The organism is Stutzerimonas nitrititolerans (genome assembly GCF_003696285.1).
Lineage (GTDB): Bacteria > Pseudomonadota > Gammaproteobacteria > Pseudomonadales > Pseudomonadaceae > Stutzerimonas > Stutzerimonas nitrititolerans.
On the sequence record NZ_RFFL01000016.1, the window covers coordinates 55,907 to 102,298 of the forward strand.

The window sequence follows — 46,392 nt, forward strand, 5'->3', positions numbered from 1 at the left end:
TCGGCTCCACGACCTGGAAGCTGGGCGCCGAAGCCATGCCCGAGAGGTCGACCATTCCCAGGCTGCCGGCCAGTACGTAGCCCAGGGCCATGCCGATCAGCACCGAGACGTTGACCCAGAAGCCGCGCAGGAACTGGTTGATCAGCAGGATCACCGTCAGCACCACGGCAGCCACACCCAGATAGGGCAGGGCGCCGAACTGGCTCGTGCCGCTACCGCCGCCGGCCCAGTTCACCGCCACAGGAAACAGCGACAGGCCGATCGCGGTGATCACCGTGCCGGTGACCAGTGGTGGAAAGAACCGCACGATCTTGCAGACGAAGGGCGCGATCAGCAGGCCGAAGAAGCCGGCGGCAATGGTTGCACCGAAGATGCCGGTCATGCCGACACCCGGCATGCCGGCCATCACCACCATGCTGCTGACTGCGGCGAAACTGGCGCCCATCATCACCGGCATGCGGATGCCCACCGGGCCGAGGCCCAGGGACTGCACCAGGGTGGCGATGCCGGCGACCAGCAGGTCGGCGTTGATCAGAAAGGCGATTTCCTCGCGGGACAGGCCGGCCGCCTGGCCGACGATCAGCGGTACGGCAACGGCGCCGCCGTACATCAGCAGCACGTGCTGGAAACTTACGAGGATCATTTGCAGCAAGGGCAATCGCTGCTCGGAGGGGGACGCAGCCGTCACCGGCTTGGCCGTTGTTTCGGTCATCGAGACACCTCGGGCGCTTTTTGTTTTATCAGTCGCTGTGATCGATGCGCGTGTGTGGCCCGCGCGCATGATCGGAAGAACTGTATTAATTGTTGTGCACAGAGTTGCCACATCCTGTGGCGAGGTGATCATAACAATGTATGTAGTGCTTTTGTATGCGCACTACAAAAAAGCCGCGCTCGGATGAGCGCGGCTCTGTTTCAGTTGATTTGTGCTCCCTGTTCGATCCAGCTGGCCAGCAGGTCACGCTCTTCCTGGGTCATCTGGGTGATGTTGCCCAGCGGCATGATCTGGCTGGCAACGGTCTGCGCATGGATCTTGGCGGCCATCTGCTGGATCTGTTCGGGCGTATCGAACATCACTCCGGCCGGTGCCGCGCTGAACAGCGGGCTGGTGGGCTTCGCCGAGTGGCATACCGTGCAGCGTTCCTCGATGACACTGCTGACCTTGTTGAACGCGCTGTGAGTGGCCGTGCCTTCTTGCTGCTCACCGACGCTGGCCTGTTCCGGCGTGGTCGGGGCCAGGTTCTGCGGGACGGGCTGGCGGTTGGGGGAGAGCACGAAGGCCAGGCAGATCATGCCGACCGCGGCCGCCGGCAGGGCCCAGGCGAAGCGGTTGCTGTCGTGGCGGGTGTTGAAGTAGTGGCGTACCAGTACCGACAGCGCGCCGAGTGCGGCCAGGATCAGCCAGTTGTACTGGCTGCCGTAGGTGCTCGGGAAGTGGTTGCTGATCATGATGAACAGCACCGGCAGGGTGAAATAGTTGTTGTGGCGCGAACGCAGCAGGCCCTTGGCCGGCAGTATCGGGTCCGGGGTGCGGCTTTCTTCGATCGCCTTAACCAGCGCACGTTGGGCCGGCATGATGATGCGGAACACGTTGCCGACCATGATGGTGCCGATCAGCGCACCGGTATGGATGTAGGCGGCGCGACCGCTGAAGATCTGCGAGTAGCCCCAGCAGGCGGCGATCACCAGCACGAACAGGACCAGGCCGAGGAGTGCCGGCGTCTTGCCCAGCGGCGAATCGCAGAGCAGGTCATAGACGAACCAGCCGACGATCAGCGAACCGAAGCCGATGGCGACTGCAGCGGCGGGGGAGAGGTCGCTGCCTGGCAGGACCAGGTAGAGGCTGGGGTTGAGGTAGTAGACCACCATCAGCAGGGCGACGCCCGATAGCCAGGTGGTATAGGCCTCCCATTTGAACCAGTGCAGGTTCTCCGGCATCTGCGGCGGGGCCAGCTTGTATTTTTCCAGGTGGTAGATGCCGCCGCCGTGAATCGCCCAGAGATCGCCGGACAGGCCTTCTCGGGGGTTGGAGCGGTTGAGGTTGTTTTCCAGCCAGACGAAGTAGAACGAGGCACCGATCCAGGCGATGCCGACGATCATGTGAATCCAGCGAATACCCAGGTTCAGCCATTCGGTGAGATGTGCGTCCACGATTATTTACCTCTTGCGCGGCCGGCGAACCGACCGTTGTTTCTTGTTATTCGACTCGTCGCGAGCGGCCAGTGCGGCGCTCACTCCGAGTCCCGGTGGGGGTCGAGGAACAGCTCATCCTCGCTGAAGAAATGCTCGTCGCAGTTGTTGCCAGAACCGCTGCGATCGACCACCAGGAATTCATCCCGCTTTTCGATCGTCAGCACCGGGTGGTGCCAGACGCCGCGGTGGTAATTGACGCCCTGCCTGCCGTTGCTGCGGAAGGCACGGACACTACCTGGTACAGGTGCATCGCCAGCGGGCGCGACCACGACCAGAAAGGGGTTGCCGAGCAGCGGGATGAAAGCCTGGCTGCCCAGCGGATGACGTTCCAGCATCTGAATGGCGCGCGGCATTTCCAGGGCATCGGCCGCGAAAATGCTGATGATCGCCTGGTCTTCAGGCTGCGCGGTCTCGACCGTCGCCAGCTTGTGGTAGCGGCGGGTGGAACCGTTGTTGATCATGAAGAACTCACTGCCTTCGGTCTCGATCACATCACCGAACGGGGCGAAGGCTTCCTTGGTCAACGGCTCTATCTTGAGTGTGCGCATGGCTGGGGTCTCACTATCGTTATTCGAAGGCAGGCTTACATCGCCTGCAGGCGGAACAGGGCGATCTTGTTGATCTCGCTCACGGCACGGGCGAATTCCTGCTCGGGGGTGTTGTTCAGGCGCTCCTTGAACGCGGCGAGGATCTGGTGCCGATTGCTGCCCTTGACCGCCATGATGAAGATGAAACCGAACCTTTCCTTGTAGGCCGCGTTGAGTTCGGTGAAACGGGCGAACTCCTCGGCGGTGCACTCATGGATGCCGGCGCCGGCCTGTTCCGAGGTGCTGGAGGCGGTCAGCTCGCCGCGTACGGCGGCCTTGCCGGCGAGGTCCGGGTGGGCGTTGATCAGTGCCAGCTGGGTTTCGCGCGGGGCGTTCAGCAGAATCTCGGACATGCGCCGATGGAGCGTCTCGATGTCGTCGAGGCTTTCGTCGACGCCCTGGTCATAGGCCTGTTCGGCGACCCAGGGCGAGTGCTCGTAGATGTCGGCGAAGGTGGCAACGAAGGCGTCGCGGTCGAGGCTGGACGGCTTGATCGTCTGGAAGCGGCTCATTTCGCGCTCTCCTGGGTGAACGGGTGGGTGGCGTGCCAGTGGCGGGCGATATCGACGCGGCGGGCGAACCAGACCTGATCAAAGCCCTGCACGTATTCGATGAAGCGCTGCAGCGCGGCCATGCGGGCGGGACGGCCCAGCAGCCGGCAATGCATGCCGATGGTGAGCATCTTCGGCGCCTCGGCGCCCTCGGCATAGAGCACGTCGAAGGCGTCCTTGAGGTAGGTGTAGAAGTCGTCGCCGCTGTTGAAGCCCTGGACCTGGGTGAAGCGCATGTCGTTGGTGTCCAGGGTGTAGGGGATCACCAGGTGCGGCTGCTCCGGCGTGCTGGCCGGGTCCCAGTAGGGCAGGTCGTCGTCGTAGGTGTCGCAGTCGTAGAGGAAGCCACCTTCCTCGCGCACCAGCCTGCGCGTGTTCGGCCCGGTGCGGCCGGTGTACCAGCCCAGCGGGCGCTCGCCGGTGAGTTCGGTGAGGATGCGGATGGCCTCGAGCATGTGCTCGCGCTCCTGCTCTTCATCCATGTACTGGTAGTCGATCCAGCGGTAGCCGTGGCTGCAGATCTCGTGGCCATCGGCGACCATCGCCTTGATCACCTGCGGATGGCGTTGTGCGGCCATCGCGACGGCGAAGATTGTCAGCGGAATGTCGTGCTTCTTGAACAGCTTGAGCAGACGCCAGACGCCGGCGCGGCTGCCGTATTCGTAAAGCGATTCCATGCTCATGTGGCGCACGCCCTGCAGCGGCTGCGCGGCGACCATTTCGGAGAGAAAGGCTTCGGATTCGCGGTCGCCGTGCAGGATGCAGCGCTCGCCGCCTTCTTCGTAATTCAGTACGAACGACAGCGCGATGCGTGCATTACCGGGCCAGTGCGGATGGGGTGGATTGCCGGCATAGCCGATGAGGTCACGAGAATAGTCGGCGCTCATTTATTGTTTTTTCCTTAGTGAAGTGCGAGGTCGCCGTTGGCTGGATGGCGATGCGACCCTATGGCAGTAATTGTATACAAAAGCTTTTGCGGTTTGTAAATCAAAAGCCCGCGAAAAAATGATGGGCGGCTTTTCGTCGATGGTCGCGCCCTCCGTGTTGTCGGAACGGGCGTGCGGATAAGCGGCCTCGCAGCAAAGGCGCAACGCGGGAAAAGGTCGTGCAATAAGTTGTGTACAATTTTTGTTGAAACTGTCTTTTATGTGGCGGTGCGCATGCTATGCTCCCGACAGACCCACAACATCGACAAGAGGAGGCAGGCGCCTGCAGAGCGGCTCCGCTGCAGCGCCGGAAATCTATGGGACGTTTGACTACTCACGTGCTGGACGCCGCCCACGGCTGTCCGGGCAGCGACATCAAGATCGAGCTTTATCGCGTCGAGGGCGCTGGCCTGGAGCTGGTCGCCAGCCGGCAGACCAATGCCGACGGCCGCTGCGATGCGCCCCTGCTGGAAGGCGACGAGTACCGCTCCGGCGTTTACCAGCTGCAGTTCAGTGCAGGCGATTACTACCGCGCGCGTGGCGTACAGCTTGCCGAACCTGCCTTCCTCGACGTGGTGGTGCTGCGCTTCGGCATCAGCGCCGAACAGGACCATTACCACGTGCCCTTGCTGATTTCGCCGTACAGCTACTCGACCTATAGAGGCAGCTGACGGCTACCGGACCATGCGCTGCTGGCTCCACTCGTGAGCCGGCCACCCGCCCTCGAGGCGGGTGTTTTTTATCAGGGATCGCCCACGGCAGTGTTCAAGCGCACGCCAGGCTCAGGCCAGGGTCTCGTCGGATGCTTCCGGCATCTGTCCACATCCTCAAGCGACGCGTGACGATTGCGCCCGCGAGGTCAGGAAGGTCAAGGCGGCCGCGATCAACAGCACGGATCCGCTGGCGATGAAGGTGGTTCGATAGCCACTCGTATCGAAGAGCATGCCGCCAATGGTCGAGCCCAGGGCGATGGACAGCTGAATCACCGCCACCATCAGGCCGCCGCCGGCTTCGGCATCCCTGGGCATTGACCTGGCCAGCCAGGACCACCACCCCACGGGAGCCGCCGTTGCCACCAGACCCCACAGCCCCAGCAGCAAGAAAACCATCGCCAGGTTGCTGCCAAAGGCGATCAGCGCCAGCGCGATGGCCGTCATCAGCAGCGGGATGATCACCAGCGTGCGATACAGACCCAGCCTCAGGAGGCTGCCGATCAGGGTGGTGCCGACGAAGCCTGCGATGCCGACCACCAGCAGGATCATCGACAACGTGGAAACGTCCACCTGAGTGACGGTCTCCAGAAAGGGGCGCAGGTAGGTGAACAGCACGAACTGGCCCATGAAGAAGGCGCCGACCGCCAGCATGCCGAGCGTCACCAGGCGGCTTCTGAACAGCCTGAAGACATTGCCCGAACCCGCTACGCGCGGGGCGGCCTTCATCGACGGCAGGCTGATCCATTGCCAGACCAGGGCGATCAGGGTCACCGGCACCAGACAGAAAAAAGCGCCACGCCAGCCGATGACGCCGCCGAGATAGCTTCCCAAGGGTGCGGCCACCACGGTCGCCAGCGCGTTGCCGCCGTTGAAGATGGCCAGCGCCTTGGGCACGCTAGGGGTTGGCACCAAGCGCATCGCCACGGCCGCCGACATGGACCAGAAGCCGCCCACCACCACGCCGATCAGTGCGCGGCCGATCATGTAGACCACATAGTTGGGCGCGAGCCCGACGATCAGGCCAGAGACACCCATCAAGCCGGTCAACAACAGCAGCAGCGTCTTGCGGTTCAATGAGCCCGCGATCGTGGAGATGGACAGGCTGGTCAGTACCGCAAAGGCGCCGGAGATGGCGATGCCATAACCCGCCAACCCCTCGCTGACCTGCAGGGCTCCCGCGATGGGGGTCAGCAGGCTGACGGGCATGAATTCCGAAGCGATCAGCGCAAAGACGCACAGCGTCATCGCGAAAACCCCGCTCCAGTACGCGGGTTGCTCCTGTGCCTGCTGGTGGTCGGGGGTGGAGACGAGGGGGTTGTCGGAAACTTCAACGCTCATGAGTGCTCATGCCAGGTACTTGGGTGAAACGAAGCCAGATCGGAATCAGAACCACGCGCTGGCCGTCGTGAATGGCGATCTATCTTGACGGAGCCATCGCAATTCCATTAGTAGGACTAATCTTCATGTACTTATGAGAAAACCTCAGTAATGGCTCAGAGCAAAGTCAACGATCTGCAGGCTTTCGTGGCGGTGGCACAGGACCGGAGCTTCACCAAGGCGGCGGCGAGGCTGGGCATTACGCCCTCCGCCTTGAGCCATACGATGAGGGCGCTCGAGGAGCGGCTGGGCGTGCGGCTGCTGGCGCGCACGACACGCAATGTGTCCACCACGGAGGCGGGGGAACGGCTGCTGCGCTCGATCGCACCGCTTTTCGATCAGCTCGCCGCCGAGGTCGAAGCGCTTGGGGAGCTACGCGACAAGCCCGCGGGGACCATTCGCATCACGTGCACGGACGACTCCATCGAAATGTCCGTGAGGCCCATGCTGGCAGGCTTTCTCAGGGAGTATCCCGACATAACGCTGGAGTTCTACGTCGACTATGGATTCACCAATGTGGTCGAGGAGCGCTTCGATGCCGGCATTCGCCTGGGTGAAGCGATCAGCCAGGACATGATCGCGACGCGCATCGGGCCGGACTGGCGGTTGGTCGTGGTGGGCGCGCCTGAATACCTGGAGCGGAACCCACTGCCGGAAACGCCTTATGACCTGACCCGGCATGCGTGCGTCAACATCCGGCACAGACCCTCCGGCGCCATCTACGCCTGGGAGTTCGAGAAGGATGGCCAGGAGGTTACCGTGAAGGTCGAGGGCCAACTCGTCTTCAACAGCATGCCTCACGTGATCAATGCCGCCGTGGACGGTATCGGCCTGGCCTATGTCACCGAAGACACGGCCAGACCCTACCTGGCCGATGGCCGGCTTGAAATGATTCTGAGTGACTGGTGCCCCTATTTTTCGGGCTTTCACCTGTACTACCCGAATAGGCGGCAGGCTTCCCCCGCTTTCTCGGCGTTCGTCGAAGCGCTTAGGTATCGTGGTTAGGGTCTGGACGTTGACGGGGCGACACAGCCATTCGCCAGGAATGAAAAGCGAAGAGGCCGGTGCAGGATCTGCTATGAGCCCTGCATCTCGAGCCGGGCCTTGGCTTGCGTCACGGAGAACGTGCGCGGCAGCGCCACGCCATTCTTCACGGCGAGGATCTCGGCCATCACGCTCACCGCGATCTCGGCCGGCGTCTTGCTGCCGATGTAGATGCCGACCGGCGCGTGCAGGCGCGCAAGCGACTCCTCGGTTTCGTCGAAATGCTCCATCAGTCGCTGTCGCCGGCTGATGGTATTGCGGCGCGAGCCGATGGCGCCGACATAGAAAGCGGGGCTGTGCAGCGCTTCCAGCAGGGCCAGGTCGTCGAGTTTGGGGTCGTGGCTGAGGGCGACGATGCAGGTGCGCGTGTCAGGGTTCAGGGTGCGCACGGCGTCATCCGGCATTTCCCGGGTGATCCGTACATCCGGCACGGACCAGGTGCCCAGGTGTTCGAGGCGCGGGTCGCAGACCGTCACCGCGAAGTCGTTGAACAGCGCCATGGTGGCCAGGTATTCGGCGAGCGCGCCGGCACCGATGAGCAGCATCCGGTACTGCGGGCCCAGGGTGCTGGTCAGCCTGGCGCCATCGAACCGCAGCGCCTCGGGCGCCGGGGCAGGCGCCAGAGTCACCGCGCCGGTGATGCAATCGACCGTGCGCTGCATCAGTTGCCCGGACTCCAGCCGCTGCACCAGCGTCTCCAGCGCCGCGAGATCCGGCTGGAATTCCAGCAGCAGTTCCAAGGTGCCGCCGCAGGGCAGACCGAAGCGGTGCGCCTCATCCGCCGTGACGCCGTAGCGCACCAGCGCGGGTGTGGTTTGCGCCATGGCGCCGTCCCCATAAGCGCAGGTGTAGCGATGCACCAGGTCGTCCTCGATGCAACCTCCGGAGACGGAACCCACGCAGCGGCCATCTTCGCGCAGCGCCATCATGGAACCGACGGGCCGAGGCGATGAACCCCAGGTCTTCACCACCGTGATCAGCAGCAGCCGGTGCCCCGCTGCATGCCAGTCGCGCGCGGTGCGCAGTACCCGTACATCAATGCTTTCCATGGTGCGGTTTCCTGTCTTATTTCGGGGTGCCGAGCCAGGCTTCGGCCGATGCCAGGTCTTCCAGGGTGTCGATGTCCGTCACGATGCCGGGATCGTCCACCTGAAGCTCCAGCAGCTGGCCGTTCCGGCGGTATTCCTGTACGACAGCAGCCGCGCCCATATCGCCGCATAACCCAGTCAATGCCGCGAAACATTCGGCGCCAAAGGCTACCGGGTGACCCCGTCGACCGTTCCAGAAAGGTTGCACCACCGGGTGGCCGGCCAGGCCCTGGGCGACCCGGAGCAGGCTGTCCGAGGTGACCAGTGCCAGATCCCCGGGCAGGATGAGCCAGCCTGTTGCGCCTGCCGTGGCGGCCACGCCCCGGGCGATGGAGTCGCCCATGCCATCGGAAACCGCCGTTACGCCGCTTGCCGGCCGCACCACATGGCAGGGCAGCCCGGAAGCCGCTACGGCATTCAGCACCCGCTGCAATACCGGCACGCCGCCCAGCGGTGCGTCGAGCTTGTGCATCACGCCACCTGACTGGCGAAAACGCGTCCCCTGGCCGGCAGCCAGAACGATGACGGTGGGCTGCTCCGGTTGCGCCATGGTCACGCGAGCCTACGCACCGGCAGGCTGCGCACGCGCTTGCCGGTGGCGGCGAAGATGGCGTTGCACAGCGCCGGCGCCACGGGAGGCACCGGCGGCTCGCCCACGCCACCGGGTGGCAGGTCGTGGTCGTCGTTCACCAGGTGGGTGCGGATCAGGCGCGGCGAGGCGGAGTGGCGCAGCACCTCGTAGTCGTGGAAATTGCTCTGCTTCACGCGGCCGTTCTCGAAGGTGATTTCACTGTCGAGGGCCAGGCTCAAGCCCATGATGGCGCCGCCCTCCATCTGCGCGCGGATGCGTTCGGGGTTGATCTGCGGACCGCAATCCAGGGCCATGTCCACGGCCACGACGCGCACCTCGCCCTCGGCATACACCGCCACTTCCACCACGCTGGCCGTGTAGCTGACGAAGCTGTAGCAGAAGGCCAGGCCCAGGCCGTGGCCCTCGGGCAACTCGCGTCCCCAGCCTGCGCCTTGGCAGGCGGCTTCGATCACTCCGCGCAGGCGGCCCGTGTCATAGGGATAGCGCTCGGGCGATTCGCTGTAGTTCCAGGTATCGGCCAGCGTGCCGGGATCGATCCTGCGCGCCGGTCCGATCAGGTCGAGCGCGAACTGCCTGTGGTCCTTGCCGGCGCGGTGCGCCAGCTCGGCGATGAAGCATTGCGCCGCGAAGGCGTGCGGGATGTTGGCGACCGAGCGGAACCAGCCGATGCGCGTATGGGCGGCAACCTCGGCCGTTTCCACGCGTACGTTGGCGATGCGGTAGGGCATGTTGATGGCCGACATGGCCGACTCGAACAGCTGCTGCCCCTTGGCCCCTTCGGTGAACAGCGAGGCGATGGTGGGTGCGGCGCTGCGGTGCAGCCAGGATTGCACCTGCCCGTCCTCGCCCATCACCGCCTCCAGCCGTTCGACCGAGACCGTGTGCAGGTAGTCGTGGTGGATGTCATCTTCGCGCGTCCACACCAGCTTGACGGGCGTGCCTTCCGGCATGGCCATGGCGACGATGGCGGCCTCATCGACGAAGTCGGGTTTGGACTTGCGGCCAAAGCCGCCACCGAGCAACAGCACGTTGACCGTGATGTTCTCGGGCTCGAGTCCAAGCCGCGCAGCCACCGCGTCCTGGGCGGCGGCGGGGTTCTGGATCGAGGTCCAGACCTCGGCGCCGTCGCCCTTGATCCGCACCGTGGCGACCGGCGGCTCCATCGACGCATGCGCCAGGTGCGGCACATAGTACTCGGCAGCCAGGCGCTCGGTTTCGGGCGCCCGGGCCCAGGCCCGCGCCGCATCGCCGGCATTGCGCATCACCCTGCCGGGCGCGCGGGCGGCAGCCTCCAGGGTCTTGCGATAGGCCTTCGAATCGTAGCGGCCGTTGGAGCCATCGTCCCATTCGATCTGCAGCGCGGCGCGACCCTGCATGGCAGCCCAGGTATTGCGTGCGACCACGGCCACGCCCCCCAGTGGCTGAAAACCCGGTGCGTCCTGGAATGCGGGAATCTCAACCACTTTCAGCACACCAGGGATCGCAAGCGCCTTGCTGCTGTCCACCCGGTGCAGCTTGCCGCCTACCACCGGGGGCCGCGCCACCACGGCGTAGACCATGCCGGGCAGGCGCATGTCCATGCCATAGATGGCCTGGCCCCTGCCGATGGCTTCCAGGTCGACTGGCCGCACCTGGCTCTTGCCGATGTAGCGGAACTCGTCACGCGCCTTGAGCTTGAGCGCGTCGGCGTTCGGCACCGGCTGCCGGGCCGCGTCCGCAGCCAGCTCGCCGTACCCCAGGCGGCGACCGCTGGGCAGGTGGACGACCTCGTGCTGCACGGCCTTGACCTCCATCAGCGGCACGGACCAGCGCGCGGCGGCGGCCATCTCCAGCATCTGGCGGGCCGCGGCGCCCACGCGCCGCATGGGCATCAGGAAATGCCGCATGCTGCGCGAGCCGTCCACGTTCTGGTTGCCGTAGCGGGTTTCGTTGGCTTCGGCCTGCACGACCTTCACGCGATCCCAGCGGGCTTCCATTTCGTCGGCCACCACCATCGGCAGGCTGGTGCGCACGCCGGTGCCCATCTCGGCGCGATGCGCCACGAGGGTGACCGTGCCGTCCGTTGCGATGGAGACGAACACCAGTGGATCGTCCACCGTGCCGCCGGGCATGCTGTCCGCGCCGAAAGCGGGGGATGGATCGGCCGCCCAGGCGGCGGTGACCAGGCCCTTGGCCGTGACCGCCAGCAGCAGTACGCCGACGCTACCCTTCAGGAAGCGGCGGCGGGAAAGTTCGGTGGTGCCTGTCATTGCGCGTCTCCCTTCGCCAGCTGGTCCGCTGCCTGATGGATGGCAGCACGGATGCGCGGATAGGTGCCGCAGCGGCAGATATTGCCGCTCATGGCCTCGTCGATCTGCTGTTCGGTGGGTGCGGGGCTGGTCTTGAGCAGACTTACCGCCGACATGATCTGCCCCGCCTGGCAATAGCCGCACTGGGCGACGTTCTGCTCGATCCAGGCTTGCTGCACCACCTGGCCCACTGGATCGGCTTGCATGCTTTCAATGGTGGTTATCGTTCGTCCGGTCACGTCCGCGACCGGTGTGATGCAGGCGCGGATCGGCGTGCCATCCACATGCACCGTGCAGGCGCCGCACAGCGCCATGCCGCAGCCGAACTTGGTGCCGGTCATGCCCAGCTCGTCACGCAGCGCCCAGAGCAGCGGCATGTCGTCGGGGACGTCGAGGTCCCTGGCCTGACCATTGACTTGAAGTTGTGGCATGGCGAACTCCTGGCTTCTGGGGGCGGGGCTGCGTGGCTGAAGGCTTGCTGGCTCTTGGGCTGCCCCGCCGTTTCTCTGGTGGGTTAGGTTAGAAGCGAGGCTTTCTTCGATAAAGGCCGATTGTCTTCATGTGGTTGTGAGAAAAACTCAGTAATTGCAGAAGCACGCGGAAATGAGTGCAGGGGACGCGCTTATCAGACAGTAGCGATGTCGTGTTGACGCCGCTCGCGCTGCCCTGGCCCTTCAGTCTGCATGTGCTTGTGAGCGGCTACAGGCGGCTTCTTTCGTCGCCGCGGTGGCCGCTTGACCTTCCAGCGGTGGCAAGGTCCAAGCTGCCAGGCGTCTCAACACGAAGGAGCTTTCCATGCAATTTCATCTCGACAACATGACCTGCGGCGGCTGCGTCCGCTCCGTGACCCGGGCGATCCAGTCGGTCGACGCCGATGCCGGCGTCGTCGCCGATCCGGCGGCTCGCCTGGTGGAGGTGCAGACTTCCGCAACCAGGGAGCGGATCATCGCGGCACTGCGCGAGGCAGGGTTCCCGCCCCGCGAGCAATGAGAAATCCTCACGGGCTGCCGATCTGCCTGGCAGCCCGTGAGGCGAACTATTCGGCGCCGGTGGCCTTGCCGCCGTGCGTACGACGAGCCACCGCACCGGTGCGTTTCGCGCTGGCGGCAGGGGCATCGTCCGGCTGCTGCAGCTCGTCCAGGATCGGGCAATCCGGTCGTTCATCCCCCGCGCAGCAACTGACCAGGGTTTTCAGCGTTTCCGCCATCTGTCGCATGTTCTCCATGCGGCGCTCCAGTTCGGCGATGTGCTCCTGGGCCAGGCGCTTGACGTCCGCGCTCTGGCGCGACTTGTCATTCCACAGACCCAGCAGGTTGCCGATCTCGGCCACCGAGAAGCCGAGATCGCGGGCACGGCGGATGAAGTGCAGACGATGGATGTCGGCCTCGGTATAGGCGCGATAGCCCGAGTCGGTCCGATGCGCCGGTGGCGTCAGACCGATCTGCTCGTAGTAGCGGATCATCTTGGGCGAGACCCGGGATGCCCTGGATGCTTCACCGATGTTCATGGTGGTCCTCCTCGTTCAATGGCCGGTATCCGCTGCCAACGGTGGCTGGAAACGCCGCAGCCGTAGCGCATTGCCCAGGACGAACACACTGGACAACGCCATCGCGCCTGCCGCGAAGATGGGCGACAGCAGCAGCCCGTAGGCCGGGTACAGCACGCCTGCGGCCAGTGGAATCAGTGCCGTGTTGTAGCCAAAGGCCCAGAACAGATTCTGGCGGATATTGCCGAGGGTGGCCTTGGACAGCGCGATGGCGTTGGGCACCCCCTGCAGGTTGCCGGACATCAGCACCACGTCGGCGGATTCCACCGCCACGTCGGTGCCGGTGCCGATTGCCAGCCCCACGTCGGCTGCGGCCAGCGCCGGCGCGTCGTTGATGCCGTCGCCGACGAAGGCGATCTGGCCGTGAGCCGCCTTCAACCGGCGCACCGCTTCCACCTTGCCTTCGGGCAGCACTTCGGCCACGACCTCATCGATGCCCAGTTGCCTGGCGATGGCCTGTGCCGTGTGGGCGTTGTCGCCGGTGATCATCGCTACCTTCAGGCCCAGCTGGTGCAGCGCGGCGATGGCGGCCGGGGTGCTGGGCTTGATCGGGTCGGCGACGGCGACGATGGCGGCCAGCCGGCCCTCGATGGCGGCATACAGCGGCGACTTGCCTTCGCCGCCCAGGCGTTCGGCGGTCCCGGCGAAGCCGCCCACATCCAGGCCCAGTTCACGCATGAAGCGGTCAGCGCCGACTTCGACGCGCACGCCATCCACGTTGGCACGCACACCCATGCCGGTGACCGACTCGAAATCGGTCATCAGCGGCAGCTCGATAGCCGCCTGCTCGGCAGCCTCGACGATGGCACGGGCGATCGGATGTTCCGAACGCGCTTCCACGGCGGCGACCTTGGCCAGCACCTCGTCGCGGTCGAAGCCTTCGGCGATCTCCAGGTCGGTCAGCACCGGGCGGCCTTCGGTCAGCGTACCGGTCTTGTCCACGGCCACCACCTGGGCGTCCTTGAGCAGTTGCAGCGCCTCGCCTTTGCGGAAAAGCACGCCCATCTCGGCGCCCCGTCCGGTGCCGACCATGATCGAGGTCGGTGTCGCCAGCCCCATGGCGCAGGGGCAGGCGATGATGAGCACGGCTACCGCATTGACCAGGGCAAAGGTCAGCGCCGGCGAAGGCCCGAAGACCAGCCAGACCAGGAAGGTCAGCGCCGCCGCCAGCATGACCGCGGGCACGAACCATAGCGTCACTTTGTCCACCACGGCCTGGATCGGCAGCTTGGAGCCCTGGGCCTGTTCGACCAGCCGGATGATCTGCGCCAGCATGGTCTGCCCGCCCACGGCGGTGGCGCGCAGCGTCAGGGCGCCGTTCTGGTTGACGGTGCCGCCGACCAGCGTGCTACCGGCGCGCTTCTCCACAGGAATCGGCTCGCCGGTGATCATCGACTCGTCGACGAAGCTGCCGCCCTCGGTCACTTCGCCATCGACCGGCACCCGCTCGCCGGGGCGTACCTCAACGAGGTCGCCTAGGACTACCTCGGTGATTGGAATGTCCACCGTGCGGCCCTCGCGCACGACATGCGCCACCTTGGCCTGCAGCCCGACCAGGCGCTTGATGGCTTCGGAGGTGCGCCCCTTGGCGCGGGCCTCGAGAAAGCGCCCCAGCAGGATCAGCGCGACGATGACGGCCGCCGCCTCGTAGTAGACGTTCACCGTACCGGCTGGCAGCAGGCCGGGAGCGAAGGTGGCGACCAGCGAATAGCCGAACGCGGCAGCGGTACCGACGGCGACCAGCGAGTTCATGTCCGGCGCCAGGCGTATCAGGGCGGGGAAGCCCTTCTGATAGAAACGCCGGCCGGGAATGACCAGTACCAACAGCGTCAGCGCGAACTGCAGATACCAGCTCTGCTGAAGGCCGATGGTCGCCATGACCCACTCGTGCATGCCGGGAATCGTGTGCGAGCCCATTTCGAGCACGAACACCGGCAATGCCAGCAGCGTGGCCAGGATCAGGTCACGCTTGAGTTCGGCTCGCTCGGCGTCCTTCTTTTCCATATCCTCGTCGCTGGCCTGCGCGGCGCTGTCGACAGCGCGGGCCTCGTAGCCAACCTTGCCGACAGCGGCGAGCAGATCCTCCACGGCTATCACGCCACGCACCCTGGCCCGTTCGGTCGCCAGGTTCACCGTAGCTTCCGCGACGCCGGGCACGGCCTTGAGTGCCCGCTCGACACGGTCCACGCAGGAGGCGCAGGTCATGCCCTCGATCGCCAGCTCGACGGTATTGGCGGGCACGTCGTAGCCGACCTTTTCGACCGCCTGGACCAGCGCCAAGCGATCGACGGGACCCGCCAGGCGAATGTCCGCTCGTTCGGTGGCCAGGTTGACGGATACACTGTCCACGCCTTCGATCCGGGCCAGGGCCGCCTCGACTCGGCCGACACAGCTGGCGCAGGTCATGCCTTCGATGGGCAGACTGATGGATGTGGTGGCACGAACATCACTTGTGTTTGACGTGCTCATGGTTCGTTCCCATTGGTTGTATTCGAGATGGCGACAAGCTAGGCCTTGCCATCGTGGGAAGGTCAAGTACTGTGCGTTCTTTAACGGCGAAAGGGCAGGGCTTTCCAGATATGTCTTCCAACAAACGGGGTGACGCCCATGGTGAAAGTGTCGACCTGGCTTCCCTGTCACAGAATGATGTGACCATCCTTGCCGAGACCTTTCGCCTCCTGGGCGATCCCTCGCGCCTGAGGATCATGTTGCGGTGCATGCAGGGCTCGTCTCCGGTTGGCGACATCGCCGAGAGCCTGGAGCTCTCGCAATCGCTGGTCAGCCACCATCTGCGGCTGCTCCGCGGCGCCCGCCTGGTCAAGGGCGTGCGCCATGCCAAGCATATCTTCTACGAGGTCGACGACAGCCATGTGAGCCAGGTGCTGCTGGACATGGCCAGCCATATCGTCGAGGACCGTGGCGAAGAGTAGCCAGCCGCCAGTTCGAGATACGCAGGGGCAGTTTTTGAAATAAACATATGAATATGTGTTCATGTGTTATGGTTGATGCACGTGCAACCGACCGTCCGAGGCTCAGATGTCCCGTTCTCACTCGCATCATCATGGTCACCACGACCACGACCACGACCACGACCACACGCCGACCGTGACCAGCGCCAACGAGCGCAAGGTCCTTCTGTCCTTCTTCCTGATCTTCACCTTCATGGTGGTGGAGGCGGTCGGCGGCGTGCTGTCCGGTTCGCTGGCGCTGCTGGCCGACGCGGGCCACATGCTGACCGATGCGGCAGCGCTGGCCCTGGCCTATGCCGCATTCCGCTTCGGCCGGCGCGCCGCCGACAGCAAACGCACCTTCGGCTATCTGCGCTTCGAGGTCATTGCCGGTTTCCTGAACGCCGTGACGCTGTTCGGCATCGTCGCCTGGATCGTCTATGAAGCGTGGCAGCGCCTGTCTGCGCCCCCGGTGATCCTGGCCGGGCCGATGATGATCGTTGCCGTGCTCGGCTTGCTGGTGAACCTGGTGGTGCTGTGGATCATGACCCGCGGCGAGACCGACCACGTCAATGTGAAAGGCGCCATCCTGCACGTAATGGGCGATCTTCTGGGCTCGGTCGGCGCCATCGTCGCCGCGGTCGTCATCTACTTCACGGGCTGGACGCCGATCGATCCCATCCTGTCGGTGGTCGTGGCGGTGCTGATCCTGCGCAGCGCCTGGAAGCTGCTGGCCAAGTCGCTGCATATCCTGCTGGAGGGCGCACCCGAGGAGGCGTCGCCGGAGAAGGTGGCGCGCGGCCTGCTGGATTCCGTTTCAGGCCTGGCGGCTGTCAGCCATGTGCATGTGTGGCAGCTCACCTCCGGGCGGACGATGGCCACGCTGCACGTGCGCCCGCACCTGGACGAGGAAGCGAAGGCGGTGGTCAGGCTCGTCGAGCAGGCGCTACGGGAGCAGTTCGGCATCGAGCATGCCACCGTCGCGATCGACTGGAACTCGGAGGAGGGCGGGCCACATTGCAGCCTGCAACGGACTGCCGAGTGTCCCGGTCATGATCATTCGGCTGAAGGCCACAGGCATTGAGCCTGTTTCCCCCTCCAAAAACGAAGCCCCCAACGCAAAGGCGTCGGGGGCTTCGTTTGCCGGCTGCGCTTCCTGATCAGAGGAAGGCGAACTTGGCGATGAACACGATGCACAGGACGTAGAGGCTTACCGAAACCTTGCTGCCCTGGCCGGTCAGCAGCTTCAGCGTCGCGTAGGTCAGGAAGCCCAGGGCGATGCCGTTGGCGATGGAGAAGGTCAGCGGCATCATCACCACGGTAACGATCGCCGGGATGGTATCGGTGTGGTCCTTCCAGTCGATGTGCGCCATGCCGCTCATCATCAGCATCGCGACATAGATCAACGCACCGGCGGTGGCGTAGGCGGGAATCATGCCGGCCAGCGGGGCGAAGAACATGGCGGCCAGGAACAGCAGACCGACGGTGATGGCGGTGAGCCCGGTGCGGCCACCGGCGGCCACGCCCGAGGCACTCTCCACGTAGCTGGTGACCGGCGGGCAACCGACGAAGGCACCGACGACACTCGAGGTACTGTCGGCTTTCAACGCGCGGGAAAGGTTCTGGATCTTGCCGTCTTCGTCCACCAGGTTCGCCCGGTGTGCGACGCCCATCAGCGTGCCGGCGGTGTCGAACATGTTGACGAACAGGAACGCCAGGATGACGCTGACCATCGCCACGTTGAAGGCACCAGCGACGTCCATTGCCAGGAAGGTCGGCGCCAGGCTCGGCGGCATCGATACCAGCCCGTTGTATTCCACCAGCCCCAGGGCCAGGCCGACGCCGGTGACGGCGAGCATGCTGACCAGGATCGCGCCGAACACGTTGCGATGGCTGAGCACGGTGATCATCAGGAAGCAGATCGCCGCCAGCAGGGTGGTGGGTTCGGCGAAGGAACCCATGGACAGCAGCGTGGCAGGGTTGTCGACGACGATGCCGGCGGTCTTCAGGCCGATCAGCCCGAGGAACAGCCCGACCCCGGCACCCATGGCGAAGCGCAGGCTCATCGGAATGCTGTTGAGCAGCCACTCGCGCAGCCGTGACAGGCTCATGATCATGAACAGCACACCCGAGAGGAACACCGCGCCCAGCGCGACTTCCCAGCTGTAACCCATCTCGCCGACCACCGTGTAGGTGAAGAAGGCATTCAGGCCCATGCCCGGCGCGAGACCCACCGGCCAGTTCGCGTAAAGACCCATGAGCAGGCAGCCCAGCGCGGCCCCGACGCAGGTCGCGACGAATGCCGCACCGTGATCGATGCCGGCCTCGGCCATGATATTGGGGTTGACGAAGATGATGTAGGCCATGGTGACGAACGTCGTCAGGCCGGCGAGCAGTTCCGTTTTGACGCTGGTGCGGTGTTCGCTGAGTTTGAAGAATCGATCGAGCAGCCCGGGGTTTTGCGGCTGCACGGCAAGGGCGTGCTGCTGTTCCTGCTTGGTGCTTTCCAAGGGGTAATCCTCATCGTTCTTGTTGTCGTTCACCCAGAGTCGGGTGACTCTCGAGGCAGGTGATGCAAGGCGCATCCCGTCTCGTTGTTGACTTGAGGGTCAGGAAGGCCTTGGGCGAATTATGCTTTTGTATACAAGAAAAGCAACCATGTTTTGCCCGCGCTCGATCTTTATCTGCGTCAATGCGACGCATGGGTGGGCGCAGAGCGAGCAATACCGAAGGCAAAAGCGGCGTCGCTGAGGGTTTGCGACACGTTTTGTGCACAATCTCGACGAAAAAAATCAGCTTCTATAACCAACGGCTACTCCAGTCGGAGGGTGAAACGAAGTAAAGTTCGCTCTGCCGAAACCTCGATGCGAGCCATCATGAACGAACAGCTGCAGCCTCTGAAAAAGCCGACCCGAAACGGCAAGGTGCGTACCGGGACACAGGACGACATCGTCTACGCCCATATCTTCGATGCGATTCTCGAGCAGCGCCTGGCGCCGGGCACCAAACTCAGCGAAGAAGCGCTGGGGGAAATCTTCGGAGTGAGCCGCACCATCATCCGGCGTGCGCTGTCGCGGTTGGCTCATGAAGGGGTGGTGTTGTTACGGCCCAACCGTGGCGCGGTGGTGGCCTGCCCGAGCGTCGAGGAGGCTCGGCAGATATTCTTCGCACGGCGCCTGGTGGAGCGGGCGATCACCGAGCTGGCGGTGCAGCACGCCAGCGACGAACAGCTCGCCGAACTGCGGCAGATGGTGATCGACGAACAGGCCTGCTTTGCCCGCGGCGACCGGGGCGCTGGCATTCGCCTGTCGGGCGAGTTCCACCTGAAACTGGCCGAGATGGCCAAGAACGCCCCCTTGGTGAGTTTCCAGCGCAGCTTGGTCTCCCAGACCTCGCTGATCATCGCCCAGTACGAAAGCGGCAACCGCTCGCATTGCTCCTATGACGAACACAACCAGCTGATCGACGCCATCGCCGCGCGCGACAGCGACAAGGCCGTGAGCCTGATGATGCATCACATGGATCATGTCGACAGCAAGCTCAACCTCGACGAAGACAGCGCCTCGGATGATTTGCACGCGGTGTTTTCGCACATCCTGGGGAAGGCGGGAAAGGCTGCGAAAAAACGTTGAGTAGGGTGGATGGCCGAAGCTATCCACGCGGTTCTGCAGTCAGGCAGGTGCGGGGCGTATCCGGGCACGGCCGGTGGAAAACCGCTTCGCGGGTTTTCCACCCTACGATTGGTTACGCCTTGCGGTGCACCGATACGCCAGCGGCGTAGGTTTCCTTCACGGCGCGGTCGTCGCCGAGGGTCATCAGCGCGAAGAGACGTTCTTCCAGGCTGGATGCCTGCTTCAGGCGGTACTCGATCAGCGGCGTGGCCTTGTAGTCCAGCACCACGAAATCCGCGTCCTTGCCCGGCTGCAGGCTGCCGATGCGGTCGTCCAGGTAGAGCGCCCGGGCGCCGCCCAGGGTGGCCAGGTACAGCGACTTGAATGGGTCCAGCTTCTTGCCCTGCAGCTGCATCACCTTGTAGGCCTCATTCAGCGATTGCAGCTGGGAGAAGCTGGTGCCGGCGCCAACGTCGGTGCCCAGACCTACACGGACGCCGAAGCCTTCCACTTTTTCCAGATCGAACAGGCCGCTGCCCAGGAACAGGTTGGACGTCGGGCAGAAGGCAACCGCCGAGCCGGTTTCACCCAGGCGTTTGCATTCGTCGTCGCACAGGTGCACGCCGTGGGCGAATACCGAGCGTGCACCGATCAGGCCGTGATGGTCGTAGACGTCCAGGTAGCCCTTGCGCTCGGGGAACAGCTCGCGCACCCATTCGATCTCCTGACGGTTCTCGGACAGGTGGGTGTGCATGTACAGGTCCGGGTATTCCTTGAACAGCTTGCCGGCGGCCGTCAGCTGCTCCGGCGTGCTGGTCGGCGCGAAACGCGGGGTGACGGCGTAATGCAGGCGGCCCTTGCCGTGCCAGCGCTCGATCAGCTCCTTGCTGTCGGTGTAGCCGGATTCGGCGGTGTCGGTGAGGTAGTCCGGCGCATTGCGGTCCATCAGCACCTTGCCGGCGATCATCCGCAGGTCGAGCTTGTGCGCCTGCTCGAAGAAGGCATCCACCGATTCCTTGTGCACGCTACCGAACACCAGCGCGGTGGTGGTGCCGTTGCGCAGCAGTTCGCGCAGGAACACCTGGGCGACCTCGCCGGCATGGGTCTTGTCGGAGAAGGCGCGCTCGGTGGGGAAAGTGTAGGTGTCGAGCCAGTCCAGCAGCTGTTCGCCATAGGAGGCGATCATGCCGGTCTGCGGGTAGTGGATATGGGTGTCGATGAAGCCGGGGGTGATCAGCGCATCCTTGTATTCGATCACCTCGGTGCCGGCCGGCAGGGTGGACAGCAGGTCGGCGGCGTGGCCGTTACGGACCACCTTGCCGTCTTCGACCACCAGCAGGCCGTCTTCGAAATACTCATGGGACGCCTCGATACCCACTTCGCGGGGGTCGGCTAGGCAGTGGAGCAGGGCGGCACGATAGGCTTTGATCTGGGACATGACGGTTCTCGGAATCCTTGTGTTGAATGCTGCGGGCAACATTGTGGGAGGCGCGCCCTCGTGCCGAAACGGGCCATCGGCTCGCCGAGGCTGAACGTTCGGCCGGAGGGCGGGCCTCCCACAGAAGAATGGCGGCGCGATTAGCCTGTTTGAGAACGGCGCGCGGCTGGCACCAGCATCGGTACAGGCTTTTCTCCGTCCGCACTTTTCTCACCGAAGTTGGCGTTGTAGATGGCGATCACCTCGCCGGCGATGGACACCGCGATCTCCACCGGCAGCTTGCCCTTCACTTCGGCGATGCCCATCGGGCAGCGCATGCGTTGCACGGTTTCCGGCTGGAAGCCGCGGTCGCGCAGGCGGTGTTCGAACTTGGCGCGCTTGCTCTTCGAGCCAATCAGGCCGTAGTAGGTGAAATCGCCGCGCGAGAGGATCGCCGCGGTCAGCTCGAGATCCAGCTGGTGATTATGCGTCATGACGATGAAGTAGCTGCCGGCGGGCATGTTCTCCACTTCGTCGACCACCTCGTCGTTGACCACCTTTTCCACGCCAGCGGGGATCTGCGCGGGGAACTCGCTCTCGCGCGAGTCGATCCAGCGCACCTTGCACGGCAGGCTGGCCAGCAGCGGCACCAGTGCACGGCCGACGTGACCGGCGCCGAACACGGCGATGTGCGCCTGCGGTTGGCCCATGGGTTCGAACAGCAGCACCGTGGCGCCACCGCAGCACTGGCCGAGGCTGGCACCGAGGGAAAAGCGTTCCAGGCGGGTTTCGCGCACGCGGTTTTCCAGCATCTCGCGGGCGATCTTCTGCGCCTTGTATTCCAGGTGGCCGCCGCCGATGGTGTCGTACAGCCGCTCACGGCTGACCACCATCTTCGAGCCGGCATTGCGCGGCGTCGAGCCGCGCTCCTCGATGATGGTCACCAGCACGCAGGGTTCGCCTTGCTGCTGCAGCTCGGCGAGGGCATTGATCCAGACCGTGTTGCTCATGGTTCTGTCCTTCGTATGTATGGGTGGAAGCTTGCGAAGCGTTTTTCACCCATACGTTTGTGTTGCGCCAACGGTGGACAAGCGGAGCGTTGTCCACCCTACGTCAGGCTGGTGTCGTTTCTGTTGCGGCAGGTGCGGTCGCCTGTTGCCTCAGCTTGCGCATCTGCTCGACGCCCCAGAGCACGCGCTCGGGTGTCGCCGGCGCGTCGATCTTCGGTTGCACCTTGTAGTCAGCGAGGCTGGCTACGGCGTCCTTGATCGCGCACCACACCGAGATACCGAGCATGAACGGCGGCTCGCCCACGGCCTTGGAATGGAACACCGTGTCCTCAGGGTTCTTGCGGTTTTCCACCAGCTTGACCCGCAGATCCAGCGGCATGTCGGCCACTGCCGGCACCTTGTAGCTGGCCGGGCCGCTGGTCATCAGCCGGCCCTTGTCATTCCACACCAGCTCTTCCATGGTCAGCCAGCCCATGCCCTGGACGAAGCCGCCTTCGACCTGGCCGATGTCGATGGCCGGGTTCAGCGAGGCGCCGACGTCGTGCAGGATGTCGCTGCGCAGCATGCGGTATTCGCCGGTCAGGGTGTCGACCAGCACTTCCGAACAGGCCGCGCCATAGGCGTAGTAATAGAAGGGTCGGCCACGCGCCTGGTCGCGGTCGTAGTAGATCTTCGGTGTGCGGTAGAAGCCCGTCGAGGACAGCGATACCTGGCCGAAATAGGCCTGCTGGATCAGCTCCTCGAAGGCGACGAAGCGATCGCGGATGCGCACCTGGCCGTTCTTGAACTGCACGTCTTCCTCGGTGACGTTGTAGTGCCGCGCGGCGAACTCGACCAGCCGCTGCTTGATGGTCAGCGCGGCATTCTGCGCGGCCTTGCCGTTGAGGTCGGTGCCGCTGGAAGCCGCCGTCGGCGAGGTGTTCGGTACCTTGTCGGTGTTGGTGGCGGTGATCTGGATGCGCTCGATATCCACCTGGAACACCTCGGCCACCACCTGGGCGACCTTGGTGTTGAGCCCCTGGCCCATTTCGGTGCCGCCGTGGTTCAGGTGAATGCTGCCGTCGGTGTAGACGTGCACCAGCGCGCCGGCCTGGTTGAGGAAGCTGGCAGTAAAGCTGATGCCGAACTTCACCGGTGTCAGCGACAGGCCCTTCTTGAGGATCGGGCTGCTGGCGTTGAACGCGCGGATCTCCTCGCGGCGGCGGGCGTACTCGCTGCTGGCCTCCAGCTCGGCGGTCATCTCCTCGAGCATGTTGTGCTCGACGGTCTGGTAGTAGGGCGTGATGTTGCGCTCGGTCTTGCCGTAGTAGTTGCGCTTGCGGATATCGAGCGGGTCTTTGCCCAGCTCGCGGGCCACGGCGTCCATGATCTCTTCGATGGCGACCATGCCCTGCGGGCCGCCGAAACCGCGGTAGGCGGTGTTGGAGGCGGTGTTGGTCTTGCAGCGATGGCCGTTGATGGTGACGTCGCCCAGGTAGTAGGCGTTGTCGGAGTGGAACATCGCGCGGTCGACGATTGAGCCCGACAGGTCCGGCGAATAGCCGCAGTTGCCGGCCAGGTCGATCTGGATGCCATGCAGCAGGCCGTCGTCGTCGAAGCCGACGTCGTATTCGACGTAGAAGGGGTGACGCTTGCCGGTCATGGTCATGTCTTCCATGCGCGGCAGGCGCATCTTGGTCGGGCGACCGGTCAGGTGGGCGATCACCGCGCACATGCAGGCGGGCATCGAGGCCTGGGTTTCCTTGCCGCCGAAACCACCGCCCATGCGTCGCATGTCGATGACGATCTTGTTCATCGGTACGCCGAGGACTTCGGCCACCAGTTTCTGCACCTCGGTGGGGTTCTGCGTCGAGGTGTAGACGATCATGCCGCCGTCTTCGGTGGGCATTACCGAGGAAATCTGGGTTTCCAGGTAGAAGTGTTCCTGGCCGCCGATGTGCAGCGTGCCCTGCAGGCGACGTGGCGCGGCGGCCAGCGCGGTGGTGGAATCGCCGCGCTTGTGGGTGTGACTGTCGAGCACGAAATGCTTCTTGCGCAACGCATCGACCACGTCGAGCACCGGTTCCAGGTCCTCGTATTCGATGATCGCGGCCATGGCGGCCTTGCGCGCGGTTTCCAGGCTATCGGCGGCGACGGCGATCACCGGCTGGCCGATGTATTCCACCTTGCCGTCCGCCAGCAGCGGGTCGCCGGCGACCACCGGGCCGATGTCCAACTGGCCGGGCACGTCCTCGGCGGTGATGGCGATGGCCACGCCCGGAATCTGGTAGCAAGGCGAGGTGTCGATGCTGACGATGCGGGCGTGGGCGCGGTCGCTCATGCGCGCATAGACGTGCAGCTGGTTGGGAAATTCGAGGCGATCGTCGACGTATACCGCTTCACCGGAAACGTGCTTGTCCGCGCTGTCGTGCTTGACGCTCCGGCCGACGCCGGTGACCAGGTCCTGCTTGAACAGGGCGGCGATTTCTTCCTGGGTCTTGGCAAGGCTGTGGTTAGACATAAGCGGTCACCCTCGTTTCGGTTTTCGGTGCGTGCTGTTCCAGGAAGCACTTGCGCAGCAGGTTCTGTGCTACCAGCAGGCGGTATTCGCGGCTGGCGCGGAAGTCGGTCAGAGGCGTGAAGTCCTGGGCCAGGGCCTCGCAGGCGCGTTCGGCCGTCTCCAGGGTGAAGGACGCGCCAATCAGCGCGACCTCACAGGCCACCGCCCGCTTCGGAATCGCCGCCATGCCGCCGAAGGCGACGCGGGCATCGGCGATCACGCCGTTCTCGACACGCAGGTCGAAGGCCGCGCATACCGCGGAAATGTCATCGTCCAGACGTTTGGACACCTTGTAGGCGCGGAATATCTGCTCCGGCCGGGCGCGCGGAACGAGGACCTTCTCGATGAACTCGCCGGGTTCGCGGGCGGTGACCTTGTAGTCGATGAAGTAATCCTGCAGCGGCAGGGTGCGGCTGCGTTCGCCCTTGCGCAGCACCACCTGGGCGCCAAGGGCGATCAGCAGCGGCGGCGAATCACCGATGGGCGAGGCATTGCCGATGTTGCCGCCCAGGGTGCCCTGGTTGCGGATCTGCAAGGATGCGAAGCGATGCAGCAGCTCGCCGAAATCGGGGTACTCGTTGGCCAGCGCTTCGTAGCAGTCGGTCAGGGCGGCGGCCGCGCCGAGTTCGATATGGCTGTCGCTGACTTCGACCTTCTTCATTTCGCCGATGTGGCCGACGTAGATCATCACCGGCAGTTCGCGGTGGAACTGGGTCACTTCCAGCGCCAGGTCGGTGCCACCTGCCAGCAAGCGGGCGTCCGGGTTGGCGCTGTAGATTTCGGCCAGGTCGGCCACCGTCAGCGGCGACAGGCAGCGCTTGTCGCCGCTGTTCAGCTCGGCGGTTTCGCGGGGCTCGATGGCTTTCAGCTGGGCAATGGTTTCGGCTTCGCGCGCGTCGAACTGGTCCCGCTGCTTGCTGCCGCAGGCCTGTTCGGCGGCTTCGAGGATCGGTCGGTAGCCGGTGCAGCGACAGAGGTTGCCGGCCAGGGCTTCGTGGGTCTGGGCCGGATCGTATTCGTTGACAGCATTTTTCTGCAGGGCGAACAGGCTCATGATGAAGCCCGGTGTGCAGAAGCCGCACTGCGAGCCATGGCAGTCGACCATCGCCTGCTGAACGCTGTGCAGCTGGCCCTGATCCTTCAGGTCTTCGACGACGATCAGCTGCTTGCCGTGCAAGGCTGAGACGAAGGTCAGGCAGGAGTTGAGCGTGCGATAGCGCAGACGGTCGCCAACCAGCTCGCCTACCACCACGGTGCAGGCACCGCAGTCGCCGGAGGCGCAGCCTTCCTTGGTGCCGGTCTTGCCACGGTGCTCGCGTAGGTACTGCAGTACCGTGGTGTTGGGGTCGAGAGTCTGCTCGCTGCGCAGCTCTCGATTGAGTAGGAACTGGATCACGGGGCCTCCTGGGTTTCTTGTTCTGGGCTCTGGGTGATGAAATTAGCCGTATCTGACTTTTCGGTCAAGAATTAGCTGACTGAAAAGTCAATGCGGCCTGCGAGCGCACCTTTTTAACTGTCTATTAGGAGTGTGGTAGCTGGCGCGGCAACAGCGAGTGCCGTCCGACGGAGGCATCTCTGTTGCCGCTTCGGGAGAAGCGGAGGGGAGTGATCAGCCGGCGATCAGCTGTGCGGCGGCCTGACGATGATCGGCGATCAGGCCGGCGACATCCAGGCCTTCGATCTGCCCGTCGACCACCTGCCAGCGACCGCCGACCATTACCCGGTCGGCCCGGTCGGCGCCGCAGAGTAGCAGCGCCGACAGCGGGTCGTGGCTGCCGGAGAAGCGCAATTCGTCCAGCTTGAACAGCGCCAGGTCGGCCTGCTTGCCGACCGCCAGCTCGCCGAGATCCTCACGGCCGAGCAGCCGCGCCGAGCCGCGCGTGGCCCAGCCCAGCGCCAGCTCCGGCGTGATCTTTTCGGCGCCGTAGCGCAGGCGCTGCAGGTACAGCGCCTGGCGCGCTTCGAGAATCATGTTGGAGGCGTCGTTGGAGGCCGAGCCATCGACGCCCAGGCCGATGGGCGCGCCTGCGGCCTCCAGCTCCAGCGTCGGACAGATGCCGGACGCCAGGCGCATGTTGGAACTGGGGCAATGACAGATGCCGGTGCCGGCCTGGCCGAGGCGGGCGATTTCGTCTTCGTTGAAATGGATGCCGTGGGCCAGCCAGGTGCGGTCGGACAGCCAGCCGACGCTGTCGAGGTAATCCACGGTGCGCAGGCCGAAGCGCTCGAGGCAGAAGTCTTCCTCGTCGAGGGTTTCCGCCAGATGGGTATGCAGGCGCACGTCCAGGCGCTCGGCCATGGCGGCGCTGGCGCGCATGATCTCCGGGGTGACCGAGAAGGGCGAGCAGGGCGCCAGGGCGATCTGGATCTGCGCGCCGGCGCCGCGCTCGTGGTAGCGACCGATCAGCCGCTCGCTGTCGGCCAGGATCACTTCGGCTTCCTGCACCGTCTGCTGCGGCGGCAACCCGCCATCGGCCTCGCCCAGGCTCATCGAACCGCGCGTCAGCATCGCGCGCATGCCCAGCTCGCGCACGGCCTGGACCTGCACGTCGATGGCTTCTTCCAGCCCTTTGGGGAACAGGTAGTGATGATCGGCCGCGGTGGTGCAGCCGGACAGCAGCAATTCCGCCAGGGCAACCTTGCTCGCCAGCTCGAGCTTTTGCGGTGTCAGGCGCGCCCAGACCGGATAGAGCGTCTTCAGCCAGGGAAACAGCGGCTGGTTGACCACCGGCCCCCAGGCGCGGGTGAGTGTCTGGTAGAAGTGGTGATGGGTGTTGATCAGCCCCGGCAGCACCACGTGCTCGCGGGCGTCGAAGGTGCTGTCCACCGGTGCGGTGGGTGACTGGCCGGCGGCGAGCAGTTCGCTGATGACGCCGTTCTCGATGACCAGCCCGCCGGCGGCGCTGCGGTCGTTGGCGGTGAAGAGGGCGAGGGGGTTCTTGATCCAGATGCGGGTAGCGGCCATGGCCGGCTCCTCCTGAAATGATGGGTTCAGAAAAGCCAGCTCAGTTATGCCCTGTCTGCTGATCCAGGGGCGCTTTCGCGAGGGGCAAGATATCGCTCCGGGTCGGTTTTGTCATCCCGAACCGCTGCACGGATGCCCTGAAAAGGGGACGTCGCCTCGTCGGCCTGCACTGTTTCGGTTCGGCCTCGCCGCCTGCTGGCGCGGCAAGACGAATGGGTCTGATGGCGGGCCATGGTGAAGATGCCCAGTGTTCACGCTGCCTCGAGCCCGGTCATGGGCTTCGAAAGAGGACTGGCATACAAACTGCAAAGTCCCGGCTGTCCCTGCTGCGGGCGCGCCTTGATCGCTGACGATCACCCGGCCACTGCGATGCAGGGTGGGCAAGGCCCGGCAACGTCGCCAGGGCAATCCCGATGAACATGATTCAGGCAAAGGCGCCTGGAGCTGCTCGACAGCTTCGGGCGCTTTTTTTTTGGATTCACAGCACGACAGCGCTTGAAACGAGGTAGGTGCATGAAAAATTTGGTCATCGTCGGCAACGGCATGGTCGGCCATCACTGCGTCGAGCAACTGATTGCGCGTGGCGCGCTGGAGCGCTACCAGATTCATGTGTTCGGCGAAGAACGCCAGCGCGCCTATGACCGGGTCCATCTTTCCGAATACTTCGGCGGACGCGACGCCGACGGCCTGGCGTTATGCGATGCCTCCTGGTACGCCGACAACGGCGTGCAGCTGCATCTGGGCGTCGAAGTGCTGGACATCGATCGCACCCGGCGGGCGCTCGTCACGACCCGTGGCCTGCAGCCGTACGACCGGCTGATCCTGGCCACCGGTTCCTATCCCTTCGTGCCGCCGATCCCTGGTGCCGAGGGCGCTTCGCGTCTGGTCTACCGCACGCTGGAGGATCTCGATGCGATCCGCGCTGCCGCCGCCGGTGTACGCCGCGGCGTGGTGGTCGGCGGCGGTCTGCTCGGCCTCGAGGCGGCCAATGCACTGAAGTCGCTGGGCCTGGACGCCCATGTGGTGGAGTTCGCCCCCCGGCTGATGCCGGTGCAGCTGGACGAGCTGGGCGGCGAGGCGCTCAAGGCGCGCATCGAGGCGCTGGGCGTGGGCGTGCACCTGTCGCGTGCTACCGAGGCCATCGTCGCTGGCAACGAGTATCGCTACCGCATGGAATTCCAGGGCGGCGACAGTCTGGAAACCGACCTGATCGTGTTCTCCGCCGGCATCCGTCCGCGGGATGCCCTGGGCCGTGCGGCCGGCCTGGAACTCGGCCCACGGGGCGGCGTGGCGGTGGACAACCTCTGTCGCAGCAGCGACCCGGCCATCCACGCCATCGGCGAATGCGCGGCCTGGAATGGCCAGGTGTTCGGCCTGGTGGCACCGGGCTACGCCATGGCCCGCAGCGTTGCCGACCAGTTGTCGGGTGTTGAAGCCACGCCGTTCACCGGCGCGGACATGTCCACCAAGCTCAAGCTGCTGGGCGTGGATGTTGGCTCCATCGGCGACGCCCACGCCGCCACGCCCGGCGCGCGCAGCTACCGCTTCATCGATGAGGCCACGGCCGGCTACCGGCGCCTGGTGGTGTCTGGCGATGGCAAGCACGTGCTCGGTGCGGTGCTGGTCGGCGACAACAGCTATTACGACACCCTGCTGCAGTACGCGCAGAACGGCATCAAGCTGCCGGACGATCCTTCCAGCCTGATCCTGCCTGTCTCCGACGGCGCGCCGGCGCTGGGCGCCGATGCCCTGCCCGACACCGCCACGATCTGCTCCTGCCACAACGTCACCAAGGGCGCAGTGTGCTGCCAGGTGGATGCGGGCATCACCGACCTGGGCGAACTCAAGGCGGCTACCAAGGCCGCCACCGGCTGCGGTGGGTGCGCCAGCCTGCTCAAGCAGGTGTTCGAGCACGAACTGTCCGCACGCGGCGTGGCGGTGGACAAGAGCCTGTGCGAGCACTTCGCACATACCCGCCAGGCGCTCTATGACATCGTTCGCGTCGAAGGTATCGAGCGTTTCGAGGACCTGCTGGCCCGCCACGGCAGGGGCGAGCTGGGCTGCGACATCTGCAAGCCGGCGGTGGGCTCGATCCTCGCTTCCTGCTGGAATCGGCCGGTGATGGACCCGGCGCTGGTGCCGCTGCAGGACACCAACGACACCTTCATGGCCAACATGCAGAAGAACGGCACCTACTCGGTGGTACCGCGAGTGCCCGGCGGCGAGATCACCCCCGAGGGGCTGATCGCCATCGGCCAGGTGGCCAGGAAGTACGACCTTTACACCAAGATCACCGGCGGCCAGCGCATCGATCTGTTCGGCGCGCAGTTGCACCAGCTGCCGGACATCTGGGCCGAGCTGATCGAGGCCGGTTTCGAAACCGGCCATGCCTACGGCAAGTCGCTGCGCACGGTGAAATCCTGCGTGGGCAGCACCTGGTGCCGCTACGGCGTGCAGGACAGCGTCGGCATGGCCCTGACGCTGGAGAACCGCTACAAGGGGCTGCGCGCGCCGCACAAGATCAAGTTCGGCGTCTCCGGCTGCACCCGCGAATGCGCCGAGGCGCAGAGCAAGGACATCGGGGTGATCGCCACCGAGAAGGGCTGGAACCTCTATGTATGCGGCAACGGCGGCATGCGCCCGCGCCATGCCGAGCTGTTCGCCACCGACCTGGACGACGCCGGCCTGATCCGCACCATCGACCGCCTGCTGATGTTCTACATCCGCACCGCGGACAAGCTGCAGCGCACCTCGGTCTGGCGCGAGAGCCTGGAAGGCGGCCTGGACTACCTCAAGGCGGTGGTCCTCGACGACAGCCTGGGCCTGGGCGCGGAGCTGGAACGCCAGATGCAGCTGGTGGTGGACCGCTACGAATGCGAATGGGCCAACGCCCTGCAGGACCCGGAGAAGCTCAAGCGCTTCCGCACCTTCGTCAACGACCGGCGCGACGACCCCGACATCCACTTCGTGCGCGAACGCGGCCAGCGCCGCCCGGCGCGCGGCAACGAACTGTCCCTGATCCCCACCGAGGAGGTGCTCTGATGAACATGCCCGCTACGCTTCATTCCACAACCGCATTGCAGTGGCAGACCCTCTGCAGTCGCCAGGACCTGGTGGCCAACTCCGGCGTGGTCGCCTGGCTGGACGGCACCCAGGTGGCGCTGTTCCACCTGCCCGGCGACCAGGTGCATGCGGTGGAGAACCGCGACCCGAAATCCGGCGCCAATGTCATCGGGCGCGGCATCGTCGGGTCCCTCAAGGGCCAGGCGGTGGTTGCCGCGCCTCTCTACAAACAGCACTTCCGGCTCGATGACGGCGCCTGCCTGGAGGATCCGCAGCAGCGCCTGCGGGTCTGGCCGGCACGCCTGAACGGCGACGCCGTGGAAGTTGCCCTGATCTGACCGTCCCGAGAAAAGGAAAGCCCGCATGTCCTACATCGTCCCAGCCGAATTCGTCACCAAGATGGTCGACGCCGGCGAATCCAAGATCCACATGGCCACCCGCGACACCCTGATCCGCGCCTTCATGGCCGGCGCCATCCTCGCCCTGGCGGCGGTGTTCGCCGTCACCATCACGGTGCAGACCGGCTCGGCGCTGGTGGGCGCCATGCTCTTCCCGGTCGGTTTCGTGATGCTCTACCTGATGGGCTTCGACCTGCTCACCGGGGTGTTCATGCTCACCCCGCTGGCGCTGCTCGACCGCCGCCCCGGCGTTACCGTCGGCGGCATCCTGCGCAACTGGGGGCTGGTGTTCCTCGGCAACTTCGCCGGCGCGCTGACCGTGGCCTTCATGATGGTATTCGTCTTCACCTACGGCTTCTCCACCGAGCCGGGCGAAGTGGCGCAGAAGCTCTCGCACATCGGCGAGGCCCGCACCCTGGGGTATGCCGAATACGGCGCGGCCGGCTGGGCGACCATCTTCCTGCGCGGCGTGCTGTGCAACTGGATGGTGTCGATGGGCGTGGTGGGCGCAATGATCTCCACCACCGTCGGCGGCAAGGCGATCGCCATGTGGATGCCGGTCATGCTGTTCTTCTACATGGGCTTCGAGCACTCGGTGGTGAACATGTTCCTGTTCCCGGCCGGGCTGATGATGGGCGGCGACTTCTCGATCATGGATTACATGCTCTGGAACGAAATCCCCACCGCGCTGGGCAACCTGGTCGGCGGTCTGGCATTCACCGGCCTGACCCTCTACACCACCCACATGCGCACCGCGCCAAAGCGGGCGATGATTTGAGCCTGCCCCAAGCCAGGTGTTTGCACCTGATTCCCCTCTCCCCTTGCGGGAGAGGGGCTATGGGGCGCCCGGCTAGGGGAGAGGGGTAAAGTCCATGCACCAGGCCGCTCACCCTCTCCCCCGGCCCCTCTCCCGTCAAGGGAGAGGGGAGGCCGGAGCCACCCTGCCAGCCGCCCTTGCTGTCACCGTCGGCCAGTTCTCCGACAAAGGCCGCAAGCCTCTCAACCAAGACTTCTACGGCGTGCGCCTGCCGTCGTGGGAAGAACAGCACAGCAAGGGAATCGCCCTGGCCATCGCCGATGGCATCAGCAGCAGCGACGTTAGCCATATCGCCAGCGAAACGGCGGTGAAGAGCTTTCTCGAAGACTACTTCTGCACACCGGACGCCTGGTCGGTCAAGCAGTCCGGCCAGCGCGTGCTGGTGGCGACCAACGCCTGGCTGCACGCGCAGACGCGGCGCGGCCCTTACCGTTACGACCGGGACCGCGGCCATGTCTGCACCTTCAGCGCGCTGGTACTCAAGTCCACCACCGCGCACCTGTTCCATGTCGGCGATGCGCGCCTCTACCGGCTGCGCGCCGGCCAGCTGGAGCTGCTCACCGAGGAGCATCGGGTCTGGTTGTCGCCGGAGCAGAGTTGCCTGGGCCGTGCCCTGGGCATCAATCCGCATGTGGAGATCGACTACCGCACCTTGCCCTTACAGGTGGGCGACCTGTTCCTGTTGCTTACCGACGGCGTGCACGAATGGCTGAGCGAAGCGTCGCTGCTCGCGCTGATCGACCCGGACCTGGACGCCAGCGCGCGGCGCCTGGTGCGTGAAGCCCACGCCCGAGGCAGTCCGGACAATCTCACTGCCCAGCTGGTGCGCATCGACGCGCTGCCCGACGGGCAGGCCGGAGAGGTCCAGCGCCAACTGGACGAGCTGGCGCTGCCGCCGCTGCTGAAGCCGCCGACGCGGTTCGAGGGCTACCACATCCTGCGTGAACTGCACGCCAGCAGCCGCAGCCATGTCTACCTGGCCGAAGACGAGCACAGCGGCGAGCGGCTGGTACTGAAGACCCCGTCCCTGGACCAACGCCACGACCGTGCCTATCTCGAGCGCCTGCTGCTGGAGGAGTGGATCGCCCGGCGCCTGCACAGCGTGCATGTGGTACGGGCCCCGGCATCGAACCGCCCGCGGCAGTACCTGTACAGCGTCACGGAATACATCGAAGGCCAGACCCTGGCCCAATGGATGACCGACAACCCGAACCCGACGCTGGAACGGGTGCGCGACCTGCTGGAGCAGATCGCCCGTGGCCTGCGTGCCTTCCATCGTTTGGAAATGCTGCACCGCGACCTGCGTCCGGAAAACATCCTGATCGATGCCAACGGCACCCTGAAACTGATCGACTTCGGCTCGGCGCAGGTCACCGGCCTGGCCGAGGGCGGCATGGACGCGGACAATCCAGTGCCCGGCGCCCTGGCCTACACCGCGCCGGAATACTTCCTCGGCGAAGGCGGCAGCTTGCGCTCGGATCTGTTCTCCATGGGCGTGATCGCCTACCGCCTGCTGGGCGGCGACCTGCCCTATGGCGCCGAGGTGGCCCGCGCCCGCAGCCGCACCGCCCAGCTGCGCCTGCGCTACCGGCCGCTGTGGCGCGAGGACCGCGCGTTGCCGCCCTGGCTCGACGCCGTGCTGCGCAAGGCCGTGCATCCCAATCCGGCGCGGCGTTACGGCGAGCTTTCAGAGTTCCTCCACGACCTGCGCCAGCCACCGCCGGACCTGCTGCAACGGGCCAGGGCGCCGCTGCTGCAGCGTAACCCGCTGCGCTTCTGGCAGACGCTGGCCTGGGTGCAGATGCTGATGCTGCTGGTCCTGTCGTTGTGGTGAGTTTTTCGCTCCCGCGGGAATGCCCTACCAGGGCAGTGGCTCGCCCTGATAGTCGATAAAGCGATGGCCGCCCTGGCCGGCGGCGCCAATCACCTGTTCGGCCAGCCCCTGGGTGCTCGTCTCGACATCCAGCGGTGCTTCGGCGCCGCCCATGTCGGTTTTCACCCAGCCAGGGTGCAGGCTCAGCACGGTCAATGTCGTATCGCCCAGCTCGGCGACGAAACTGCGCGTCAGGTGATTCAGCGCTGCCTTGCTGGCGCCGTACAGCGACATTCCCATGCCCGGGCCGGTTTCGACACTGCCCATGATCGAGCTGACGAAGGCAATCACCCCGGTGCGCGGGTTCAGCAGCGGGCGCATGGCTTCGGCCAGGCGAATCGGCGCCACGGCGTTGATCATGAACAGCTGTCCCACTTCGTCGATGGTCGCGGCGCTGGCCGCTTTGTCCTGCGGTCCGGCGATGCCTGCGTTGATGTAGAGCAGGTCCAGGGTGACGCCGGCCAGGCGCGCGGGCAGGGCGTCGACCTGGGCGGCGTCGGTGATGTCCAGCGCTTCGACGCGGACGCCGGGAATGGCTGCCAGCTCGGTAGCGCGCTGCGGATCCCTGGCCGTGGCGATCACCTGCCAACCCGTGGTGCTCAACTGCCTGGCCAGTCCGAGACCGAGTCCGCGCGAGGCGCCGATGATGAGTGCGGTTTTATCCATCGATGTTCTCCAGAGTGTCTGATGCCGGTAACGACCCATACTTTAGGGGCTGTTGCCGTTTCGTCGCGAGCCGCGGTGCTGCGAAAAATGGCGCCAGGTTAGGCGTAGGACGCAGGTAATGGCCTCGGCCGGCCGCGTCATTCCTACAACGACAGCTGGCGCCATCCCGCGCAACCCTTCGGGCCGGGCCTGTTTTTACGCGATGCGGCGTTACTCGTCGTTCATTTGGAATGACCAAACTTCTCTCCTCATGCCTTGCCTCGCGTAAAAACAGGCGCCGGCGCGGCCGCGGACGAAATGGCAGCCGACCCTAGCCCGGTGCCGCGAGCCATGGGCAAGTCGATGTCGCGGCCTGCTAAGCTCGATTTCTTTTCGCACCGACGGCCGACCGACATGGCACTGACTTCCGTCCATCCGGACACTGAAATCGCACAGCAGCGGGCTGCCCTGACGCGGCTCATCGAGCGTTGCATCGGCGCGGACGGGATCCATCCGACGGCGATCGAATCGCTGCACCTGATCCGCAGTTCATCCCCCAGCCAGTTCATCCACGGGCTGCACAAGCCGGGCCTGTGCATCGTCGTGCAGGGGCGCAAGGAGGTGCTGCTGTTCGACGAACGCTACCTGTACGACCCCTTGCACTACCTGGTGGTGTCGGTGACCGTGCCGGTGGCGGGGCGGGTGATAGAGGCCTCCGCCGAAGCGCCCTATCTGTGCCTGCGGCTGGACATCGACCCCGCGCTGATCGCCACGCTGCTGGCCGAGACCGGCTGCGACGCCGGCCCTGCGCAGGACGAAGGGCGTGGCCTGTATCTGGATCGCATCGACGCGCCCCTGCTGGATGCCACGCTGCGCCTGGTGCGGTTGCTCGAAACCCCGCAGGACATCCCCGTGCTGGCCCCGCTGGCGATTCGCGAAATCTTCTATCGGTTGCTGCAGGGCCGCCAGGGCCGCCACCTGCGCGAGGTCGCGGTACGGGACAGCCAGGGCCATCGCGTCACCCGCGCCATCGAGTGGCTGAACCGCAACTATGTCGAGCCGCTGCGCATCGAGGAGCTGGCGCAGCGAGTCAACCTCAGCGCCTCCACGCTGCACCACAGGTTCAAGGCGCTGACGGCGATGAGCCCGCTGCAGTACCAGAAGCAGCTGCGCCTGCAGGAGGCCCGGCGTCTGCTGATGGGCGGCGGGCTGGATGTGTCCAGTGCCGGCTACCGGGTCGGCTACGAAAGCCCTTCGCAATTCAGCCGTGAGTACAGCCGGCTGTTCGGCACCTCGCCGGCCAAGGACATCGCCCGGCTGCGCAGCACGGCCTGAATATCACCGATCAACTGCAGGGTCAGGCACTTCGCGCAGCGCCTGCGCCGCGTCGATGGCGCGCGGAAAGCCGGCGGTGACGGTGGTGAGATAAACCACTTCCTTCAACTCCTCTCGTGTCACGCCCAGGTGCAGCGCGTAACCGGCATGGACCTTCAGGTACGGCAGGTTGCCCTGCGCGGCGAAAGCGGCCACGGCGGCGAGCTGTCGAGTGCGGTCATCCAGACCAGGTCGGCTCCAGACGTCGCCCAGGGCGTAGTCGGTGATGCCTGCGGCCAGGAAGGGGTAGTCCTCGCGCAGCGCGTCGAGTACCGGCTGCCCGGCGCCGCCGGAAAGGTGATCCATGACCGCCAGGCCGCGTTCCTGCCGTTCGTTGCCGAATACCTCCAGCGAGGCCAGAGTGAGTGGGCCGAGCAACCCCAGACAGGCCACAAGAAACGGACCTTTCACGTTCGCTTTCATGGTGGCTTCCTCAATAGGGGCTGGCGGTAGGGCGAACCACCAGTTCACTGACGTCGACATCGGCCGGCTGCTCGACGGCATAGGCGATCGCGCGGGCGATGGCCTCGGCCGGAATGGCGACACGGCGGAAGTCGGCCATGGCAGCCTTTGCGCCTTCCTCGGTAATGCTCTCGGCCAGCTCCGATTCGGTCACGCCGGGGGAAATCAGAGTGACGCGAATGTCGCCTCCCACTTCCTGGCGCAGGCCTTCTGAGATCGCCCGTACCGCATACTTGGTCGCGCAATAGACGGCCGCGGTCGGACTCACGGCATAGGCGCCGATCGAGGCGATGTTGATGAACTGGCCGCCGCCCTGGCGCTGCATCAGCGGCAGCCCGGCGGCGATGCCGTGCAGCACGCCGCGGATGTTCACGTCGATCATCCGGTTCCATTCGTCCAGCTTGAGGGCGTCCAGGCGGGACAGCGGCATCACGCCAGCATTGTTGATGATCACGTCGACCCGGCCGAACTGCTGGCAGGCGTAGTCGACGAAGGCCTGGGTGTCCTCGCGGCTGGTGACGTCCAGCCTGCGGAACAGTGCCGTACCGCCCGCCTCGTTGATCTGTCCGGCGAGTGCCTGCAGACGTTCCACCCGTCGCGCACCCAGTACGACCTGGGCACCCTGGTGCGCCAGCAGACGGGCGGTGGCTTCGCCGATGCCACTGCTGGCACCGGTTATGAGGATGATTTTGCCGCTGATGTTCGACATGTCGCTTCCTCCGCATGGTTTGGATCTCGCAGCACTGTTCGTGCTGCGAGATAAAACTATTGCGAAGTGAGGCGTTGGCGTTACGTCGATCCTGTCGAGGACTTGCCTGATTCTGGCGTTAGTCAGCCCCGGTTTCGGCCCAGCTGTCCGGTCGGTTGATGTAGTCGGTCAGCTCCCGCAGCCGGCCATGGTCGCGGCCGTTGAACACGAAGCTCAGGCGTGGCAGCGATTGCAGTTCGGGCTCGTCCAGTTCCTGTTCGCAGCAGGACTGTTGCTCGAACTGGCCGCTCAGGCAGAGGTCGGCGAAGTGTTCGTTGAGGTGATCCAGCGTGGCGTCGCTCAGAGCATGGTTGAGACGCATGACGAAGCGCTCCTTGAAGCGCCGGCTGGAGTGGAAGTTGCGATAGAAATCGGCGATTTCCCGCGCGGCCTCCTCGGGATCCTCGACCAGGCGCATCAGGCGCATGTCGTTGGGCAGGATGTAGCGGTTGTCGACCAGCTGCCGGCTCATGAACTGCAGCGCATCCTTCCAGAACGAGCCGCCCGGCTGGTCGAGCAGCACCACCGGCACCAGCGGGCTCTTGCCGGTCTGGATCAGGGTGAGCACTTCCAGTGCCTCGTCCAGGGTGCCGAAGCCGCCCGGGCAGAGCACCAGCGCATCGGCTTCCTTGATGAAGAACAGCTTGCGCACGAAGAAGAAGTGGAACGACAGCAGGTTATTGGTGCCGTCCACCGTGGGGTTGGCATGCTGCTCGAAGGGCAGGGTGATGTTCAGACCGAGGCTGTTGTCCAGGCCCGCGCCCTCGTGCGCCGCGGCCATGATGCCGCCACCGGCACCGGTGATGACCATCATGTCGTAGCGCGCGAGGGTGGCACCCAGTTCGCGGGCCTGGGCGTAGAGCGGGTTCTCGATGGGGGTGCGGGCCGAGCCGAAGACCGTTACCTTGCGCCGCCGCTTGAACTGGTCGAGGCGGCTGAAGGCATGTTCCATCTCGCGCATGGTCTGCAGCAGGATCTTGGCATCCCAGCGGCTGCGGTCGGCTTGCGCCATGCGCATCACGGTGACCAGCATCTCGCGGTAGAGCGGCAGGTTCTGGCTGTTCTGCGGCACCGCCAGCGCGGCCAGCTCGTCGATCTTCTGCGACAGGTCGGTGCTGCCGACCTTGAAGTGCCGTGCAAGGTAATCGTCCGGTTCGAAAGACATTCAACTTCTCACTTATGTTCGTGACCCATCGTGCGAGACCGCCGATACGGCCGCACGGAAGTGGCACCTTACCCGGAACGCGCCGGCCTGTGTGGCGCTTCGACCACCCTCGCGCGCGCCCCTGGCTCAGAGTGCGATGCGGTCGCCGAGCTCGGGAATGTTGGCTTCCCAGCCCAGACGGTCGCGCAACGCCTGTTGCAGGGCCTGCATGTTCTCCAGCTCGCCGTGCACCAGGTGCAGCTCGGGGCGTGGCTGGAAATGGCTGACCCAGTCGATCAGTTGGGACTGGCCGGCGTGGGCCGAGAAGCCGCCCAGTGTGTGCACTTGCGCGTTCACCGCGATGCGCTGGTGCATCAGCTTGACGGTCCGGGCGCCATCGACGATCGCCCGCCCCAGCGTGCCGCGGGCCTGGAAACCGGGTATCACCAGGTGACATTCCTTGCGCCAGAGGTTGTGCTTGAAATGATGCAGGATGCGCCCGCCGGTGCACATGCCGCTGCCGGCGATGATGATCACGCCGCTTTTGAAGCGGTTGATGGTCATCGAGTCCTCGGCGGTGGGTGTGGTTTTCAGCACCGGCAACCAGCGCTCGATGCGGTAGCGGCCGTTCTGCTGCGGTTCGATGGGCGCCTCGCCGCTGATTTCCAGCTGCTCCTGGAAATGCGAGTAGATGGCGTTGGCGCCGATCGCCATGGGGCTGTCGAGGAACACGGCCTGCTGTGGCAGGCGACCTTTCTGATAGAGCATGCCCAGGTAGTAGATCAGATCCTGGGTGCGGCCCACGGCGAAGGAGGGCATCAGGACGTTGCCACCGTCCCGGTGGGCCTGATGGAGGATCGCCTCCAGTTCGTCGATGGTCGCCTGGTGGTCGCGATGGTCGCGGTTGCCATAGGTCGATTCCATCAGCACCACGTCCGCCTGCTGCAATACGGTCGGCGCATGCATCAGCGGCGAGCAGCTGTTGCCCAGGTCGCCCGAGAACACCAGCCGGCGGGTGCGGCCGAAGTCCTCGACGTCCAGCTGGACGATCGCCGAGCCGAGAATGTGGCCGGCATCGTGGAAGGTCACCTGAACGCCCGGTGCGGCTTCGAACGGCTCGCCGTAGTCGTGCGGTCGTCGCTGCTTGAGCATGCGCTCGGTATCGGCGACGGTGTAGAGCGGTGTGATCGGCGGCTTGCCGAGACGGGCCCGCCAGCGGTTTTCCCACTCGGTGTCCTTTTCCTGGAGGTTCGCCGAGTCCAGCAGCATCAGCTCCAGCAATTCGCCGGTGGCCGTTGTCACATGAACCGGGCCCTTGAAGCCTGCCGCCGTCAGCCGTGGCAGCAGGCCGCTGTGGTCGATATGCGCATGGGACAGCACCACCGCATCCAGTGTTTGCGGGTCGAAGGGGAAGTTGGCGCGGTTGCCTGCTTCGTCCTTGCGGCGGCCCTGCTGCATGCCGCACTCCAGGAGTACCCGGGCACCCGCGTGGGTTTCGATCAGGTAGCAGGAGCCTGTGACCTGCTGGATGGCGCCGAGAAAACTGAGCAAAGCCATGGAATGGACTCCTGTCTGGTCGATGTTGCCGAGGATGCCTGCTGCCAGCCGCCTGCGTCTTGATTCACATCAGAGATGGCCCCATGAGAGCTGTCTAGACTTCCCGTACCGCCAAGCCACGGAGCGATCCAATGAGTCAGCTATTGCCCAGCCTTGCCGAACTTGACCAGCATGCCGAGGCCCAGCCGGCGTTCGCCGCCTGGCGAGCCGGGTATGGTCCGTTCGAGCATGCGCCGCAAACCCAGGCGGCGGTATTCCGTCTGGCGCACCAGTTGGTGCAGGCGAACCTGCAGCCGGACGTCGACAGCGTTTACCGATTGCTATCGGCCGTCGACCGCCTCGGCTCCGCCGGGTTGTGGCTGGTGGTGCACATGACCTATGCCCGGCGGGTTCGCCTGGATGGTGCGCCGCTGGAGGCGGAAGACTTCAAGGAAACGCCCGAGGGGCACACCGGCGGCGCCTTGAACATGGTGCCGGCCTACGTGGGCTATCTGGGGCTGAATGCCCTGACGGGCAGTACCCGCGGCTGGCTGATGGGGCAGGGCCACTGCGTGGCGGCCATCGAGGCGCTGAACTTGCTGACCGGCAACCTGCATCCCGAGCAGGAACAGGCCTATGCCGACGGCGAAACCGGCATGAATCGGTTGCTGCAGGATTTCTATGGCTATCACCAGGCCAGCGATGGCAGCCCGGCCGCGCCGCTGGGCAGCCACGTCAATGCTCATACCGCCGGTGGCATTGCCGAAGGCGGCTACCTGGGCTTCGCCGAACTGCAATACGCGCACATTCCGTTGCCGGGCGAGACGCTGGTGGCATTCCTGTCCGACGGCGCGGCCGAGGAACAACGTGGCAGCGACTGGATTCCGCGCTGGTGGCGTGCCGAGGATTGCGGCCTGGCCCTGCCGGTCATGATCGCCAACGGCCGACGTATCGAGCAGCGCACCCAGCTGGGCACCCACGAAGGACTGGAAGGTTTCCGCCAGCACCTGGCTGGCTGCGGATTCGACCCGATCCCGTTCGATGGCCGTGATCCGGCGGCCTTCGTCTGCATTCTCTGGGAGATGGAGCAGCGCCTGGCCAGGCGAGTGGAGGAGAAGGCCCGCGGCATCCTGAATTATCCGCTGCCGATCCCTTACGGCATTGCCGAGACGGTGAAGGGTTTCGGCTTCTACGGCGCCGGCAGCAACGCGGCGCACAACCTGCCATTGCCGGCCAATCCGCGGCTGGATGCCGAGTCCCGCGAGCTGTTCAACCAGCACGTCGCACCCCTGTTCGTCGCCCAGGAAGAACTGCAGGCGGCCCGCACGCTGCTGGCACGCAACCGCCAGGGCCGCCCGCTGGAGCGGGACAATCCGATGGCGCTGCGGCGCCCGCCGGCACCGGTCATGCCCAGGTTGAGCTTCCGCGACGACAGCTGCTCGCCGATGGCGGCGGTGGATGAGTTCTTCGTCGAGCTGGTGCGGGCCAACCCCGGCCTGCGGCCACGGGTCGGCAATCCCGATGAACTGGCCAGCAACCGCCTGGGTGGCGTGCTGCGTGCGCTCAAGCATCGCGTCATCGATCCCGAGAACGAGCTGGAGGCGGTGGACGGCAGCATCATCACCGCGCTGAACGAAGAGGCCGTGGTGTCCGCCTGCCTGGCCAACCAGGGTGGCCTCAACCTGGTCGCCAGCTACGAAGCCTTCTGCGTGAAGATGCTCGGTGCGGTCCGCCAGACGCTGATCTTCGCGCGCCTGCAAAAGGAGGCGGGGCGCCCCGCCGGCTGGCTGGGCTGGCCGTTGATCGCCACCTCGCATACCTGGGAAAACGGCAAGAACCAGCAATCGCACCAGGACACCACCTTCTGCGAGGCGTTGCTGGGCGAAATGAACGACATGGTGCGCGTGCTGTTCCCCGCGGACCACAACAGCGCCAAGGCGCTGCTGCCGTCGATCTACCAGGCGCGCGGGCAACTGGCTTGCCTGGTCATGCCCAAACGCGAGCGGCCGCAGTTCTTCGATCAGGCCCAGGCCGAGCGCCTGGCGCGTGATGGCGCCATCGTGGTCGAGGAGTACCAGGGCGACGACCCGTTGCTGCTGATCGCCTGCGGCAGTTACCAACTGAGCGAGATGCGCCGTGCGGCGGCCCGCCTGAAAGAGGCCGAGTGCGGCTATCGACTGGTCTACCTGCAGGAACCCGGGCGTTTCCGCGCGCCGCGCGACCGCTGGGAAATCGAAGCGCTGGCCAGCGACGGGGTGGCGGAAAGGCTGTTCCCCGACCGCCTGGAAATGCGCGTGCTACTGACCCACATGCGCCCCGAAGTGGCGCGTGGTCACCTTTGGCCGATCCTGCCGGATGCGCGCAAGAGCTCGGTGCTGGGTTATCGCAACCGGGGCGGCACGCTGGATGAAAGCGGCATGCAATTCGCCAACCGCGCGACCTGGGCCAACGTGCTGGCCGCCTGCGCGCGCCTGCGCAATGTACCGCGCACCGCCTTGCTGACGCCCGACGAGGCGGCAGCGGTGGCGGGCAAGGGTGATCCGGAAATCCTCCGGTAGTGTCGCCGGGCAGCCGGTGTTCAAACCTGCGCGGGGCGCTGGGCTAACAGGCCGTTGAAATGTAGGCGAGGCAGCCAGTGCAAGGCAAAAACAGGCGAAAAAGCGCAGTTTAGGCGTTCTAAATGAGCATTTTGAGCCTGTTTTTAACGCAGCAATGGCAACGTAGGTAGTTTTTCAACGGCCTGCTAAGGGCGGTTGGTTGCTGCGGTCATGCCTCTGCTCGGTGATATCGATGGGTGGCAGATAGAGCCCTTCGATGGCGGTAGGTCAGGCCGCCACGGATGGCCGCAAGATCCGCGACATCGGAGGCCTTTGCTTTCTGCATCATGTCGCCGCCTTCATATCGAAGCCGCGAGTGTCGAAGTAGCGCTGCCCACCCAGCGACTTCGCCGAGCGTTGGGCCGTACTCTGTACCAACTGGTCGTGAATGAAGTGGCCGAACAACAGGCTCACCTCGTCTGGCAGCGGTTGGGGGCGCGCGTTGAACCACTCGTGATCCAGCAGCACGTTCCACACGTCGAGTTGCCGCGCGCCGCCCGCCGCCGCATAAGCGTACTCCGTCCGGGCGGCGCGCATGTGGCGGGCCTCGCTGTCCACATCCTCCAGCCAGCTCAGTTGCGCCCGCAGCGCCTCGCGTTCGGCCTGTAGCGCTCTGCTGCGTTCGAGGCGGGCCAGTTTGTGCTCCCGGCTTTCCTGCGGGAGCCCGAGCAGGCCGCGGCTATTGCCTGCCTGGAACTGGCTGGCATGCAGGCGATCCTCCTCTTCGCCGATCTTGCGCAGGCGCTGCTCATAGGGTCGCCAGAGCGATGCCAGCCAGCGGATATACAGGCGCATATGGCCGAGGAAGAGGCCCTGCTGGCCCAGGTCGAGTCCGCGCAGTTGCGCAACGCTGAGCTCAGCTGCGCGCTGGTAGTGCCTGACCAGTGCATGGGCGTTCTTGCCGGCGATATGGTCGTTGAAGATGAATAGCTGGGCTGTCTTGAGATCAATGTCTGCTAGATCCTCAAGATGTGGGAAAGGCACGCCCGCCCGAAATGCCGCCTGGTACATCCGGTGCAGGCTGACCAGGGCCAGTTCGGCGCTGGGCTTCTGTTCACCGGGCAACAGGCTGCCACCGATGTCCTCGCTGACGCCGGGCATCAGTTCCTCGCGCCACCTGGGATTGCCGGTGCCGAGCAGATGGGCGCGGCGGTAGAAGCGTCGCTCGTGGGCCGCGACTAGGTGCAGGGTCTGGCGTACCTGCGGGGGCAGGCTCCCGGCATCGCCCAGTACGTTACGCAACGGGCCGAGCAGGAGGTCGTCGAGCAGCGGCACCTCGATGTGGCTGCGGTCCACGGCATCGAACAGGCCGGCGAACAGCACGACCAGGCGAATGCCCTGGTACTCCACCTTTTCCCCGTCGATCAGGCAGCGTCCCAGCAGGCGGTGCAGAAAGCCACGCGCCAGGGTGGCCCCGTAGTCGAAGCCGTAAACCGACAGCTCGATGCGTTTCAGCGGCGGGCCTCCCAGCGCCTTGATCTTGTCGATTTCAGTGTTCAGGTAGTCGATCGCGCCATCGATCCGGGTGTTGGCCCCGCTCTTGAGCAACTGGGCGGCGATGGGCGAGTCGCGCAGGGGCGCCACGGCCTCCATTGTGGCATCGACCACCGCACCCTTCAGTACCCGGGCAGCCTTGGCGGGATGCTGGCCCAGCTCGCTCAGATCATGCTTGAGACGCTCCCACCAGTTGCGCTGCTTCAGCACATCCTTGAGCGCTTCCATCCCCTGGTCCACGGTGACTTCCCGCGGTACCTCGGACACTGCCCCGCCAAAGCTGTCCAGGCTGCCATTAGCCATGGTGGTCAGGTCGGCGTCGTAGTCTTCGCCCAATCCCGAGATATAGGCCTTGCGGTAAGCGAAAAAAGGATCAGGTATCTGGTTAGGCATGTCGACAGGGTGGGCCAGATACAGCTTGCCCACATTGCTGACCCGTCCAGACTGCAAATCCTTGAGCAGGTGACGACCGAAGCCATCGAAGAAAAAGCCAATCCGCAGGGTGCGCTCGCAGCTCATGACATGGCTGTTCTCCAACGGTCCGGCGCAACGAGCTGCGGCTGACGCAGCGAGGTCGAAATGTCGCGTGCTCATCGAATTCTGGTCTCCTTGCCTTCGAATACCGACTGCGCCGGCGCTTCCTTGAGCTTTTCGTAGGGCGTGTCCAGATTGGCGCTCCAGGCCAGGCGGATTTGATCGCCCGGGAAGAAATGCATGTGCAGATAGCGATCCCCCCGATTGCGTGGCGGGTTGGGCAGTTCGAGCGAGAGGGTTTCTTCCCGCGCACCTTGTTCGTATTGGGTACGGGTCATGCTCTTGATCCACTCCACCTTCAGCGTCTCGCCCTCGATACGCCAGCAGCAGGTCATGCCGCCCCCTCCATGAGCCGCTGCATTCCCACCCCAGTTGTCGTTGACGAAGTAGCTGAAGATCGGCCGGTCCGTATGGTTATGCCCGTACAGCGCCGCGCCCGGCATCCGCAGGGCCTGCCAGATGACGTAGGCCACGACCAGCGTTCCCCAGAACAGCAGCTGGATCAGCCCCTTGTGCAGTGGCGACAGGGCGCGCCAGCGGGTTTGCAGGCTGTGCAGTCGACTCATGCCGCGCTCCTTGCGGTGCGAGCCATCGCGGCCCGATTGAAATGACCTGTACTCATCGAATGCTGGTCTCCTTGCCTTCGAATACCGACTGCGCCGGCGCTTCCTTGAGCTTTTCGTAGGGCGTGTCCAGATTGGCGCTCCAGGCCAGGCGGATTTGATCGCCCGGGAAGAAATGCATGTGCAGATAGCGATCCCCCCGATTGCGTGGCGGGTTGGGCAGTTCGAGCGAGAGGGTTTCTTTTTGAATGCCTTGCCGTACCTGTTCGCCTGTTCGTCCCTTGATCCATTCCACCTTCAGCGTCTCGCCCTCGATACGCCAGCAGCAGGTCATGCCGCCCCCTCCATGAGCCGCTGCATTCCCACCCCAGTTGTCGTTGACGAAGTAGCTGAAGATCGGTCGATCCGTATGGTTGTGAACGTACAGCGCCGCGCCCGGCATACGCAGGGCCTGCCAGATGACCAAGGCCACGGCCAGCGCTCCCCAGAACAGCAACTGGAGCANTCGATCCGTATGGTTGTGAACGTACAGCGCCGCGCCCGGCATACGCAGGGCCTGCCAGATGACCAAGGCCACGGCCAGCGCTCCCCAGAACAGCAACTGGAGCAGCCCCTTGTGCAGCGGCGACAGGGCGCGCCAGCGGGTTTGCAGGCTGTGCAGCCAGCTCACATCAAATTCCTTCTTGTGCTGCCAGTACGCATTCGAGTGTGGTCTGCTCCTCATTGACCCGGCGCAGGATATCGGGCCAGTCGGGGCATTCGTGTAACGGGGTCCCTGTCATGAGGCTGTACAGCACGAAGAACGCCTGGTCATCCGGATGGCCCAGCTTCTGCTCTCTTGCGACAGCCAGCAGTCGCTGCACCTGTTGCAGGCGCTCCCCGTGGCAATCGCTGGCGAATGATTCTGGCGCAGCCTTTCCGACCTGCTGCAGCAATCGCTCGGCCTGGGCGTCGTGCTGCAAGCTGCGCATCAGCGCTTCGTCCAGGCGTATAGGGTGGTACTCCGGGTTTTCGCATCGCGCCAGCCCGGTGAAACGTTGCCAGCCCTGTTCGGTTCGGCTCCACCAGGCCTCGACAGGCCCGAACAGCCAGTGGTGCCATGGCTGGTCCGACTGCTGGTGCAGCAGCGGCAGCGCGGGCGGGGCATAGCTGCGAATCAGCAGCAACGCGTCGTTCCCATCCAGGCAGGCCAGTGCGTCGCCAAGATGACTCGCCAGTTGCCGGGCGGGCAATTGACTATTCAGCCAGCCGATCAGGCTGGTATCGAGTCGGTTGTGGAGCGCGACAAGGCTCTCGAACGGTTGACCGGTCATGTCCAGCAGCAGCGGCCCGTCGTTGCGCAAATGGGCGATTTCCGCTTGCTGCATCAGGGGCCAGTGGACGCATTCGTGCTCGGCCAGGGCGTTGCGCTGTTCAGGGGTAAGCGTGGCCTGTTCGATGATCGCAGCCAGGGTATGGCCCTCGGTACAGGCGCGAGTCCAGTCCTGTTTGCTGTGTTCGAAGCCGCTCATGGCTGTTCTCCAGAGAGAATCGCCGTTTGCTCGCGGATGGCTTTATGCAGGCATTCCACGCAAATACCGGCGGGTGGCGCCAGCCGTGAGATGTCCTGTGGAGGATGACGCTCCAGCAGATTACCCGCTTTGTCGGTATCGGCCAGCCGCGCCTGCCCCGGCAGGATGGGTCTGGCACCCGAGCCGCTGCCAGGCGCCCCACCCGAATTTATCCTGATGGTCGCGCCGTTCAGCGTTACGC

General features: G+C 64.9%; 39 protein-coding genes and 1 pseudogene (1 of these 40 running past the window's edge). 12 read left to right on the forward strand and 28 right to left on the reverse strand.

Annotated elements, in window-relative coordinates:
- The 5 genes from EA795_RS18030 to puuE form a co-directional block, all read right to left on the reverse strand.
- Positions 1-712, reverse strand: the 5' portion of a protein-coding gene (locus tag EA795_RS18030) for a nucleobase:cation symporter-2 family protein (protein WP_043942647.1). Its footprint begins 644 nt before the window's first position; the window shows 712 of its 1,356 coding nt (coding positions 1-712); its start codon is at positions 710-712; its stop codon lies off the left edge, out of view.
- 200 nt (positions 713-912) lie between these two features.
- Positions 913-2,148 carry a urate hydroxylase PuuD gene (locus tag EA795_RS18035; protein WP_122078782.1) on the reverse strand — a complete coding sequence of 412 codons (1,236 nt, stop codon included), beginning with the start codon at positions 2,146-2,148 and terminating at the stop codon, positions 913-915.
- Between the two features lie 80 nt (positions 2,149-2,228).
- Positions 2,229-2,738, reverse strand: a complete 510-nt coding sequence (locus tag EA795_RS18040) for an ureidoglycolate lyase (RefSeq protein WP_014853726.1) — start codon at positions 2,736-2,738, stop codon at positions 2,229-2,231.
- A gap of 35 nt (positions 2,739-2,773) precedes the next feature.
- On the reverse strand, positions 2,774-3,289 hold the full coding sequence (gene uraD, locus EA795_RS18045; protein ID WP_058074185.1) for a 2-oxo-4-hydroxy-4-carboxy-5-ureidoimidazoline decarboxylase: 516 nt from the start codon (positions 3,287-3,289) through the stop codon (positions 2,774-2,776).
- Entirely contained in the window at positions 3,286-4,215 is a 930-nt protein-coding gene (gene puuE, locus EA795_RS18050) for an allantoinase PuuE (RefSeq protein WP_014853724.1), read from the reverse strand. The genes uraD and puuE overlap by 4 nt, the downstream gene beginning before the upstream one ends.
- A gap of 356 nt (positions 4,216-4,571) precedes the next feature.
- Between puuE and uraH the strand changes: the two genes are divergently transcribed.
- Complete coding sequence (uraH, locus tag EA795_RS18055; RefSeq protein ID WP_058074186.1) at positions 4,572-4,925, forward strand: hydroxyisourate hydrolase; 354 nt, start codon at positions 4,572-4,574, stop codon at positions 4,923-4,925.
- A gap of 156 nt (positions 4,926-5,081) precedes the next feature.
- On the opposite strand, the gene EA795_RS18060 is transcribed toward uraH, so the two are convergent.
- On the reverse strand, positions 5,082-6,305 hold the full coding sequence (locus tag EA795_RS18060) for an MFS transporter (protein WP_376786263.1): 1,224 nt from the start codon (positions 6,303-6,305) through the stop codon (positions 5,082-5,084).
- A gap of 150 nt (positions 6,306-6,455) precedes the next feature.
- Here EA795_RS18060 and EA795_RS18065 point away from each other — a divergent pair, with 150 nt between their 5' ends.
- Complete coding sequence (locus EA795_RS18065) at positions 6,456-7,349, forward strand: LysR family transcriptional regulator (protein WP_122078783.1); 894 nt, start codon at positions 6,456-6,458, stop codon at positions 7,347-7,349.
- A gap of 71 nt (positions 7,350-7,420) precedes the next feature.
- Here EA795_RS18065 and EA795_RS18070 read toward each other — a convergent pair whose 3' ends face one another.
- From EA795_RS18070 to EA795_RS18085, 4 genes are read right to left on the reverse strand one after another with little or no spacing between them, the layout of a single operon-like run.
- The gene (locus EA795_RS18070) at positions 7,421-8,437 is read right to left on the reverse strand and encodes an XdhC family protein (protein WP_122078785.1); all 1,017 of its coding nucleotides are present in this window, start codon (positions 8,435-8,437) and stop codon (positions 7,421-7,423) included.
- Positions 8,438-8,453: 16 nt separating this feature from the next.
- Entirely contained in the window at positions 8,454-9,026 is a 573-nt protein-coding gene (locus EA795_RS18075; protein ID WP_122078787.1) for a nucleotidyltransferase family protein, read from the reverse strand.
- Positions 9,027-9,028: 2 nt separating this feature from the next.
- Positions 9,029-11,317, reverse strand: coding sequence for a xanthine dehydrogenase family protein molybdopterin-binding subunit (locus EA795_RS18080; protein ID WP_122078789.1), 2,289 nt, complete (start codon positions 11,315-11,317; stop codon positions 9,029-9,031).
- Positions 11,314-11,787: a (2Fe-2S)-binding protein gene (locus EA795_RS18085; protein WP_014853717.1), complete on the reverse strand. Its 474-nt coding sequence runs from the start codon at positions 11,785-11,787 to the stop codon at positions 11,314-11,316. The genes EA795_RS18080 and EA795_RS18085 overlap by 4 nt, the downstream gene beginning before the upstream one ends.
- Before the next feature lie 364 nt (positions 11,788-12,151).
- Here EA795_RS18085 and EA795_RS18090 point away from each other — a divergent pair, with 364 nt between their 5' ends.
- A complete protein-coding gene (locus tag EA795_RS18090) occupies positions 12,152-12,346 on the forward strand; it encodes a heavy-metal-associated domain-containing protein (RefSeq protein ID WP_014853716.1) in 195 nt (64 codons plus the stop codon).
- Positions 12,347-12,392: 46 nt separating this feature from the next.
- Here EA795_RS18090 and cueR read toward each other — a convergent pair whose 3' ends face one another.
- Together cueR and EA795_RS18100 are read right to left on the reverse strand one after the other, a co-directional pair.
- Positions 12,393-12,863 carry a Cu(I)-responsive transcriptional regulator gene (cueR, locus tag EA795_RS18095; RefSeq protein WP_122078791.1) on the reverse strand — a complete coding sequence of 157 codons (471 nt, stop codon included), beginning with the start codon at positions 12,861-12,863 and terminating at the stop codon, positions 12,393-12,395.
- Positions 12,864-12,878: 15 nt separating this feature from the next.
- A complete protein-coding gene (locus EA795_RS18100; protein ID WP_122078793.1) occupies positions 12,879-15,371 on the reverse strand; it encodes a heavy metal translocating P-type ATPase in 2,493 nt (830 codons plus the stop codon).
- Positions 15,372-15,481: 110 nt separating this feature from the next.
- Between EA795_RS18100 and EA795_RS18105 the strand changes: the two genes are divergently transcribed.
- The gene (locus EA795_RS18105) at positions 15,482-15,832 is read left to right on the forward strand and encodes an ArsR/SmtB family transcription factor (protein ID WP_058074190.1); all 351 of its coding nucleotides are present in this window, start codon (positions 15,482-15,484) and stop codon (positions 15,830-15,832) included.
- A 106-nt stretch (positions 15,833-15,938) separates the two neighbouring features.
- On the forward strand, positions 15,939-16,934 hold the full coding sequence (locus EA795_RS18110; RefSeq protein ID WP_122078794.1) for a cation diffusion facilitator family transporter: 996 nt from the start codon (positions 15,939-15,941) through the stop codon (positions 16,932-16,934).
- 76 nt (positions 16,935-17,010) lie between these two features.
- On the opposite strand, the gene EA795_RS18115 is transcribed toward EA795_RS18110, so the two are convergent.
- Positions 17,011-18,360 (reverse strand): NCS2 family permease, encoded by a 1,350-nt coding sequence (locus tag EA795_RS18115; protein WP_014853711.1) that lies wholly within the window; start codon positions 18,358-18,360, stop codon positions 17,011-17,013.
- Between the two features lie 366 nt (positions 18,361-18,726).
- Between EA795_RS18115 and EA795_RS18120 the strand changes: the two genes are divergently transcribed.
- Complete coding sequence (locus EA795_RS18120) at positions 18,727-19,482, forward strand: GntR family transcriptional regulator (protein ID WP_014853710.1); 756 nt, start codon at positions 18,727-18,729, stop codon at positions 19,480-19,482.
- A 112-nt stretch (positions 19,483-19,594) separates the two neighbouring features.
- Here EA795_RS18120 and guaD read toward each other — a convergent pair whose 3' ends face one another.
- From guaD to EA795_RS18145, 5 genes are all read right to left on the reverse strand, one after another.
- A complete protein-coding gene (gene guaD, locus EA795_RS18125) occupies positions 19,595-20,899 on the reverse strand; it encodes a guanine deaminase (RefSeq protein ID WP_122078796.1) in 1,305 nt (434 codons plus the stop codon).
- Between the two features lie 140 nt (positions 20,900-21,039).
- Positions 21,040-21,888 carry a xanthine dehydrogenase accessory protein XdhC gene (gene xdhC, locus EA795_RS18130; protein ID WP_122078798.1) on the reverse strand — a complete coding sequence of 283 codons (849 nt, stop codon included), beginning with the start codon at positions 21,886-21,888 and terminating at the stop codon, positions 21,040-21,042.
- Positions 21,889-21,991: 103 nt separating this feature from the next.
- The gene (xdhB, locus tag EA795_RS18135; protein WP_122078800.1) at positions 21,992-24,388 is read right to left on the reverse strand and encodes a xanthine dehydrogenase molybdopterin binding subunit; all 2,397 of its coding nucleotides are present in this window, start codon (positions 24,386-24,388) and stop codon (positions 21,992-21,994) included.
- Complete coding sequence (xdhA, locus tag EA795_RS18140; RefSeq protein ID WP_058077585.1) at positions 24,381-25,823, reverse strand: xanthine dehydrogenase small subunit; 1,443 nt, start codon at positions 25,821-25,823, stop codon at positions 24,381-24,383. The genes xdhB and xdhA overlap by 8 nt, the downstream gene beginning before the upstream one ends.
- A gap of 213 nt (positions 25,824-26,036) precedes the next feature.
- Complete coding sequence (locus tag EA795_RS18145) at positions 26,037-27,392, reverse strand: 8-oxoguanine deaminase (protein WP_122078802.1); 1,356 nt, start codon at positions 27,390-27,392, stop codon at positions 26,037-26,039.
- Positions 27,393-27,905: 513 nt separating this feature from the next.
- Here EA795_RS18145 and nirB point away from each other — a divergent pair.
- The 4 genes from nirB (at position 27,906) to EA795_RS18165 (ending at position 33,504) form a co-directional block, all read left to right on the forward strand.
- Positions 27,906-30,434 carry a nitrite reductase large subunit NirB gene (gene nirB, locus EA795_RS18150; protein WP_122078804.1) on the forward strand — a complete coding sequence of 843 codons (2,529 nt, stop codon included), beginning with the start codon at positions 27,906-27,908 and terminating at the stop codon, positions 30,432-30,434.
- The gene (nirD, locus tag EA795_RS18155; RefSeq protein WP_014853689.1) at positions 30,434-30,793 is read left to right on the forward strand and encodes a nitrite reductase small subunit NirD; all 360 of its coding nucleotides are present in this window, start codon (positions 30,434-30,436) and stop codon (positions 30,791-30,793) included. Before nirB ends, nirD begins: the two co-directional genes overlap by 1 nt.
- A gap of 25 nt (positions 30,794-30,818) precedes the next feature.
- Positions 30,819-31,631, forward strand: a complete 813-nt coding sequence (locus EA795_RS18160; RefSeq protein ID WP_122078806.1) for a formate/nitrite transporter family protein — start codon at positions 30,819-30,821, stop codon at positions 31,629-31,631.
- Between the two features lie 94 nt (positions 31,632-31,725).
- Positions 31,726-33,504 (forward strand): bifunctional protein-serine/threonine kinase/phosphatase, encoded by a 1,779-nt coding sequence (locus tag EA795_RS18165; protein ID WP_432813943.1) that lies wholly within the window; start codon positions 31,726-31,728, stop codon positions 33,502-33,504.
- A 24-nt stretch (positions 33,505-33,528) separates the two neighbouring features.
- Here the strand turns inward: EA795_RS18165 and EA795_RS18170 are convergent, their stop codons facing one another.
- Positions 33,529-34,209, reverse strand: a complete 681-nt coding sequence (locus EA795_RS18170; RefSeq protein ID WP_122078807.1) for an SDR family oxidoreductase — start codon at positions 34,207-34,209, stop codon at positions 33,529-33,531.
- A gap of 393 nt (positions 34,210-34,602) precedes the next feature.
- Between EA795_RS18170 and EA795_RS18175 the strand changes: the two genes are divergently transcribed.
- Entirely contained in the window at positions 34,603-35,523 is a 921-nt protein-coding gene (locus EA795_RS18175) for an AraC family transcriptional regulator (RefSeq protein ID WP_122078809.1), read from the forward strand.
- A gap of 3 nt (positions 35,524-35,526) precedes the next feature.
- Here EA795_RS18175 and EA795_RS18180 read toward each other — a convergent pair whose 3' ends face one another.
- The 4 genes from EA795_RS18180 to EA795_RS18195 form a co-directional block, all read right to left on the reverse strand.
- On the reverse strand, positions 35,527-35,985 hold the full coding sequence (locus EA795_RS18180; protein WP_122078811.1) for a carboxymuconolactone decarboxylase family protein: 459 nt from the start codon (positions 35,983-35,985) through the stop codon (positions 35,527-35,529).
- A 10-nt stretch (positions 35,986-35,995) separates the two neighbouring features.
- Entirely contained in the window at positions 35,996-36,733 is a 738-nt protein-coding gene (locus EA795_RS18185) for an SDR family oxidoreductase (protein WP_065984754.1), read from the reverse strand.
- 118 nt (positions 36,734-36,851) lie between these two features.
- The gene (locus tag EA795_RS18190) at positions 36,852-37,937 is read right to left on the reverse strand and encodes an LOG family protein (RefSeq protein WP_014853682.1); all 1,086 of its coding nucleotides are present in this window, start codon (positions 37,935-37,937) and stop codon (positions 36,852-36,854) included.
- A 126-nt stretch (positions 37,938-38,063) separates the two neighbouring features.
- Complete coding sequence (locus EA795_RS18195) at positions 38,064-39,473, reverse strand: MBL fold metallo-hydrolase RNA specificity domain-containing protein (protein ID WP_122078813.1); 1,410 nt, start codon at positions 39,471-39,473, stop codon at positions 38,064-38,066.
- 131 nt (positions 39,474-39,604) lie between these two features.
- Here EA795_RS18195 and EA795_RS18200 point away from each other — a divergent pair, with 131 nt between their 5' ends.
- Entirely contained in the window at positions 39,605-42,010 is a 2,406-nt protein-coding gene (locus tag EA795_RS18200) for a phosphoketolase family protein (RefSeq protein WP_122078814.1), read from the forward strand.
- Between the two features lie 324 nt (positions 42,011-42,334).
- Here EA795_RS18200 and EA795_RS18205 read toward each other — a convergent pair whose 3' ends face one another.
- The 5 genes and pseudogenes from EA795_RS18205 to EA795_RS18225 form a co-directional block, all read right to left on the reverse strand.
- Entirely contained in the window at positions 42,335-44,137 is a 1,803-nt protein-coding gene (locus tag EA795_RS18205; protein WP_240645042.1) for a T6SS phospholipase effector Tle1-like catalytic domain-containing protein, read from the reverse strand.
- The gene (locus EA795_RS18210) at positions 44,134-44,643 is read right to left on the reverse strand and encodes a DUF3304 domain-containing protein (protein WP_122078818.1); all 510 of its coding nucleotides are present in this window, start codon (positions 44,641-44,643) and stop codon (positions 44,134-44,136) included. Before EA795_RS18210 ends, EA795_RS18205 begins: the two co-directional genes overlap by 4 nt.
- 52 nt (positions 44,644-44,695) lie before the next feature.
- Positions 44,696-45,364 (reverse strand): DUF3304 domain-containing protein, encoded by a 669-nt coding sequence (locus EA795_RS18215; RefSeq protein WP_432813944.1) that lies wholly within the window; start codon positions 45,362-45,364, stop codon positions 44,696-44,698.
- Complete coding sequence (locus EA795_RS18220) at positions 45,312-46,151, reverse strand: DUF4123 domain-containing protein (RefSeq protein ID WP_122078820.1); 840 nt, start codon at positions 46,149-46,151, stop codon at positions 45,312-45,314. Before EA795_RS18220 ends, EA795_RS18215 begins: the two co-directional genes overlap by 53 nt.
- Positions 46,148-46,392: pseudogene (locus EA795_RS18225) on the reverse strand (type VI secretion system tip protein VgrG); the annotation flags it as partial. The gene EA795_RS18220 and the pseudogene EA795_RS18225, both read right to left, overlap by 4 nt.

Coding starts and splice junctions, on each gene's coding strand:
- EA795_RS18080 (WP_122078789.1), bottom strand. CDS start 11,317: ATGACAGGCACCACCGAACTTTCCCGCCGCCGCTTCCTGAAGGGTAGC.
- EA795_RS18160 (WP_122078806.1), top strand. CDS start 30,819: ATGTCCTACATCGTCCCAGCCGAATTCGTCACCAAGATGGTCGACGCC.
- EA795_RS18065 (WP_122078783.1), top strand. CDS start 6,456: ATGGCTCAGAGCAAAGTCAACGATCTGCAGGCTTTCGTGGCGGTGGCA.
- EA795_RS18070 (WP_122078785.1), bottom strand. CDS start 8,437: ATGGAAAGCATTGATGTACGGGTACTGCGCACCGCGCGCGACTGGCAT.
- cueR (WP_122078791.1), bottom strand. CDS start 12,863: ATGAACATCGGTGAAGCATCCAGGGCATCCCGGGTCTCGCCCAAGATG.
- xdhB (WP_122078800.1), bottom strand. CDS start 24,388: ATGTCTAACCACAGCCTTGCCAAGACCCAGGAAGAAATCGCCGCCCTG.
- EA795_RS18110 (WP_122078794.1), top strand. CDS start 15,939: ATGTCCCGTTCTCACTCGCATCATCATGGTCACCACGACCACGACCAC.
- nirD (WP_014853689.1), top strand. CDS start 30,434: ATGAACATGCCCGCTACGCTTCATTCCACAACCGCATTGCAGTGGCAG.
- EA795_RS18185 (WP_065984754.1), bottom strand. CDS start 36,733: ATGTCGAACATCAGCGGCAAAATCATCCTCATAACCGGTGCCAGCAGT.
- EA795_RS18060 (WP_376786263.1), bottom strand. CDS start 6,305: ATGAGCGTTGAAGTTTCCGACAACCCCCTCGTCTCCACCCCCGACCAC.
- EA795_RS18200 (WP_122078814.1), top strand. CDS start 39,605: ATGAGTCAGCTATTGCCCAGCCTTGCCGAACTTGACCAGCATGCCGAG.
- EA795_RS18195 (WP_122078813.1), bottom strand. CDS start 39,473: ATGGCTTTGCTCAGTTTTCTCGGCGCCATCCAGCAGGTCACAGGCTCC.
- EA795_RS18145 (WP_122078802.1), bottom strand. CDS start 27,392: ATGGCCGCTACCCGCATCTGGATCAAGAACCCCCTCGCCCTCTTCACC.
- EA795_RS18085 (WP_014853717.1), bottom strand. CDS start 11,787: ATGCCACAACTTCAAGTCAATGGTCAGGCCAGGGACCTCGACGTCCCC.
- uraD (WP_058074185.1), bottom strand. CDS start 3,289: ATGAGCCGCTTCCAGACGATCAAGCCGTCCAGCCTCGACCGCGACGCC.
- EA795_RS18220 (WP_122078820.1), bottom strand. CDS start 46,151: ATGAGCGGCTTCGAACACAGCAAACAGGACTGGACTCGCGCCTGTACC.
- nirB (WP_122078804.1), top strand. CDS start 27,906: ATGAAAAATTTGGTCATCGTCGGCAACGGCATGGTCGGCCATCACTGC.
- EA795_RS18075 (WP_122078787.1), bottom strand. CDS start 9,026: ATGGCGCAACCGGAGCAGCCCACCGTCATCGTTCTGGCTGCCGGCCAG.
- EA795_RS18165 (WP_432813943.1), top strand. CDS start 31,726: ATGCACCAGGCCGCTCACCCTCTCCCCCGGCCCCTCTCCCGTCAAGGG.
- uraH (WP_058074186.1), top strand. CDS start 4,572: ATGGGACGTTTGACTACTCACGTGCTGGACGCCGCCCACGGCTGTCCG.
- puuE (WP_014853724.1), bottom strand. CDS start 4,215: ATGAGCGCCGACTATTCTCGTGACCTCATCGGCTATGCCGGCAATCCA.
- EA795_RS18175 (WP_122078809.1), top strand. CDS start 34,603: ATGGCACTGACTTCCGTCCATCCGGACACTGAAATCGCACAGCAGCGG.
- EA795_RS18105 (WP_058074190.1), top strand. CDS start 15,482: ATGTCTTCCAACAAACGGGGTGACGCCCATGGTGAAAGTGTCGACCTG.
- EA795_RS18100 (WP_122078793.1), bottom strand. CDS start 15,371: ATGAGCACGTCAAACACAAGTGATGTTCGTGCCACCACATCCATCAGT.
- EA795_RS18205 (WP_240645042.1), bottom strand. CDS start 44,137: ATGAGCACGCGACATTTCGACCTCGCTGCGTCAGCCGCAGCTCGTTGC.
- EA795_RS18090 (WP_014853716.1), top strand. CDS start 12,152: ATGCAATTTCATCTCGACAACATGACCTGCGGCGGCTGCGTCCGCTCC.
- guaD (WP_122078796.1), bottom strand. CDS start 20,899: ATGTCCCAGATCAAAGCCTATCGTGCCGCCCTGCTCCACTGCCTAGCC.
- EA795_RS18180 (WP_122078811.1), bottom strand. CDS start 35,985: ATGAAAGCGAACGTGAAAGGTCCGTTTCTTGTGGCCTGTCTGGGGTTG.
- EA795_RS18040 (WP_014853726.1), bottom strand. CDS start 2,738: ATGCGCACACTCAAGATAGAGCCGTTGACCAAGGAAGCCTTCGCCCCG.
- EA795_RS18190 (WP_014853682.1), bottom strand. CDS start 37,937: ATGTCTTTCGAACCGGACGATTACCTTGCACGGCACTTCAAGGTCGGC.
- EA795_RS18210 (WP_122078818.1), bottom strand. CDS start 44,643: ATGAGTCGACTGCACAGCCTGCAAACCCGCTGGCGCGCCCTGTCGCCA.
- EA795_RS18170 (WP_122078807.1), bottom strand. CDS start 34,209: ATGGATAAAACCGCACTCATCATCGGCGCCTCGCGCGGACTCGGTCTC.
- xdhC (WP_122078798.1), bottom strand. CDS start 21,888: ATGAGCAACACGGTCTGGATCAATGCCCTCGCCGAGCTGCAGCAGCAA.
- EA795_RS18120 (WP_014853710.1), top strand. CDS start 18,727: ATGAACGAACAGCTGCAGCCTCTGAAAAAGCCGACCCGAAACGGCAAG.